This window comes from Mucilaginibacter endophyticus, assembly GCF_003351025.1.
Taxonomy (GTDB): Bacteria; Bacteroidota; Bacteroidia; order Sphingobacteriales; family Sphingobacteriaceae; genus Mucilaginibacter; species Mucilaginibacter endophyticus.
Genome location: NZ_QPCG01000005.1, coordinates 519,043 through 576,713 on the forward strand (window position 1 = coordinate 519,043; position 57,671 = coordinate 576,713).

At 44.1% G+C, this 57,671-nt stretch carries 38 protein-coding genes and 1 tRNA gene (2 of these 39 only partly in view); 28 read left to right on the plus strand and 11 right to left on the minus strand.

Features of this window, described 5'->3' with window-relative positions; genetic code table 11:
* Positions 1 to 306 carry the final stretch of a glucosidase family protein gene (locus DUL71_RS22380; protein WP_114940115.1) on the plus strand. Its footprint begins 996 nt before the window's first position, so only the last 306 of its 1,302 coding nucleotides appear in the window; the start codon falls outside the window, past its left edge; it ends in the stop codon at positions 304 to 306.
* 160 nt (positions 307 to 466) lie between these two features.
* Entirely contained in the window at positions 467 to 1,849 is a 1,383-nt protein-coding gene (locus DUL71_RS22385; protein WP_114940116.1) for a right-handed parallel beta-helix repeat-containing protein, read from the plus strand.
* A 109-nt stretch (positions 1,850 to 1,958) separates the two neighbouring features.
* Here the strand turns inward: DUL71_RS22385 and DUL71_RS22390 are convergent, their stop codons facing one another.
* Both DUL71_RS22390 and DUL71_RS22395 read right to left on the minus strand, forming a co-directional pair.
* A complete protein-coding gene (locus DUL71_RS22390) occupies positions 1,959 to 2,522 on the minus strand; it encodes a dihydrofolate reductase family protein (protein ID WP_114940117.1) in 564 nt (187 codons plus the stop codon).
* 161 nt (positions 2,523 to 2,683) lie between these two features.
* The gene (locus DUL71_RS22395) at positions 2,684 to 3,412 is read right to left on the minus strand and encodes a FadR/GntR family transcriptional regulator (RefSeq protein ID WP_244228818.1); all 729 of its coding nucleotides are present in this window, start codon (positions 3,410 to 3,412) and stop codon (positions 2,684 to 2,686) included.
* Positions 3,413 to 3,567: 155 nt separating this feature from the next.
* Between DUL71_RS22395 and DUL71_RS22400 the strand changes: the two genes are divergently transcribed.
* The 12 genes from DUL71_RS22400 (at position 3,568) to DUL71_RS22455 (ending at position 22,073) form a co-directional block, all read left to right on the plus strand.
* Positions 3,568 to 6,867, plus strand: a complete 3,300-nt coding sequence (locus DUL71_RS22400) for a SusC/RagA family TonB-linked outer membrane protein (RefSeq protein WP_114940118.1) — start codon at positions 3,568 to 3,570, stop codon at positions 6,865 to 6,867.
* Positions 6,868 to 6,884: 17 nt separating this feature from the next.
* On the plus strand, positions 6,885 to 8,429 hold the full coding sequence (gene nanU, locus DUL71_RS22405; RefSeq protein WP_114940119.1) for a SusD family outer membrane lipoprotein NanU: 1,545 nt from the start codon (positions 6,885 to 6,887) through the stop codon (positions 8,427 to 8,429).
* Positions 8,430 to 8,491: 62 nt separating this feature from the next.
* Positions 8,492 to 9,430 (plus strand): dihydrodipicolinate synthase family protein, encoded by a 939-nt coding sequence (locus DUL71_RS22410; RefSeq protein WP_114940120.1) that lies wholly within the window; start codon positions 8,492 to 8,494, stop codon positions 9,428 to 9,430.
* A 2-nt stretch (positions 9,431 to 9,432) separates the two neighbouring features.
* On the plus strand, positions 9,433 to 10,623 hold the full coding sequence (locus DUL71_RS22415; RefSeq protein ID WP_114940121.1) for a kelch repeat-containing protein: 1,191 nt from the start codon (positions 9,433 to 9,435) through the stop codon (positions 10,621 to 10,623).
* Positions 10,620 to 11,858 carry an MFS transporter gene (locus tag DUL71_RS22420; protein WP_114940122.1) on the plus strand — a complete coding sequence of 413 codons (1,239 nt, stop codon included), beginning with the start codon at positions 10,620 to 10,622 and terminating at the stop codon, positions 11,856 to 11,858. Before DUL71_RS22415 ends, DUL71_RS22420 begins: the two co-directional genes overlap by 4 nt.
* 27 nt (positions 11,859 to 11,885) lie before the next feature.
* On the plus strand, positions 11,886 to 13,994 hold the full coding sequence (locus tag DUL71_RS22425; protein ID WP_114940123.1) for a GDSL-type esterase/lipase family protein: 2,109 nt from the start codon (positions 11,886 to 11,888) through the stop codon (positions 13,992 to 13,994).
* Positions 13,995 to 14,005: 11 nt separating this feature from the next.
* Positions 14,006 to 15,184 (plus strand): AGE family epimerase/isomerase, encoded by a 1,179-nt coding sequence (locus DUL71_RS22430; protein ID WP_114940124.1) that lies wholly within the window; start codon positions 14,006 to 14,008, stop codon positions 15,182 to 15,184.
* 1 nt (position 15,185) lies between these two features.
* Positions 15,186 to 16,349, plus strand: coding sequence for a sialidase family protein (locus DUL71_RS22435; RefSeq protein ID WP_114940125.1), 1,164 nt, complete (start codon positions 15,186 to 15,188; stop codon positions 16,347 to 16,349).
* Positions 16,339 to 18,900: a family 20 glycosylhydrolase gene (locus tag DUL71_RS22440; RefSeq protein ID WP_114940126.1), complete on the plus strand. Its 2,562-nt coding sequence runs from the start codon at positions 16,339 to 16,341 to the stop codon at positions 18,898 to 18,900. The genes DUL71_RS22435 and DUL71_RS22440 overlap by 11 nt, the downstream gene beginning before the upstream one ends.
* 117 nt (positions 18,901 to 19,017) lie before the next feature.
* Positions 19,018 to 20,325 (plus strand): DUF5690 family protein, encoded by a 1,308-nt coding sequence (locus DUL71_RS22445; protein ID WP_114940127.1) that lies wholly within the window; start codon positions 19,018 to 19,020, stop codon positions 20,323 to 20,325.
* Positions 20,276 to 21,367 carry a zinc-binding dehydrogenase gene (locus DUL71_RS22450; protein WP_114940128.1) on the plus strand — a complete coding sequence of 364 codons (1,092 nt, stop codon included), beginning with the start codon at positions 20,276 to 20,278 and terminating at the stop codon, positions 21,365 to 21,367. Before DUL71_RS22445 ends, DUL71_RS22450 begins: the two co-directional genes overlap by 50 nt.
* A gap of 25 nt (positions 21,368 to 21,392) precedes the next feature.
* Positions 21,393 to 22,073 (plus strand): HAD hydrolase-like protein, encoded by a 681-nt coding sequence (locus DUL71_RS22455; RefSeq protein ID WP_208645629.1) that lies wholly within the window; start codon positions 21,393 to 21,395, stop codon positions 22,071 to 22,073.
* 76 nt (positions 22,074 to 22,149) lie between these two features.
* Here DUL71_RS22455 and DUL71_RS22460 read toward each other — a convergent pair whose 3' ends face one another.
* Positions 22,150 to 23,418, minus strand: a complete 1,269-nt coding sequence (locus tag DUL71_RS22460) for an Hsp70 family protein (RefSeq protein ID WP_114940129.1) — start codon at positions 23,416 to 23,418, stop codon at positions 22,150 to 22,152.
* A 437-nt stretch (positions 23,419 to 23,855) separates the two neighbouring features.
* On the opposite strand from DUL71_RS22460, the gene DUL71_RS22465 reads away from it, so the two are divergent.
* A complete protein-coding gene (locus tag DUL71_RS22465; RefSeq protein WP_114940130.1) occupies positions 23,856 to 24,140 on the plus strand; it encodes a hypothetical protein in 285 nt (94 codons plus the stop codon).
* A gap of 3 nt (positions 24,141 to 24,143) precedes the next feature.
* On the opposite strand, the gene DUL71_RS22470 is transcribed toward DUL71_RS22465, so the two are convergent.
* On the minus strand, positions 24,144 to 24,971 hold the full coding sequence (locus DUL71_RS22470) for a S1/P1 nuclease (protein ID WP_114940131.1): 828 nt from the start codon (positions 24,969 to 24,971) through the stop codon (positions 24,144 to 24,146).
* 58 nt (positions 24,972 to 25,029) lie between these two features.
* Complete coding sequence (locus DUL71_RS22475; RefSeq protein ID WP_114940132.1) at positions 25,030 to 25,599, minus strand: hypothetical protein; 570 nt, start codon at positions 25,597 to 25,599, stop codon at positions 25,030 to 25,032.
* A gap of 183 nt (positions 25,600 to 25,782) precedes the next feature.
* On the opposite strand from DUL71_RS22475, the gene DUL71_RS22480 reads away from it, so the two are divergent.
* Positions 25,783 to 26,892, plus strand: coding sequence for a sensor histidine kinase (locus tag DUL71_RS22480; protein WP_114940133.1), 1,110 nt, complete (start codon positions 25,783 to 25,785; stop codon positions 26,890 to 26,892).
* Between the two features lie 150 nt (positions 26,893 to 27,042).
* Here the strand turns inward: DUL71_RS22480 and DUL71_RS22485 are convergent, their stop codons facing one another.
* On the minus strand, positions 27,043 to 29,328 hold the full coding sequence (locus DUL71_RS22485) for a glycosyl hydrolase family 95 catalytic domain-containing protein (protein ID WP_114940134.1): 2,286 nt from the start codon (positions 29,326 to 29,328) through the stop codon (positions 27,043 to 27,045).
* Between the two features lie 548 nt (positions 29,329 to 29,876).
* Between DUL71_RS22485 and DUL71_RS22490 the strand changes: the two genes are divergently transcribed.
* The 12 genes from DUL71_RS22490 (at position 29,877) to DUL71_RS22545 (ending at position 50,632) form a co-directional block, all read left to right on the plus strand.
* The gene (locus DUL71_RS22490) at positions 29,877 to 33,008 is read left to right on the plus strand and encodes a SusC/RagA family TonB-linked outer membrane protein (protein WP_114940135.1); all 3,132 of its coding nucleotides are present in this window, start codon (positions 29,877 to 29,879) and stop codon (positions 33,006 to 33,008) included.
* 14 nt (positions 33,009 to 33,022) lie between these two features.
* The gene (locus DUL71_RS22495; protein WP_114940136.1) at positions 33,023 to 34,378 is read left to right on the plus strand and encodes a RagB/SusD family nutrient uptake outer membrane protein; all 1,356 of its coding nucleotides are present in this window, start codon (positions 33,023 to 33,025) and stop codon (positions 34,376 to 34,378) included.
* 11 nt (positions 34,379 to 34,389) lie between these two features.
* Positions 34,390 to 34,460: transfer RNA gene (locus tag DUL71_RS22500), tRNA-Cys, on the plus strand.
* Positions 34,461 to 34,489: 29 nt separating this feature from the next.
* The gene (locus tag DUL71_RS22505) at positions 34,490 to 35,851 is read left to right on the plus strand and encodes a DoxX family protein (RefSeq protein WP_114940137.1); all 1,362 of its coding nucleotides are present in this window, start codon (positions 34,490 to 34,492) and stop codon (positions 35,849 to 35,851) included.
* Positions 35,852 to 35,878: 27 nt separating this feature from the next.
* Positions 35,879 to 37,495, plus strand: a complete 1,617-nt coding sequence (locus DUL71_RS22510) for a hypothetical protein (RefSeq protein ID WP_114940138.1) — start codon at positions 35,879 to 35,881, stop codon at positions 37,493 to 37,495.
* 11 nt (positions 37,496 to 37,506) lie between these two features.
* A complete protein-coding gene (locus DUL71_RS22515) occupies positions 37,507 to 38,952 on the plus strand; it encodes a phytoene desaturase family protein (protein ID WP_114940139.1) in 1,446 nt (481 codons plus the stop codon).
* Between the two features lie 28 nt (positions 38,953 to 38,980).
* Positions 38,981 to 40,237 carry a YeiH family protein gene (locus tag DUL71_RS22520; RefSeq protein WP_114940140.1) on the plus strand — a complete coding sequence of 419 codons (1,257 nt, stop codon included), beginning with the start codon at positions 38,981 to 38,983 and terminating at the stop codon, positions 40,235 to 40,237.
* 12 nt (positions 40,238 to 40,249) lie between these two features.
* Positions 40,250 to 40,834 carry a c-type cytochrome gene (locus DUL71_RS22525; protein WP_114940141.1) on the plus strand — a complete coding sequence of 195 codons (585 nt, stop codon included), beginning with the start codon at positions 40,250 to 40,252 and terminating at the stop codon, positions 40,832 to 40,834.
* Positions 40,835 to 40,836: 2 nt separating this feature from the next.
* Positions 40,837 to 42,075 (plus strand): sulfite dehydrogenase, encoded by a 1,239-nt coding sequence (gene soxC / locus DUL71_RS22530; RefSeq protein ID WP_167443311.1) that lies wholly within the window; start codon positions 40,837 to 40,839, stop codon positions 42,073 to 42,075.
* 392 nt (positions 42,076 to 42,467) lie between these two features.
* Positions 42,468 to 44,783, plus strand: coding sequence for a PAS domain S-box protein (locus tag DUL71_RS22535; protein WP_161964487.1), 2,316 nt, complete (start codon positions 42,468 to 42,470; stop codon positions 44,781 to 44,783).
* A 243-nt stretch (positions 44,784 to 45,026) separates the two neighbouring features.
* Positions 45,027 to 49,403 (plus strand): MBG domain-containing protein, encoded by a 4,377-nt coding sequence (locus DUL71_RS22540; protein WP_161964488.1) that lies wholly within the window; start codon positions 45,027 to 45,029, stop codon positions 49,401 to 49,403.
* A gap of 77 nt (positions 49,404 to 49,480) precedes the next feature.
* Positions 49,481 to 50,632 carry a toll/interleukin-1 receptor domain-containing protein gene (locus tag DUL71_RS22545; RefSeq protein ID WP_114940145.1) on the plus strand — a complete coding sequence of 384 codons (1,152 nt, stop codon included), beginning with the start codon at positions 49,481 to 49,483 and terminating at the stop codon, positions 50,630 to 50,632.
* Between the two features lie 22 nt (positions 50,633 to 50,654).
* Here DUL71_RS22545 and DUL71_RS22550 read toward each other — a convergent pair whose 3' ends face one another.
* From DUL71_RS22550 to DUL71_RS22570, 5 genes are all read right to left on the minus strand, one after another.
* A complete protein-coding gene (locus DUL71_RS22550) occupies positions 50,655 to 51,833 on the minus strand; it encodes an acyltransferase family protein (protein ID WP_114940146.1) in 1,179 nt (392 codons plus the stop codon).
* Complete coding sequence (locus DUL71_RS22555; RefSeq protein WP_208645630.1) at positions 51,833 to 53,986, minus strand: alpha-N-acetylglucosaminidase; 2,154 nt, start codon at positions 53,984 to 53,986, stop codon at positions 51,833 to 51,835. Before DUL71_RS22555 ends, DUL71_RS22550 begins: the two co-directional genes overlap by 1 nt.
* A 60-nt stretch (positions 53,987 to 54,046) precedes the next feature.
* Positions 54,047 to 55,600, minus strand: coding sequence for a glycoside hydrolase family 28 protein (locus tag DUL71_RS22560; protein WP_114940148.1), 1,554 nt, complete (start codon positions 55,598 to 55,600; stop codon positions 54,047 to 54,049).
* A 137-nt stretch (positions 55,601 to 55,737) separates the two neighbouring features.
* The gene (locus tag DUL71_RS22565; protein ID WP_114940149.1) at positions 55,738 to 57,330 is read right to left on the minus strand and encodes a RagB/SusD family nutrient uptake outer membrane protein; all 1,593 of its coding nucleotides are present in this window, start codon (positions 57,328 to 57,330) and stop codon (positions 55,738 to 55,740) included.
* A gap of 23 nt (positions 57,331 to 57,353) precedes the next feature.
* A protein-coding gene (locus DUL71_RS22570) for a TonB-dependent receptor (protein ID WP_114940150.1) crosses the window boundary here: on the minus strand, positions 57,354 to 57,671 show its 3' portion. It continues 3,018 nt past the right edge of the window; only the last 318 of its 3,336 coding nucleotides appear in the window; the start codon falls outside the window, past its right edge — the gene reads right to left on this strand; the stop codon is at positions 57,354 to 57,356.

Consider the following 57,671-nt stretch of genomic DNA (forward strand, 5'->3'; position numbering starts at 1 on the left):
ACCGTTTATCCGCCATATCCTCTTGAACAATTTCCGAACATACCACCTTATACATACCAAAACGGCGGGGACTGGACATGGTTTGGCGGACGCATGATAGCTCCATTAATTGAAAACGATATGGTTAATGAAGCGTACACCGAATTAAGCCCGATGATTGACCGGGTACTGAAGAATAAAGGTTTTTTTGAATGGTACGACGTGAGAACGGGGGAAGCGAAAGGCTCCGGCGATTTCAGAGGAGAAGCCGGTGTGCTTTATGAAGCCATAAACAGGCTGTGCGCCTGGGCGAAAATTCATTCGTAACTGTTTGATTTTTAGTGTTTTTTGATATGTAAAACTTGTGGTGGTAATTGACCTGGCAACAAAACCTGAAAGTATAGCGTATAACAATCGGTTCTGCGTTGCAGAGGCAAGTTGACTATCAATACCTTTTTTAATTAAAACATATTTAGAAGCTCTTTTAATGAGAAATAACAATTACTTCATTCGCATGGCAGCCGCTTTGCTCATTGTAGCATGTTTTGCCGGATGTTCCAAAAGCGTAAATAAAATTGAAAAGCCGGTAGCGGCTATTCCGGAGCAGGTTAACGCGCAACAAAGTTTGGCAACTGCAGCGGTTAGTACCTACACCTACACCGTTAAAACTACCGACTGGATGGTTGATGGCACCAAGATCCCGGCAGGGGCAACCATATATGTTCCGGCAGGCAAACGAGGCTCTTTGCTGCTTAAAAATCTTAAAGGAACAGCCGCCGCACCCATCATAATCACTAACAAAGGTGGCAGGGTATCTTTTACTACCGAAACCACAGCCTCATACGCGTTTAAGACACAAAATTGTCAATACTTTAAAGTGATGGGCAATGGCGTATCAACAATTAAGTATGGTTTTGATGTAAACGGAGGCAACATCGGCATGACCATGGACGATCTGAGCACAGATTTTGAAATTGCGGCCGTTGAGGTACGCAACAGTGGTTTTGCAGGTATCATGGCTAAAACAGATCCTACATGCGATGTTGCAACTCAGCGTGGCCGGTTTGTGATGAAAAACGTTTTTATTCATGATAACTATGTTCATAAAACCGGAGGCGAAGGTCTTTACATCGGAAACTCATTTTACGAAGACGGTGTTTCAACATCATGTGGTACTGTATTGCCTCACGATGTAGTGAATGCCAAGATCTATAGAAACCTGGTTGATTCAACCGGTTCAGAAGGTATCCAGGTTGGTAGCGCTACCTCTGGCTGCGAGATTTACAGTAACACAGTTAAAAACCCGGGACGGAGCCCTTTTTCTGCATACCAGGATAACGGGATCCAGATAGGTGAAGGTACAGGTGGTAAATGTTATAATAATCTGGTAAAAAATGCGCCAGGTAACGGTATTATCGTTTTGGGCTGGGGTGATAACGTAGTGTTTAACAACTATATTATAAACACAAAATCGTATGGTATTTTTGCAGATTCGAGGTATACTCCGGGAAAAAACTTCCAGTTTATCAATAATACCATCATTGGTTCGGTATTAGGCGGGATTAAGCTAAACTCTGAAACTATTCCGATGAATACTGTTATTAATAACGTACTTATACAATCGGCATCGGTGCAGGCCATCATCAGAAAAAGCACAGGTGTAAAGCTCACCGCCTCAAATAATTATGTAAGCACAGATGTAAATACCTGTAAGTTTGTAAACTACGGAGCAGATAACTTTCACCTGCAATCATCGTCGCCGCTTATTAATAAAGGCGCCAACGTTTTATCGTATGGTGTAAAATTTGATTATTATAACGCTGTGCGTCCTTCAGGTTCTGCGTTTGACATTGGTGCTACTGAATATTAATATTAACCATAATTGGTATAAAAAGCGCTTTAGTTTTTACTAAAGCGCTTTTTATGTTATGGACCTTCAAATTACTTTTTTCTAACCCAACCCTTTCCCGGAAAAACTGTTATTTTTTTATCTCATAACACAGTTCCACCATTCCGTTTTTGTAGGCTGTTACGTTGCTTAAGTGCAGGGCCTTTTCTTGCCCTATCTGATCAAAAAATGGTGTTCCATCTCCCAAAATAATCGGTAAAATGGATTGCCTTATTTCGTCGGCCAGATTTAAACGGATGAAATCTTTGGCAAGCTCTGCACCGCCAACAAGCCAGACATTTTTATAATTTGGTTTTAGTTTTTCGTTAACGAGTTTTTCCAGGTCGCCCGAGTATATTTCAACGTTTTGCCGTTCAACAGGCATGTCTCTGTGGGTTAACACAATTGTAGGAATATCGCCGTAAACCCATCCGTATGATTTTGAAAGCTCCAGCGCGAGCTCATAGGTGCGGGACCCCATGATGTAGCAATCTATCTTTTTAAGAAACTCTGCTGCTTCCTCCTGGGTAACGGTAACTCCTTTTTCATAGTTGTCGGATGTTTCAAACCATGAAATACTATTGTCTTTTCTGGCAATATAGCCATCAAGACTTGATACCATGTGGATAGTTATTTTAAATGGATCTGTAGCCATTTTATGTTATTTTACAGGATTGCTGTCGGTTTATTTGGGACGAAAGGCTTCCTCCATTTTTAAAACAATCAGTTCAAAATGGAAGCCATACAAATGTAGAAAAAGAGATTACTGTTACAAACAGCCGGTGTTATTTCAGCAGGAAGTTAGGCAACTTTTTCCTATTCAAAAAGCCTGGCAAAGTGGTTTTCCAAATGATTACGCATGCCATTACGGAGCATTTCGGCAGATCCTTTTTCAATCAGGTCGATGAGTCCGGCGTGCGATACGAACTTTTTATGTTTTACAGGTTTTTTCAATAAGCCGCTCTGGTGCACATAATCAAATACCGGCAGCAGCATTTTCTGAAACTTGCGAAGCGTTTCGTTGCCGGTGATATCGTATAGCTTTCCATGGAAACGGATCTCCTGTTCAACATCAAAAATAACAGCCTGGGAAGAAGACGTCTCTACCGAAACAATTGCGCGCAGCTCGGCAATGTCTTCCGGCTTTACGCGTTCAATAATAAAATCGGCCATCCCGATTTCCAACGCCAGCCGCATTTCAAAAATCTCTTTTAGGGTAGATTTGTCAAGTATCTCCGGGTTCATGCTTTTTTCAAGGATAGAAACCAAATCCGGGCTGGTAAGTACCGCGCCGCGTTTTTTCTTTGAATCTATCAGCCCCATCAGCCTTAACCTCAGCAAGGCTTCCCTGATCACAGTACGGCTTACACCAAGCGCATCGGCCAATTCCAGCTCTTTCGGAATAGGATCTCCAACCTTAAACTTTTTTTCAATAAACAGTTCAACCAGATTCTTTTCTACCCGGTCTACCAGCGAACTGGTATCTATGTTTTTTATGCTTTGAATAAGGCCGTTGCTCTTCATTTTTTCTTTCTCTGCAAACATACAAATCAACCGTAAATAATACCCTAATTCATTTAGTGTATTTGAAACACTCAGTAAATCAGCCAAAAAATATTTTATCGGATTGATTTGCAAAATTGAAATTAAAACTTCATAATTGTATTATGTCATACATAATACAAAATAGCTAATAAAATATGAACCAAAGTTTTACCCTAAAAAAAGGCCTGATGACCTTACTGAGCTTATTGCTTTTTATGGTTGTTCAGGCGCAAACAAAAAAGATCAGCGGCAAGGTAACTGCCGATGACGATCATAGCTCGCTGCCGGGTGTGAGCGTAACTATTAGAGGCACAACCCAAGGAGGCCCAACATCGGCCGATGGTACTTACTCCATCCAGGCATCGCCAAATGATGTATTGGTTTTCCGTTTTATGGGATACGGAACACAGGAAATTACAGTCGGTCAGCAAACTACCATCAACGTGGCGCTTAAACCGGATAATAAAGCTCTTAACGAGGTGGTGGTAGTAGGTTACGGTACGCAATCACGTAAAAGCGTTACCAGCGCCATCGCCACTTTAGATAATAAAGTATTGGCAACAGCGCCGCGAGCAAACATTGGCAGCGCGCTGCAGGGAACCGTTTCCGGTTTACAGGTAGTTAATAGTAGTGGTGCTCCCGGTGCAACTCCGCTGATTGTACTGAGGGGTGGTGCATCTATTAATAGTCCGGGTGCCCCATTAGTGGTGGTAGATGGGGTTATCCGGGCTTATAATGATATCCCGGCAGACGATATCGCGTCAATCGACCTGTTGAAGGATGCAGCCTCCACAGCTATTTACGGTGCGCGTGCTAATAACGGGGTGATACTAATCACCACCAAACAAGGTAAAAACGGAACCGCGCAGGTGACCTATAAATTCACCGAAGGTTTTAACCGTCAGCGCCAGGGCTATAACTACATGAATGCCGGCGATTACATTTACTATAATCGTTTGGGCAACATAAACTCTGGCCGTACGTTGGCGCAGATCAACGCTACCCGCGGATATGGTTTGCTGACGGATGCCGCAAATCTGGCATCTTTTGATATCCGTGCCGAAACAGCCGCAAACCAAAACCTGTTATCGCAAGGCTGGCAAGATTTGGATGATCCTGCCAACCCGGGCAATAAGATCATCTATAAAGATCATAGTAAAGAAGTTGAAAACGTATTATTCAGGAACACCCGTACACAGGATCACTACCTGAGCGCTATTGGCGGTAACGATAAAGGAAAATACTTTGCCAGTTTGGATTATTACAACGAGGATGGTGTTATAGTGGGCTCTAATTATAACCGCTATTCCGGTGATTTTAACGGTTCTTATAAGGTTAAGCCCAACGTTGAAGTTTCAACCGGGGTGACGCTTTCAACCTCATCGCAATTAGGTGCACCTGCCGGTGATGTGAACTCGCTGTACCGCACATTGGCATTATGGCCAACTTTTAACCCATGGTTGGACGCAGCTAAAACGCAGCCTAATCCGGGTAACAGCATTAGCGATGGTAATCCGTTATACTGGTTGGGCAAGCTTAAACGCAGCAACGAGGTTGACAGGATCGTAGCCAACGCTGCTGTTAAATGGGATATTATGCCGGGCCTGTTTTTCAAGGTGTCGGGCAGTGGTTACCTCAACCAGCAAATTAACCAGTCGTTTCAGCAGGCTACGCAAACTTATGCTACTTTGTTTGCCAACCCGCCATCATACAGCAGCACCAGCAGGGAGTCTATCGCAGGTTACTCCCGCAACTTTCAACAAACCTATAACGCTATCCTGAATTACACCAAATCATTCGGCAAGCATGATCTGAGTGCCATGATAGGTGCCGAGTACTACGATCAGAAAGCGTTGGGTATCCAGGTAGATGGTACCAATGCGCCTACGGATAACATATCTACAGCCAACGCTTCTACTTTATTTGCCGTTGGTGGTAATTATAGTAACCAGGCCGAAAACCGGATCATTTCAACCTTTACCCGCATCAACTATGCTTATGACAGCAAGTACCTGTTAACCTTTGTATTGAGAGAAGATGGTGTATCGCAGCTGGCACCGGGCAACAGGATAGGTTATTTCCCCGGTGTATCTGCCGGCTGGAATGTTGGTCGCGAAGCGTTTTTTGAAAAATGGGGACTTAATAAAGTATTCTCAACCTTTAAACCACGCGCAAGCTATGGCTCTAACGGTAATATCGCGGGCTTAGGCAATTACGATGTGCAGGGTGTTTATGCCGCCCAAACATTATACAATGGACAGGGCAGCTTCCTGAACACCGGTTTAACTAATGCAAACCTAAGGTGGGAAAAAAGCCGCACTACAGATGTTGGTGCCGATATCGGTTTCTTTAAGGACAGGGTAAGTTTCCTGTTTGATTACTACAACCGCATCACCAGCGACCTGCTAACCAGTTTGCCATTGCCAAGCTATACCGGCTTTTCGAGCATTCAAACCAACCTGGGCACGTTACAAAATAAAGGTTACGAGTTTACGGTAAAAGCCAACGTGATCAACAACCCAAATGGGTTGCGGATTGATTTAGGCGCGACCGCTTCATATGTAAAAAACAAAGTTTTAAAGCTGCCATATAACGGTAACGAAAACAACCGGCAAGGTGGTTTACAGGTGTATGACCCTAAATCGGGTAAGGTTATTTGGGTAGGTGGTATCCAGGAAGGGCAGCCATTGGGCCAGATTTATGGATACAAACAGGTATCTATATTTAAAGATGCGGCGGATGTTGCTGCCAAGGCGGGCAACCGCGTAGATAACGTTGCAGGCATCACCGGCCCTAACCTGGCAGCAGGCAAAGGTGGACATATTACGCCGGGCGACGTGAATTGGCAGGATGTGGACAAGAACGATACTATCGATTCGCGCGACCAGGTTTATCTGGGTAATATCTACCCTAAATGGACTGGTGGCTTCAACGTGAATGTATCATACAAAGCGTTCTCTTTATACTCAAGGTTTGAATATACTTTAGGCAATACCATTTATAATGATCTTGTAGCACGTACCTTAGGTAATTACCAGGGCACTTTTAACTATATCGATCTGCAAAAACAGGCCTGGTCACCAACCAACACCAATACCAACATACCAAAGGTTTACTATGCCGATCAGGTGGTTGGCTCCAAGCAAAACTATACGAGGGGCAATAATGCAAGTGCTGTACTAAACGGCAATAATTCCAATTTTTATGAGAGCGGAAATTATCTGGCCTGTCGTGAAATAACCTTGTCGTACGATTTTGCAAAATCCCTATTGGATAAAACAAAGATCTTCTCCAAAGTGCGTTTGTTCGCCAGTGGCAGCAACTTGTTCTATATCAAAAAATTCAGCGGACCGACACCAGAGGCTCCAATATCAAACGGAGCGCTGACAGGAGTTTACCAGGGTACTTATCCAACCCCTAAATCATTTGTAGTAGGTGTTCAGGCATCATTCTAACCTTTAAATATTTCGAAATGAAAAAATATACTATAGTCATCTTTGCAGGATTGTTGATCCTGGGATTGTCGAGCTCGTGCCGGAAGCAATTGGATCTGGCACCGGTAAGCAGCGTTACCGATGGTAACTTCTGGAAAACTGCCGATCAGTTTGATTCATTTGTAGCTGGTGTACACACGCAATTCAGGGCCAATAACAGCGCTTTTCAAACGCTGGGCGAAATGCGTGCCGATATCTTCGCTACGGATCCCGGTACAAACGGCACTTTTACGGGCGAAGCCACCCAAGGTTTTGAACGCCTCTGGACTCAAAACCTAAATCTCGATAATCCCGGCATAAGCAGTTACGGTGGTTTTTATACCAATATCAACCAGCTTAATTTATTGATAAGCAAACTGAATAGTACCGATATTGTATCGGCTACAAATAAGAATTACTATTTGGGGATTGCTTACGGCATGCGCGCCTTTTACTATTTTCAATTATACCGCAGCTGGGGTAATGTGATCATCCAAACGGAGCCAACTTCGGGTTCAACGCTCAATATCTCCAACCTGGCTAAGGCGGCTTCACCAGCGGCTGATGTATTGACATTGATTAAAGCTGATATTGATAAATCGGTTACAAGTTTCGGATCGGATTATTCTTTCAGGAACCTGAAATCCTACTGGTCAAAATCGGCTACGTTGATGCTTAAGGCCGATGTTTATTTGTGGACGGCGCATCGCGGTAATGCCGCTGCAGACGCTGCTACAGCCAAAGCAGCATTGACCGATATTCAAACTAATGTGCCCGCCCTGCAATTGCTGCCTAAATACAGCGATGTTTTTGCAACAACTACCAAAGGCAATAACGAGATGATATTTGTAAGCCATTACCAGTTTAACGAGGCTACCATGTCATTTGTGCAAAGCAGTTTTGTACCACAAAGCGGCCTGATCTCCAATTTTTATGATTCATTGGCCAACCGTCAGTTTTCGCCTACCATTGACAACTGGGGTGGTTTGCTGAGGGCGCCTGTAAGGATAGCCGCTTTCAGGGCTTTTAACGATAAGGACAGCCGCAAGTTGGCCAGCATTCAACCGGCCTATCAAAAATTAGCCGATGGTACTTTTAAAATTGCCGGATGTTTTACAGATAAATACCAGGGCGAGCAAAACGCGGGCGCAAGATTGATCACCAATGATTTTCCAATCTATCGTTATGCCGATTTACTGCTGATGCTGGCCGAGGCTAAGGTAGCATTAGGCGAGTCGCCGGTAACAGAACTCAATTTGGTAAGGGCGAGAGCCTTTGCTGCTAATTATGATGCAACCACACAAGGATACCCTAACCAAACTATAGATACCAATCCTACAGAAGCCATTTTGCAGGAGCGTTTCTTTGAGTTTGTATTTGAAGGTAAACGCTGGTACGATTTGCGCCGGGCGGGCGACAGTTTTGTTTACGAACACACTACATTACCGGCATCGCAGGCTTACGCGCTGTTTTGGCCGGTTGACCGTACTACGTTAACCAATAACAGGTTATTGGTACAAACCGCGGGCTATGCCTCTTTTTAACAGTATCTATTTTTTAACCGGGAGATCATACTCCCGGTTATTGCTCATTACATATATATAACATGAAAATTGAACATCTACAGGGATTGATCAGTGCGCCTTTTTCCCCATTGAACGCAAATGGCGAACTGGACCTGAGCATTATTCCAACCTATTACGCTTTTCTGAAGCATAACGGCATTACTGGCGCATTCATTAACGGTTCAACAGGCGAGGGGGTATCTTTAACGTTAAATGAAAAGAAACTGGTGGCCGAAGCCTGGGCTAAAGCATCCAACCACGACCCTGATTTTAAAGTGATGCCCCTTTTAGGCGGAACCTGCCTTGCCGATTGTATTGATTTGGCTAAACACGCGCAAAAAATAGGTTTATACGCTGTTTCGCTAACCTCGCCATTTTACTTTAAACCGGCCAACGTAAATATGCTGGCAAAGAGCTGTATGGCGGTGGCATCGGCGGTACCTAACATGCCTTTTTATTATTACCATATCCCGGTGTTAACGGGCGGCAATTTCGCGATGCTTGATTTGCTGAAAGCCCTGGATGGCAAAATGGATAACCTTGCCGGTATTAAATACACCCATGAAGATTTTATGGATTTTCAAAGCTGTATCAACTTTAAAAACGGTAAATATGATATGCTTTGGGGTAGGGACGAGAACATGCTTTCGGCACTTGCTGTAGGTAGCAAAGGCGCTGTGGGCAGTACGTTTAACTACGCCGCGCCATTATATCACTGGCTTATTGATGCGTTCAACAATAATGATTTGAATGAAGCACAGCAGCTTCAGCAAAAGTCAATAGATATGATCCGCCTGCTTGGTAAATACGGTGGAATAGCGACCGGCAAAGCTTACATGAAACTGGTGGGTGTGGATTGTGGGGAATTTAGGCTTCCGGTGGCCAATATGACGGCAGAACAGTTTGAAAACTTTAAATTAGATGTTTCTGAACTGGGCTTTGATCATTTCAAATCAATTGCGCCTGCCGCAAACCTGTAATAATGAAATTTATAATCTACATATTTTTAATGACAGGCAGCATCGCGTTAGCAGGGCAGGCTATGGCCCAGGATAAAGGTTCAGAAAAAATAAGCTGGTCGGTACCGGTACGTATCCCCCCTGCGCCGGGTACCGATAAGCAATTAGGTTTGGCAGGCGTTTTTACGGGGACAAGCAATGGTGTTTTGATCATTGCCGGAGGATCAAATTTTGCGGATGGTGCTATGCCCTGGCAGGGGGGTAAAAAGCTGCACTATAATGATGTGTATGTTTTGGAAAAGGGTTCGACAGGTAAATTCAACTGGCTTAAACCTAAAACAGAACATCTACCGCAAAAAATAGCTTATGGCGCAAGCACAACCCTTCCAGAGGGAATTGTTTGTGCCGGTGGCGAAACCGAAACAAGCCCAGGCAGTGCTGATGTTTTTTTAATGAATTGGGATCCGGTAGAAAAGGATATGGCTTTTACTGATCTGCCATCATTGCCTTTGCCATTGGCCAACGCCTGTATGACAAGTATTGGAAAAGTGATCTATCTAATTGGCGGCGAAAGTGAAGGCAAACCATCCGCTAAATGTTTTACACTAAATCTGGCAGATCAAGAGCCGCGATGGAAAGCTATTGCAGATTTGCCCATAGCTATGTCACATTCTGTCGCGGTTACGCAATCCAACGGGAAATATCCCTGTGTTTATGTGATCGGTGGCCGGAGCAGTACTGCGTCGGGCATCAGCGATTTGCATAGCTATACCTTCTGCTATGACCCGCTAATTAACAAATGGATAGGACTGAGCAAAGTAACAGATGCTAAGCAGCCGATTAACATTTCGGCAGCCACAGCGGTAGCCGTCGGTGCGCGCCATATACTGCTAATTGGCGGAGACAAGGGAACCATTTTCCATCAGATTGAAACTTATAACGCGCTTATCGCCAAAGCTAAAACTGATAAAGAAAAGCAAAGCTTGCAGCAACAAAAATTAACGTTGCTGAATAATCATCCGGGTTTTAGTAAAGATGTATTTCAGTTTAATACCGTTAGCAACTCCTGGCAAAAAATTGGGCACTTGCCATTTTACGGGCAGGTAACTACTACTGCTGTGTTATGGGGTAGTGAGATATTTATCCCCGGAGGCGAGATCAAGCCGGGCATCCGTACAGCGGCAGTAAGCCAGGGAAAATTTAACAGCAAATGAAACAAGGAAAAAATTATCCCTGGCTTGTGGTTGCCTTATTATGGGTAGTAGCGCTGCTCAATTACATGGATAGGCAAATGCTCTCGGTGATGAAGCCGGCCATGGAGGTGAATATCGCCGAACTGAAATCGGCCACAAACTTTGGCTACCTGATGGCGGTATTCCTGTGGATATATGGTTTCATGAGCCCGGTTTCAGGAATCATAGCCGACAGGCTAAACCGCAAATGGCTAATTGTTTGCAGTTTGTTTGTTTGGTCGGGTGTTACGTTTGCCATGGGGTATGCTGCCACATTCAACCAGTTGTATATTCTTCGCGCTGTTATGGGTATTAGCGAAGCTTTGTATATCCCGGCTGGGTTGTCGTTGATAGCTGATTTTCATACCGCTAAATCAAGGTCGCTCGCTGTAGGCGTACATATGACGGGTTTATATGTTGGGCAGGCGCTGGGCGGTTTTGGAGCCACGGCTGCCGCCGCTTTTTCATGGCAGGCTACTTTTCAAACATTTGGGGTGGTGGGCATGGTGTACTCAGTTATACTGATCATGTTTTTGAAAGAAAAAGATAAAACAGGAGATACACAGTTAGTAGCGGAACAATCAAAGCAAAACAAAAATTTATTTAAAGGACTTGCCGCCTTGATCAGCAACAAGGCCTTCTGGGTGATCTTGTTTTATTTTGCCGTTTCGAGTTTGCCGGGCTGGGCTACCAAAAACTGGCTGCCTACGCTGTTTGCCCAAAAATTACATATTGATATGGCGACCGCCGGGCCGCTCTCTACCATAACCATAGCTGTTTCGTCATTTATAGGAGTGATCATGGGCGGAATTTTATCCGACAGGTGGGTGCATGGGAATAAAAAAGGCCGCGTATTTACAAGTGCTATTGGGTTGTCCCTCACTATCCCGGCACTATTGCTGATGGGTTTTGGTCATTCACTGTTTTTTGTTGTGGGTGCCGGGATCTGCTTTGGGTTGGGCTATGGCATGTTCGATGCTAATAATATGCCCATCCTGTGCCAGTTTGTTCCGGTGAAAAACCGGGCGACTGCCTACGGTATCATGAATATGACAGGCGTGTTTTTTGGCGCCTTTATCACCGATAGGTTGGGCAAATCATCAGATGCGGGAAACCTCGGCGCCGACTTTGCCATGCTGGCGGCGGTAGTGCTCATAGCCCTCGCGGTGCAGCTGTATTTTCTGCGACCGGTACACGATGAGTATGCTGATGCCTGATTTATTCCACTCTTTAAAAGTTAGCAGATGAAATTTAAGAACAAGTATTACCCATTGCTGCTGTTTGCTTTATTGATTTGGGTAAAACAGTTATGTGCGCAAACCGGAGGTATCAAGGTAGCCTGCATTGGTAATTCGGTTACCTATGGCTACGGGTTGGCTAATCCTGCACAGGAAAGCTACCCTGCTCAGTTACAAAAACTGCTGGGCAGTAAATACCAGGTTTTAAACTTTGGACATAGCGGCGCTACTTTGCTCAAAAATGGTCACAATCCCTGGTATAAAATGCCGGAGTTTAAGGGGCTCATAGCATCCAAGCCAGATATAGCTATTATTCACCTCGGATTAAACGATACCGATCCGAGGGATTGGCCAGATTACAGGCAAAATTTTGAAGCGGATTACGCTTGGTTAATTGATACCATCAGGAAGGTGAACCCTCAGATGAAGATCTTTATTTGCCGGTTAACGCCAATCTTCAGCGGGCACACAAGGTTTAAATCAGGTACAAGAGAGTGGTACTGGCAGATTCAAAACCTCATCCCTTTGATTGCAAAAGCAAATCAAGTCGACCTGATCGATTTTAATAAGCCGCTTCATAACCGCCCTGATCTCTTTGCCGATAATTTGCATCCGGATAAGGAAGGTGCCTCAATATTGGCTCGGACAGCTTACGGCAGAATTACCGGTAATTATGGTGGTTTAAAATTACCGGCCGTATTCGCCAGCCAGATGGTATTACAGCGCGACAGGCCAATCCCGGTATATGGAACAGCGAATGCCGGAGTTGAAATAACTGTTAAATTCAAAAAAGTTGTAGCAAAAGCGAAGACAGATGAAAATGGTGAATGGAAAGTAATGTTGCCAGCGTCAAAGGCGAGCGGGCCTTTTCAAATGAAGATTGTCGCTAAAGATACGAGTATCACTCTCAGCAATATTTTAATGGGCGATGTCTGGCTTTGTGCCGGGCAATCCAACATGTATTTCCCGCTAAACCACTCGGCAGAGGGTATTGCTGCTATAAAAACCGCATCGGCAAATTCAAAATTACATTTATATAAACTCAACCCACAGACAGAAACTGATCCGGTAGTTTGGGACTCAGTGAGTTTAGCTAAAGCCAACAAACTGGATTTCTTTTCAGGTTCGTGGAAAGCATGCGACAGCAGTTCGGCGGCAGGTTTTTCGGCGGTCGGCTATTATTTCGGTCAAAAAATAGCCAAAGATACCGGCGTCCCCATCGGTTTGATTGAAGTGGCAGTGGGCGGCTCGCCAACCGAGTCATGGATAGAACGCTATACGATGGAACATGATGATCAACTGGTTGATATGCTGAATAACTGGCGTGGTTCTGATTATGAAATGGCTTTTTGCCGGGAGAGGGCAGCTATCAATTTAAAGAATGCAATTAATATTAAGCAACGGCATAGCTATGAGCCCTGTTATAATTATGAAGCGGCCATCGATCCGCTTACGCGCTTCCCCATAAAAGGCGTGGTATGGTACCAGGGCGAAAGCAATACACATAACGTTGAACTTTACAGCCATTTATTTACAACACTCGTAAGCAGCTGGCGGCAGAAGTGGGGGGCTGAGCTGCCTTTTTACACTGTTCAACTATCGGGTATCAACCGGCCTTCATGGCCAGTTTTCAGGGATACTCAGCGGAAACTGCAAAAGAAGATCCCCAATATGCAAATGGCCGTAAGCTTTGATCTCGGCGATTCACTAAATGTGCACCCAACAAAGAAGCGGGAAGTAGGAGAACGGCTGGCCCTGCTGGCAGCGTGTTATACTTATCACCAACCTGTAAAAGCCAATAGTCCCGAACCGTTGACAGCTACCAGACAAGGTAGTCAAATTGTGATGTCCTTTGGCTTCGCCGCCCAGCTAAAAACGGCAAATAATAAAAGGCTGATTGGTTTTGAGCTGATCAATAACAAAGGCCAAAGTGTTTTGCCAATCGCAGCTATCAGGGGAAGTAAAGTATACCTTACTATTCCGGCAGGTGAAAATATCAAGGCGATCAACTACGCCATGCAGCCATTTACCCGGGCTAATTTAATTAACGAGGTTGGGTTGCCTGCTCCAACATTTACCATGCAACTGCATGAAAAGGAAAATGTATTCTATTAAAATCTACTGAAATGAGTTATTCTGAAACCGATTTACATATTTTAAAAACATTTTACGAACGTCAATTACTGCAGGATACGGTGCCGTTCTGGTTCCCGCGCTCTGTTGATGAAGAACACGGTGGCTACCTGTTCATGCGTGATCAGGACGGAAGCCTGATTGATGATGACAAAGCCGTCTGGATCCAGGGCAGGGCGGCCTGGTTGCTGGCCACTTTGTATAATACCGTAGCGCCCAAACAGGATTGGCTTTACGCTTCCCGCTCGGGCATTAACTTTTTGCTTGATCATTGCTTCGATACCGATGGGCAAATGTTTTTTCACGTAACCCGTGACGGCAAACCCATCCGGAAACGCCGTTACTTTTTTTCCGAAACATTCGCGGTTATAGCCATGGCGGCTTATGCCAAGGCCTCGGGCGATGAGGGCATCGCTCAAAAAGCAAGGGAGCTTTTTGGTAAATGTATTGAGTATGCTACTGTACCAGGGTTGCTTCCGGCAAAGTTTACCTCAACACGTCCTTCAAAAGGTATTGGTGTACCCATGATCATGATCAATACGGCCCAGCAGTTACGCGAAACCATTGGCGATGAACGCTGCGATGTGTACATCGAAAAATGGATCAAAGAAATTGAGACCGATTTTGTAAAGCACGATATTAAATGCGTTATGGAACAGGTTGCACCCGATGGCAGCATTATTGACCATATTGACGGGCGTACGCTAAATCCCGGTCATGCTATAGAAGGCGCCTGGTTTATCTTACACGAAGCCAAATACCGTAATAATGATGCTCACCTGATTGAGCTTGGCTGCACCATGCTTGATTATATGTGGGAACGTGGCTGGGATAAAGAACATGGCGGCATTTTATATTACCGCGATGTTTATGATAAACCCGTGCAGGAATACTGGCAGGATATGAAATTCTGGTGGCCTCACAACGAGGTGATCATAGCCACCCTGTTGGCTTATACCCTCACTGGTAACGAAAAATATGCCCGCTGGCACAAAATGGTGCATGATTATGCTTATGATAGATTTCATGACCCGGTAAACGGCGAATGGTTTGGCTACCTGCACAGGGATGGCAGTTTGGCGCAAACGGCCAAAGGTAATTTGTTTAAAGGGCCTTTTCATTTACCCCGCCAGGAATGGTATTGTATGCAATTATTAAAACAACTGAAATAAGATGAAAAAATCAATTATATCCATATTCATGAGCCTGCTTGTTAGTGCCGTCTACGCGCAACAGAAGGACGTAACAGTTTTCAGATCAGGAGCCGACGGCTATAAGTCGTTTAGGATTCCGGCTGTTGTTAAAGTGCCAAACGGGGAGCTGCTTGCCTTTGCAGAAGGCAGGGTGAACGGTGGCGGCGATTTTGGTAATATCCAGATCGTATTGAAACGAAGCGCCGATGGTGGCAAAACATGGGGAGCCTTACAGGTAGTAGCCTCAAATGATACGCTGCAAACAGGTAATGCGGCTCCGGTGGTTGACCGTACCGATCCGGCTTATCCTAAAGGTCGGCTGTTCCTGTTTTATAATACAGGCAATGCGCCCGAAAATATGGTTCGTAAAGGTAAGGGACTGCGTGAGGTGTGGTATAAAACATCAACCGATAATGGCTTAAGCTGGTCGACTCCGGTGAATATTACATTACAGGTGCATAAACCCAAGCAGCCACATGTTAACAGTGCTTATAACTTTAACGAAGACTGGCGCAGTTATGCCAATACCCCTGGCCATGCCATACAGCTAACGGCAGGAAAATATAAGGGCAGGATCTACATAGCGTCTAATCATTCGGCAGGTGAGCCGCAAAAGCATTACGCAGATGGCCGGGCTTTTGGTTACTATACAGATGATCATGGCAAAACATTTAAGCTGAGCGATGAAGTGAATTTACCAGGAGCCAATGAAAATATGGCGGTTGAACTTAGCGGTAACAAACTGATGATGAATATCCGTAACCAGTTGGGCAATGTAAAACAACGCATTGTTGCTGTAAGCAGCAACGGTGGCCAAACCTGGGATACCGCTTATTTTGACGCTCAACTGCCCGATCCGGTTTGTCAGGGGAGCATTTTAAATTTAGGTAAAAATAAAGGCAAAGCTATTATAGCAGTTTGTAATGATGCCGATACCTTGCACAGGGATAACCTTACCCTTCGCGTTAGCTTTGATGAGGGCAAAAGCTGGAAGCAGAACTGTGTTATAGCAAAATCGCCGGAAGGTTACAAGGGAGATTACAGCGCCTACTCCGATCTGGTGGCTATTGATCAAAAGCATATAGGTATCCTGTACGAAAAAGATGATTATAAACAGATAGTTTTTACCCGACATGACTGGTAAGCGGCCCTTTGTTACTTTGTGCTGTTTGCTTGTTTTCAGGCTGATGACGGTTGCACAGGTGCAATTGCCTGTATATCCTGATTCGCTATTTTCTACCTATTACCAGCAGCGGGTGACACATTTTAAAACGCTGCCTAAGGCCAATGGCGATATCATTTTTTTAGGAAATAGTATTACCGACGGAGCGGAGTGGAGCGAATTATTTGGTGATAGCCGCATTAAAAACCGCGGGATCAGTGGGGACATCAGTGCCGGTGTAATCGCCAGACTACCTGAAGTGGCTGACCGCAAACCGGCGAAAGTTTTTCTGCTTATCGGCGTTAATGATCTATCGCGGAATACCTCGCCGGATAGCGTAGTTGAAAATATCATGCTGATCGCCAATTATCTGCATGAAAAAACTTCTGCTACAAAGCTTTATGTACAGAGCATTTTACCTGTTAATAAAATTTATAACAAGTTTGGAACACATACGGGTAAGTCTGCACAAATTATCAAAGTAAATCAACAACTTGAAACAGGTGCGAACAGCAATCATTACACCTTTATCAATATTCATGACGCTTTTTGCGGGGCAGACGGACTGCTCAACCCCGAGCTTACTAATGACGGACTTCATTTAAAAGGTGAAGGATACCTACTTTGGAAGCACCTGCTTTATCCTTATGTTTTTGATCTGGAATCAAAGTCGTCATTAGTGCCATTGCCACAATCCCTAAAATGGCAGCCCGGTTTTTTCTCATTTTACAAATGCAGTTCTGTTATTGCCGGTAAAGGTTTGGTAAATGAGGCGCATATTGTAGAGGAATTGTTAAAGGTAAATGGCGCATATTCAATCGACCATGATTCCTCTGCTCATAAACCTTACATCGAACTAAAGCTTACTAAAGTTAAAGTGCCTCAACACGCGGAAGAGGCCTATCGCTTACAGGTTTCGGAAAACCATGTAACGATAACGGCCAACACAGCTCACGGTATTTTTAACGGCATCCAAACCTTACGGCAATTACTGAGAGATAATGTAATGCTGGATGCCTGTGATATAACCGATTGGCCAGCATTTGCATGGCGGGGGTATATGGTGGATGTTGGTCGTAATTATCAATCGGTTGAGCAGTTGGAGCAACAGATTGATATAATGGTTTTGTACAAACTGAATGTGTTTCACTTTCACGTAACGGAAGACATTGCCTGGCGCCTGGCCATAAAACAATATCCGGAGTTGACTAAGCCCGAAAATATGCTCAGGGATAAGGGGCAATTTTATAGTGTTGATGACGTAAAAGAATTACAACGCTTTTGCAAAGACCGCCATATAGAATTTGTGCCTGAAATTGACATGCCAGGGCACAGCGGCGCGTTTAAAAGAGCCTTTCATGTCGACATGCAAAGCGATACCGGCATGCGGATATTGAAGGATATCATCCGGGAGGTATGTGAAACCTATAGGCCGGTTTACCTGCACATTGGAGGAGATGAGGTGAAGATCAGTAATACCGGTTTTTTACCGGAGATCTGCCGCACGGTTAAACAATATGGTGTTAAAGCCATAGGATGGAGCCCGGGCGGTAACGTACCGGCAAATACCATCAGGCAACTGTGGATGAAGGAAGGAATTGTAAACAAAAAGACACAATATATCGATTCCAGGCATATGTACCTCAATCACATGGATCCGCTGGAAAGTGTGACAACGCTTTTTTACCGCATGATTGGTGACGTGCAGACGGGCGATGACAATGTTTTAGGTGGCGAGATCTGCTTGTGGAATGATCGGGCCGTAAACCGGCAGGAAGACCTGCTAACCATGAACCCGGCATATCCGGCTATACTAACCTTTGCCGAAAGGTCATGGCGGGGCGGAGGGCGACCGGGCTGGACAGCAGTTATTCCATCAGCAGATACATCAGCATTTGATAATTTTAAAGCATTTGAAAACCGGCTGCTTGATCAAAAGCAACAACGCTTTAAAACACTGCCTTTTCCGTATCGTAAACAGCAAAATTTAGTGTGGAAATTTTATGGCCCTTATAGCAATGGCGGTAATCTGGAAGCAAGGTTTAAACCAGAATTGGATTTCCTGAGTAAGGAAAGCCCGGCATTTACCGCAGCGGGTGGCACATTAATATTACGGCATTGGTGGTATCCCTTGGTAAGTAGTTTAATTGCCAATCCTAAAGAAAATACAACATGGTATGCCTCAACAAAGATCTGGAGCGATGTTGAGGAGTATAAAAATTGCTGGATAGGTTTTAATAATCTTTCACGCTCATACACAACAGATACTGCCGATCCTGGTACATGGGATGGCAGGGGAAGTGCCGTATGGATAAATGGAACGCTGGTAAAAGCAGCCGATTTGAAATTTGCAGGCAGGAAAGGAAATCTCGAATCACCATTGATAGATGAAGGTTATGAATATCGCGATCCGGTAAAAATTAACCTAAAAAAAGGATGGAATACCGTGCTGATAAAACTGCCGGTTGCAGGTTTTGCTGCGAAGAATAGTAATAACCCGGTGAAATGGATGTTTACATTTTTGCCATTTTAGTATCGCCGGATAAAGTTATTTGAGAATGAATTAATAACATAAATTTAATATTTACAATTCATTGGCTTGTTAAACTTTGTTTAGTTTTGCTAAACATTGACACCTTAAGCCAATTAAATGTTTTTCCAGAATAGCTCCGAAAGGTTAAAAAGGGTATTTGCCAATCCTGTATGGTCATTGATCGCGGCATTTGGCACTTACTTTTGTATGTATGGCTACCGGAAACCCTATACAGCGGCGGCGTTTACTGATGCCGGTTTATGGGGCCTGAGTTACAAGTTTGGGATGATCATTGCCCAAACCATAGGCTATGTACTGGCAAAATGGGTGGGTATTAAATTTGTTTCGGAGATAAGGCCCGCACGGCGTATCCGGGCTATCATCATGCTGATAGGTTTTGCCGAGTTGATGCTGTTGCTTTTCGCATTAGTTCCCCGCCCCTGGAATTTAGCGTTCATGTTATTGAACGGTTTACCCTTGGGCGTGATATTTGGTTTGGTGCTCAGTTTTTTAGAGGGACGCAAGCAAACCGAGTTTTTAATTGCCGGGCTTTGCGCAAGTTTTATCCTGTCGGATGGGGTATCTAAATCAGTAGGTGCTTTTCTTTTAACCATTGGTGTTAACGAAAATTGGATGCCCTTCATCGCTGGTTTGGTGTTTCTGTTACCGGCGTTATTGTTTATTACTATGCTGGCTTGTGTGCCGAAGCCTACAGTTACCGACGTAAGCTCGCGTTCGGCAAGGGAGCCGATGACGGGGGCCGACAGGTGGCGCTTTTTCAATAAATATGCGCCGGGCTTGCTGGCTATTATAGCTGTTTACCTGTTTGTTACTTTGTTGCGCAGTGTACGGGCCGATTTCGCTGTCGAATTATGGGCCGGCCTTGGTTATAAGCAAACACCTCAACTGTTCACTACTTCCGAATTGATAGTTTCATTTTGTGTTATCGTAGTTACGGGCCTCGCCGTACTCATCAAAAATCACTACCAGGCATTCAGCCTTTCCATGCTTACCAGTTTTACAGGTTTTCTGATTTTGATGCTTGCCCTGGCCGGTTTATATGGCGGTATGGGGAAATTTACGTTTATGGTATTGGTTGGCCTGGGTGTTTATCTGCCTTATGTAGCTGTACACGCTGTTATTTTTGAGCGGCTCATCGCAATTACCCGTGAGTGTGCAACGGTTAGTTTCCTGATGTACGTGGTTGACTCGGTTGGGTACACGGGCTATATCGGGCTCATGCTTTTACGATACTTTACACATACCACCGATTCCGTATTATCACTCTTTTTGCAAATGTGCACCTTCCTTGGTATAGCCGGGATGCTGCTGATGGTATTCGGTCATTTATATTTTAAATCAAAATTAAAACCCCATGTTCAAAGAAACACCAAACTTCCCGCCGGGCAAAGCTATAGTGTTTGAAGGGCCTGGAAAGCCTTTTCGCACGATTGAGGGAAATATCTTCCTTGACAAGGAATCGATACTGGTCAGGAACCGCTATACCACGCTTTGTGGCAGTGATATTCACACTTTTTGCGGGCATCGTAAAGAACCTGACGAGGTAGTTTTAGGCCATGAGATTGCGGGCGATATACTGTGGTTACCACAAGAAGAAACAGTAAAGGATATGAGGGGCGAAACTGTTGCCATAGGCGACAGGGTTACCTGGTCTATTTTCGCGGTGCCGCCGGGTATTGAAGCGCCAAGGCTTGACCTGCCTCAAAAAAGCGAACAGTTATTTAAGTACGGACATGCACAGGCCTCAACCCACGACCTGTTTAATGGCGGCCTGGCCGATTATTGTGTATTGCGACCAAATACAGCCTTTTTAAAAATCTCTCCGGAAATTCCGTTAAAGGTTGCAGCTACCATCAGTTGTGCGCATGCTACGGTAGCCGGCGCGTTAAGGGTTGCCGGTGATATAGCCGGTAAAAGCGTGCTTGTTTTTGGCGCGGGGCTACTGGGGATATCCTGCGTATCCATGTGCCGGGAAGCAGGAGCTAAATGGGTAGGTCTTATTGATAATGATGAGGTACGCCTTGGCTGGGGGCCGAAATTTGGTGCCGACGAAATATTTACCTTTGCAAAAAACAATGATGACGGGCGTTTTGCATGGCCTGATGCCGACCTGGTATTCGATATGACCGGCCATCCGGAAGCGATGAAAGCAGGTGTCGAATCGCTTGCGCTTGGTGGCAGTGCCATTTGGATAGGGGCCGTATTTCCGGCTGCTCCCGTACCTGTCGATGCGCAGCTGATTGTACGTCGCGTGCTCGGAATAAAAGGGCTGCATAATTATAACTATGACGATTTTTTAAATGCAGCCATCTTTATTGAAAACAACTATCGCAAATACCCTTTTGAACAACTGGTAGAAAAAGAATTTACGCTCAACGAAGTAGACAATGCTTTCCGTTATGCTACCGAAAGCAAACCGGTGCGTGTGGGCGTCGCTATTAATTAAACATGAATTTTAAAAAAATATTAAAATGAAGCATAACCTAAAAATGGTCGTTTTTGATATGGCCGGTACAACAGTTAATGAAGATAACCTGGTATACAAAACTCTTCAGAAAGCCATTAACGAGGCAGGATTTGATTTTAACCTTGACCAGGTACTAACCGAAGGTGCCGGTAAAGAAAAAAAGCAGGCTATCAGATCGGTTTTGGCTGTTTACGCTAACAATACCGATGAAGAACTGATTGGACAGATTTTTGAGAATTTTATGGAGCAGCTTACAACAGCCTACGCTACTGCCGATATCCTGCCGCAAAATAATGCTTTAGCCCTTTTTTCGGCATTGAAACAGCGTGATATTTATGCCGTGTTGGACACAGGTTATGACAGGGCAACCGCGCAGTCAATCATCAATAAATTAGGATGGAAAGAAGGCGTTGACTTTGATGCCCTTGTTACAGCATCGGATGTGAGCAAAAACAGGCCTAACCCGGATATGATCCTTTTTGCCATGGATAAATTCGGTATTACCAATGGAAGCGAAGTAGCTAAAGTAGGCGACTCGATCATCGATATTGAAGAAGGCCAAAATGCAGGTTGCAGCCTAAATATCGGTATAACTACGGGAGCCCATACTGCAGAACAATTGCTTTCGGCTAATCCTGACGCTGTTATCAATGATTTGATAGACTTGCTGCCACTTATTGACTAAACGGGAAAGGACTATTAAAAGCAATCGCCGGAGTATTGCTCCGGCGATTGCTTTATTTTGATGCATTTATTGCAGATTATTCAGCGAAAAGGTACCCGCTATAAGCCAAACCTTTGGCAACACTCTTGAAATTATCTCCCGAATTTAGCCGGATATGAGGGAAACGGTTTTTGAATAGCTTTTGGATGCTGCCTACCATAGAGGTACCGCCGGTTAAAAACAGGCTGTCGATATTAGCCGGATCGATGTTGTTTTTTGACAGGAACTCATCGAGATAGTTGGCAATGCGGTTTACATCTTTGGCGATGATCTGCTCGTAGTCGGCTAATGAGATCTCTTCATCAATACGGATATCCATTTTACGGTAGCTAAACTTAGCCGCGTTGGCGGTTGTAAGCCTGATCTTTGTTTCTTCTATAGATTGAAATACCGAATAGCCCAGGTTATTCTCAATGAGGGTGATGAGGTTTTTAAATTGCGGATCATTGCCCGAAAAATAATAGTAATCTTCTATGTCTTTCTGGATGCGCAGGCTATTAAAAAAGTTCATTTGTTCCCACGAACAGATATTGGCAAACAGCGATTTGGGTACAGTTAATACCTTACCCGGGGTGGCTTCATACTGCGTGTTTTTACCAAAGTACGGAGTGCCTTTGTCCCACATAAATGCCGAGTCAAAGCTATCCCCGCCAATATAAATACCACCATTGGCCAGGATATCGTTCTGCCGGTCTTTACTGCCGGTTTTTTCGGGATCAAGAACTAAATAGGTAAAATCCGTAGTACCACCGCCAAGGTCGGCTACCAATACATGTTCCTTTTTTAAGAGGCTTTTTTCATAAGCAAAAGCAGCCCCGATTGGTTCAAACTGAAAGCGGATCTCTTCAAAACCAGCCAGCCCTACGGCTTTAGTAAGCCGGGTTTGTGCCAGGCTGTCTTTTTTAGTATCGTCGTCATCAAAAAAAACGGGGCGGCCGATGATGGCTTTTTTGCAATCCTGTCCCGTTAGTTCATCTGCGCGGCTTTTCAGTTCTTTTAAAATGATCGCTACGAGTTCAGATGCGTTATATTTCTTGCCCTGGATGCGGGTTTCTATAAAACTGCTTCTGGACAGGATCTGTTTTACAGATTTGATAAAGCGCCCCTTCATGTTATCATTAAGGTAGGCTGTTATCGCTTCTTCGCCCACAACATAATTAGGGGTATTGCCCGGGCCCGACTGCGGGTAGAAATAAATGAGCGACGGGATAATGATGGTATTGCTTATTTCTTTCGTTTCTTCGTCGTAAATAGCAAGGGCCGAGTTGGTTGTCCCAAAATCGATGCCGTATAAAAACTTCTTCATAACAGGAGGGATAAAACGATAAAAATTTGCGGACGGCGAAGGTATAAAAAAAGTGTAGCGGTAACAAACTAATATCAGCCGATATACCGTCGTTTTTTTGCGGAGATGGTACTCGGAATACGGATAAAAAAAAACTCTTAAACAAAGGTCCAATTTGAGAAGCCGTCAAATCTGATCTATTTTATTTGTTAGATTTCTTCATTGCCGTTGACTTTAGTCAACGGAATAATGAATGAAAGCAAGGGGCTTTAGCCCAAATACCATGCGCATAATTGGGCTAAAGCCCGGAATAGTACTTTTCTCTTACCGTTGACTAAAGTCAACGGCAATGAATAGCCGCATTTGATATATTATTTCTTTGACGTGATCAAACCATAATTTAAGCGGCCTGTTGGAAGCAATAACAAGAGGCCGTTCATTAATTGATCAAAACACTTATGAAACCATTTGAAATCAGGGTTGGCCAAAGTCAGCAATTATTAAGGTTTGAACCGCAGGCACAACCCAATACCTTTAAGATCTATGCTGTTGACAAAGCAGAAGATTGGCTGGATCGTGAACAAGCGAGATCTGTTGATCTGCCACCGGATGGCTCCCTCGGAACCATCACTGTACACACTGCCCACCACTTTGATTTTGATGGAGCGGGTGCTTTTACCGGTCAGGATTTATCAGCTATGGCTGCCCAGATCGTACTGCATCCGCAGTTTAAAACTGAATAAACCTTAATGTAGTTCCATTACAGCAGGCGGCGGGATGATCTTATAAGGGCCACCGCTAAAGGCTTCATTCAGGATGCCAGCTAAGCGGATGCCTGCTTTTTCGAGCCTACTTTCAACAAGCGGCATGTGCGAGCGATAATAAGCTTCATTAAAGTCTGGTGTTTTTTGGGCATCGCGGTAAAGCTGGCTGCTGGCCTGGTAACTTTCATACATCCAGGTGAGGATATCATCCTGTTGCCAGGCGCTGATCTGGCTGTCAGTAGCATGATCTACTTTTTTGGCCAGTTCAACATCGTTTAGGCCGGTGTGTTCAATAAGTCCGCTATCCCACAGGCCATGCAAATTGCCTGGTTTGCCAAGAAACGATACCATGATGGTATTGCCGCCCTGGTCTTCGGCCCGACTCACGTGCATGGGCTGGTGCAGATCGCCTACCAAATGAACGATCATTTTAAGGGCCATTACTTTTTCCTCATGACTTTTACCCGGTTCTATGAGGTCAAGACTGAATTTGCTCAGTGCCGAATACACATTGCTTTGGGTTTGCTCTACGACGGTAGTGTTAAACTTATCACGGTTAAGGCCGAGGGGCAGATTGATATAATGAAACGGCGTGGTATATTTATAAGCATCCTGCATTCTTAATTCGTCAGCATAAACGCTGATCTCTGCCAGAGATGTATCGCCAATCAGCTCGCGGATACCGGCTTTAGCTTTTTCAGAAAGATGTTTCTCGGCAATGCGGCCTACAGCAAAATGCCCTGTCTTGCCCCATGAAGCAAAAAATAGGATAACAATAATAGCGAGTGGTAAAGAGATGAGCTTTTTCATGGTTCGAAATTAATAGGCCGGTGTTAAGTATTTGTTAAAAGTGTTTTTACCATCCTGGTCATGATTCAACTTCCAATATGAGGTATATGTTATCATTATCGCCTTTGTAAACCTCAACAGAACCGAGGTCGAGATCGGTAAGATCATGACAGCAGATACCGTATTTACCATCGGTTTTGTTCCGGTTGATCAGGCCGTTTCGCTGGTCGGGAGGGATCACTTTTGTTTGCGCAGTTTTTGTTTCCTCTTCGTAGATCTCGTGATATTTTTTACTGATAACCAGGATCAGGTCTTTCCTTGTAAAGTTTTCGGTTTGGGAGCTGATCTCCAAAACGGCCTGCCTGGTTAAGGGGTAATCTATAATCAGGGTAACTTTTTTATAGGGGAGTACCACCTCTTCTGCACCAATCAGGCTGTCTATCTGTTTTTCGGGATGGTCCAGGCTAATCCATGGCATCAGCCCGTCTTCAAAAATCGCGGCGTCTTCTTTCGATACCTTTAATTGATATTTAACGGTCTGAATCTGCGTGCCTAAAGTATCACTAATACCTGCGGCATTTGCAGCTCTGCCCATTTTACAGCTAATTACAGTAAACAATAGCAGTGCAGCAAGATATCTCAATTTCATTATCATGATTTTAATGCTGAATTTAAACAAAAAATAAAGATCAGGAAAATGGCATTTTATAGCGGAATTGGGAAGTTATGCCAGTTAAATGATTATATTTTAAAACTATTTGTTGTAATTATCAGTATTTTATCCAATAATCATATTAATGGTTATTTTGCAATACTTATAAACTGATTGGATATGGATCACTATGATGATGCCGGAATGCAGCCTTTACGGGCTTTTCCACAGGATAAACCGGACTACCTGCCCCGTGAAGGGAGTTGGGAACATGATGCGGTAAACCATAGTGACAGCTGGTCCGACACCATATTCGACATACTTGACATTTCAAATGAGTCCCGGCCGGATAAATCTTATCTTTTAAGTTTTTTCCGGGAACCATTTCTTGGGGCTTTGGAAGCTGCAATAGCTGAGGCATCTCAGTCAGGCACACCCTGGGACCTTGAACTTGAACTGGTAACCGCTAAAGGGAAGGTAATATGGGTTCGTTCATCAGGAAGCGCGCTTATCGAGAACGATACCGTTGTTAAGATAAAAGGAAGCCTGGTAGAAATTGATAAATATCGGGCCGAAGAGGCTTCGCATCATTTATTAAAACAGCGGCATCAGCAGTTGAGCGGTTTTGCACATATCCTAACCCATAATTTGCGAACGCACGCGTATAATATTATGATGCTTACGGGGTTGGCAGATCGTAGTAAACTGGATGCTTACCATGCAGACCTGTTAGACAAAGTTACTACAGTATCGGATAACCTGATAGCAACCATCGAACAGATATCAGGCATCATTAAGGTCAACGAAAATGTGATTGAATCGGAACTACTCCGCTTTGAAGAAATTACAGAGAATGTGCTGTCTGTAATGAGAGCCGAGCTGAACCTGCATGAAGCTGATATTGAAACCGATTTTATTGTACCGGCCGTGTTTTTTCCGCGCCTGTATCTCGACAGCATATTAATGAACCTGATCAGTAATTCGATTAAATACAGAAAGGATCACGAGAAGCCTGAAGTGTTGATCAGTACTTACCTGGATGAAGAAAAAAACTGTGTGATCCTGGAATATCAGGACAACGGTATTGGCATAGATCTTAAGCGCTATGGCAGCAAAATATTTGGTTTATATAAAACATTTACGCACCGGCCCGGAGCGCATGGTGTTGGTTTATTTCTTGTTAAAACGCAAATCGAATCGCAGGGTGGGTATATCGTGGTAGAAAGTAAGCTGGATGTGGGTACCATTTTCCGGGTGTTTTTTAAACCTGGTACCCAACGGATTGATTAAATGCTGTGAGTAAAGTAGGAGTCTAAATCGGCCTTTATAGCTCACCCGTTTTACTTTTAAATGTTGCGCAAACGTTTGATATTGAAATAATAAAGCTACCAATAATTAACAGGAGGATAATAAAACCGGGAAACATAAGGTTATTTCCTTTTACTCGAAACCATTTTTTATAGTAATAACAGCACCAGGTTTAAAACTGAGATTTAAAAAGCCTGGTTCCGACTGGTCTGCTTCCACATTTTCCCGGGAGTTAGTAAACCACGTTTTAAACGGCAGTTTTAATTTGGTTTTGCCTCCTTTTTCCGAGGCGATAGTTATTTCTGAAATCTGCCCTTCAGTTTTCTTTACACTTACCAGGAAAGCTCCTTCAGTACGCAGGTTTTCAAATGCCACGTCTTTCCATGCTGTAGGTACAGCAGGCAATACCTCAATAAATCCGGCATAACTTTGAATAAGCATTTCCTGTAACCCGGATGCAAATGCAAAATTACCTTCAAGTGTAAAAGGGCGGTATTGATATCGGGAATATCCTGATTTGGTTTGGTCGCCGTTAAGGTGGAAACTGTTGACAGAACAAAACGCCTTAGCAAAAATATTAAGGTCCTTTACCGCGCCTTCACCATCTTTGGCCCGTGCTTTCATATTTGCAAGCCAGGAGTAAGAGTAACCGCACCAGTAGGCAGGCCCTATACTATCAAGCAGATGGAGGGAGTTATTGATTATTGATTGCGCTTTCGGCCCATCTTCCCACTTGATGAGGCCTAAGGGATGAATACTCATCATGTTAGAAAAGTGACGATGGGATTGATTGTAGGGCATCCCTGGGGCAAACATCAGTTCATTTGCATTAGTTAGGGCAAAGTCTCCATACTCCGAACCAATTTTTTCCCAGTGCGAAGCTTCAGCTTTAAGACCTAATTCAACAGCCATTTCAGTTGCTGCCTTGAAAATGAATTTCATAAGCGACAGATCATAATTGGTGTTTTGATGAAACCAGGCTGTAATGTCATTGTCATTAATTTCGGGGCTGGAACTGATGGGTAACTTACGATGGCCGGTGCTATCCAACACCGTTATGTTTTCAATAAACTTAGCCACATCCTTAACCCAGGGATAGGCCCTGTGCTGTAAAAAATCTCTGTCCATACTGTACCGCCATTGCAGGTAATAATGCTGTGCCAGCCATGAGGATACTGTGGGAGAGAGCGAATACTGGATCCAGCCTCCCATTTCGGTACCATCAAGTGTGGTAACGCCGGGTACGGCAAGGCCGCCCTTGCCGAAGTACATTTTTGTATACCGTTTGTAGTTGGCCTTGTTTTGATCAAGATGATCAAGGTATGCCATGCTCTCATCCAGATGGTTGGCGCTGTAGCCCGGCCAGTAGCTCAACTGAGTGTTGAGGTCATGATGAAAATCACCTTTCCATGGTGGTAAGCGCCCGTTATCGGCAGTCCACACCGCCTGGAGCGAGATAGGGGGCGCACCGGCTCTAGAAGCAGCGCCAAATTTATATTGTTCAAGATACCATTGTTTTTCGAGCAGGGTATCCGGAATATGAATTGCCGATTTATCCCAGAATTTTTTCCACCAGGTGCTGTGCGAAACATAATCATTATCATACCCCCTTGTTAAAGCTTTCCCGTTGGTAACAGTAGCGGTAACATTTTTTCTTTGATTTGGATATTGCGAGGAAATGCTCCATATCCCTTCAATAGTATGAAGGCCTTTTTTGTGCCAGCTTACATTAATTTGGTAAGTGAAGCCATTCCATCCTTTTTGGATGTAGGTAATGTTATTCCCGTGTTTTGTGATGCTTCCCTGCGGATAGCCAAGCCTTGAAAGGTCATCGCCTCCAACCGGATCGCCGGAAACTTTTACTTCTCCCTGGTACCTGGGGGCAATTATTTGAGGCACAATATCGGTATCGATATTTTCAAACCGGAACCAACCCACTGGCGAAGTTGCATGAACATATGTTTTAAGAACAGTATGGTTAGCCCACTCCACACGGCAAAGCGCATCTGCCAGATGTAAATTAACAGATATCACCTTGCCCCAGCTACCTGTGTTAAACTCCAAAGCACCCGCCGGGATTTTTGAGGGAGCTGGTTCATTATCATAGGGTTCATCAAAATACTTTTGCACCGGGGCATAGTCTTTTTTATTCACCTGGTCAACAACCCATTGATAGTTAAACTCCGGCCGGTGTAAATCCTTCATCGGGCGCATGTCCCATATGTCGGCCCTGTCGAGCGAAAAACGTAAATGATCCGACTTTTGCCATATCAGCGCGCCAAGCATGCCGTTACCAAGCGGAATAGCCTCATCCCAACGGTTGGCAAGCGTATCAAAGTGCATATCATACTTTGTTGGTTGGGCAAATATGCCTGTGGCGAGCAAAATATAATAAACAAGGAATGCGTACTTCTTCATATCGAGTTCAATATATCAGAAAAGGTCTCCTCTAAAATAATGCATTAGTAAGCCAAACGTGCACAGGCAGCAACGCAAACGTTTGTTATTGGCTATAAATGTAACAATTGTAACAAATTAAATATATAGTCTATAGATTTGGTAGTTTATTTTTTAATTTCTATGTTTGTCGCCGTACTAATCAAAAAACAAGAGTGATGAACACTTTTTTTACCACCACCAAAGTACTTCCTGAACACGCACAATTAATGCACGCTTCTCCAAAAGCATGTATGTGCAGTTGTTGTAAATAACGCTATCTGTTCGTGAAATTAATTATAGCAGGTTAACAAACCGGCCCTGCATCGCTATGAAAAAAAATGATTTGAATTTGTAAGGTACTTTAATACAGCATATGAACTAAAACTATACACCCTATTAAAAAATAACCGGCAAGGAAGCCTTGCCGGTGTAGCAATGACAAACCGGCTACGTAACGCCAATCACTCCGCCGGTTTGCATCTGAGCTAAACTAAACGCATTGAACATTTATTTTAACCTCGTTAAATATGGAAATATTTATCCGTAAAAACACAACTGTACTTTTCAAATATATTTTCCTGCTCCTGTTCTTTTCTCCATTTGCGGCAGTGGCCCAGCAGGAGCCGCCTGCAACCGTTAATTCCATTTTAAAAGGACGTGTGTTTGATGCTGCCACCCGGGATGTTCTTCCGGGGGCGGTAGTGTCAATTAAAGGCACAACACATGCCGTTTCAACCAGTGCCGAAGGCCGTTTTGATTTTGTAACCGGTCAGAAATTTCCTTATACATTAATCGTTCGTTTTATTGGTTACGATCAGCAGGAAATTGTTGTAAACGGCAGCCCTGTTGAAATTTACCTGAAGCCGATTCCGCAGCAGCTTAATGATGTGGTGGTAGTTGGTTACGGTACCAAAACCCGTAAGGATCTTATCAGCTCGGTATCAACCATAAAGGCCGATGAAGTAAAGAAAACTCCCGTTGCCAGCTTTGACGCGCAGTTGCAAGGTAAAGCATCCGGCGTACAGATCAATTCAAATACAGGTGTACCTGGCGATGGAATATTTATCCGTGTGCGTGGTACTACGTCAATCAACGCCAGTAACGATCCGCTGTATATAGTTGACGGTGTGTTTTTAAATAACACCAGCTTGCAAACGGTAAACACAGGTGGCAGGGCAACATCGCCAATTGCTGACATCAACCCGGATGACATCGAGAATATAGAGGTTTTAAAAGATGCCAGTGCTACAGCTATTTATGGCTCCCGCGGTGCTAATGGTGTTGTTATTGTTACTACCAAACGAGGTAATTATAATAGCAGGCCTAAAATTAACTTCAACGTTTCGCAGGGTTTAGCCTGGCAGCCTAAAGACAGGCTTTGGAAATTGACTACCGGTCCGCAGCATGCCGAAATTGTAAATGAGTTTTACCGTAATTCTGAGGCTGACGCTATTGCGGCGGGTAACGCGGCGGGTATTAAAACTTATCAATATCAACCCTTCCGTGCTACTGATGATAACCCGACAGCTTCACCGGCACCGAGGGGCTTACCATCGCAGCAAAATACCTACGACCGTTTGAGCGAGTTATTCCGCACAGGTAACCTGGCTAACTATGATCTATCGTTAGAAGGTGGCTCAAAGGATACCAAATATTATATAGGCGCAGGTTATACCAAACAACAGGCAGATATTAAGCCAATTGATTTTAGTCGGCTTGGTTTTAAAGTAAACCTCGATCAGCGTATCAGCGATAGGGTGCAGGTAGGTACAAGTAACAGCGTTTCACGCTCGTACCGTAACCAGGCCCGCTCAGGCGATGGTCCGGCGGGAGGTTTGTTCCAATCTGCTTTGCATACACCAACCTATCTGCCCGAAACCAATCCTGACGGTACACCTGCCCGCTACGCCGGCTTTGATAACCTGCAGGTGCTGATTGATAACTACAACGTACATACCACGAGCTTGCGCTACATCGGCAATGTTTATGCTGATATTGAGATTTTGAAAGGACTGAAATTCCGCTCAAGCTGGAGTGTTGATTATAACAACTACAATGAATCTGAATACTGGAACGATAAAACGCAGTTAGGTGCATCGCCAACCAATGGTCTGGCTACATCGGCCATAACCCAAAGCACTGCCTGGATCAACGAACAAACCTTAAACTATCACCACCTGTTTGGCGAAAAACATACTTTGGATGTAGTTGCCGGTAATACGCTGCAAAGCAATATTATTCAGCTAACATCGGCACAGGGTACAGGTTTCCCTAACAACGCTTACACTGATATTTCATCAGCTTCAACCCGTACGGCCAACCAAACCTGGACAAAGGCTAACTTATCTTCATACTTCTCACGCATTTCATACAACTATGCCAGCAAGTATTATCTGGAGGTAAGTGCCCGTGCCGATGGTTCATCAAAATTCGGTGTCAATAATAAATGGGGATATTTCCCATCGGTAGGTGCCTCATGGCGTGCTAAGGAAGAAAGCTTTTTGAAAGATGTAAACTCAATCAGTGATCTTAAATTGCGTGCAAGCTATGGTGTTACCGGTAACCAGGCTGGTATCAACAACTTCGCAGCGCAGGGTTTATGGAGCGGCGGTGCAGGGTATCCAGATAATACCACCGGTGGCGATAAAGCCGGTACCGCGCCGCAACAATTAGCTAACCCAAACCTGAAATGGGAGCGCACCGCGCAGGCCAACGTAGGCTTCGACCTCGGTTTGCTGAACAACCACCTAAACCTGTCTGTCGATCTATATTCTAAACAAACCAGCGATGTATTGCTGCAATTACCCGTTCCGGAGATTACCGGCTACAGCACTTATTACAGCAATGTAGGTAAAATAAGTAACAAGGGTTACGAGGTAAGCATCAGCTCAAACAATATCAAAACAAAAGATTTTAGCTGGAGCAGCAGTTTCAATATCTCAGGTAACGTCAATAAAATTAAATCGCTACCGGTACCAATTAACCAGTACAGCCGCGACTGGATCAGGATGCAGCAGGGCTACTCTATGTTCTCGTTCTGGATGTATAAACAGTTAGGTGTCGATCCGCAAACCGGTAACGCCATATTTGAAGATGTTAATAAAGACGGTGTAATCAACACTGCCGACCGGCAGATAGTTGGCAATGCCCTGCCTAAATACTTTGGCGGCTTAAGCAACACCATTACTTACAAAGGTTTTGACGCCAGCTTCCTGTTCAGCTTTGAAGAAGGTAACAAAGTGCTTAACCTGAACCGCTTTTTTGGCGAAGGTGGCGGTACCCGCGATGCTAACCGTGTAATATTCGCCAGCCAATTGAACAGGTGGCAAAAGCCGGGCGATATTACTGATGTACCGCGCTTAACTGCCTATGGCAACAACTATACGCTTGAACAAAACAGCCGCTTCCTGGAAGACGGTTCCTTCATTCGCCTTAAATCATTGAGCCTGGGTTATACACTGCCAAAAGCACTTACTCAAAAAATTGACATCCAATCGCTGCGCATTTACGTGGTGGGTAGTAACCTGTTGCTGTTCACGAAATACACCGGCCCCGATCCGGAGGCTAACGTAGGCGGCGGACAGGATGTACAGGGTATTGACCTGGGTACACCACCACAGCCACGCTCAGTTCAGTTAGGTGTAAATATTACTTTATAAGGAGGGCAACGATCATGAAATTACTTAAAACTTTAAAATATACAATCCCGGTTCTGTCGCTTGTGACGCTGGCTTCCTGCAAAAAATTCCTGGAGGTGCAGCCGAAAGATTCGGTATCTGATTCACAAACCATTGTCGATCGTGCATCTGCCGAAACCGCGGTGCGTGGTATTTACAGGGCATTATCTGCCGATAATTACTATGGTGTAAACTTTGTTTCGGTAGGTTATTTATCAGGCGATAACATCCAGTGGACAGGTTCACAATCCATCGTACAACAGTTTATTGATCATAATGTAAAGGCTGATAACGCCACGGTATCGGGTATTTGGCTGGCCATTTACACAACCATAAACCGCGCAAACTATGTAATTGCCAAATTGCCCGGCGTTACTGATGCTACCCTGACGACAGCCGAAAGAAACCAACTGTTAGGTGAAGCCTACTTTATCAGGGCCTTATGCTACTTTGACCTTGCCCGCACCTGGGGTGGCGTACAGATTGTAACCACACCAACAATATCGGCTACAGATAAAAATGGCATCAAACGCAGCACGATTGAGCAAACCTACGCACAGGTACTTAGCGACCTTAATGCAGCCGAGCCGCTATTACCGCTACCAACCGCGCAAAACCCGGTAAGGGCCAATAAAGAAACAGTTTATGCTTTAAAGGCAAGGTATTACCTCTACCAAAAAGACTGGACTAATGCTGAAAACTACGCAACCCTGGTATTGGGTGATACGCAGAATTATTCGCTGTTAAAACCTTACAGCGCATGGTTTGCCAACAATGTGGTAGGTACTAAGGAGTCGGTTTTTGAATTGGCTTACAGTGCCACTTATACCAATGGTCACCGTGGGCAATGGCAGCCACCGGCTAACAGTGGTACCCGCCAATGGGCACCTAACGCCGCGTTTTTAGCATTGGTAAACGACGCTACCATAGGAGGTAACCGGAGTGCTTTGGTGGCTAAAACATCTGCCGGCTTATGGTATGGCAACCTTTATTACCGCAGCCCGGCAACAGATCCGGCTTATATCATCAGGATCGCCGAAGAATACCTGATTCGCTCAGAGGCCCGTGCACAGCTTAACAAACTTGCCGATGCCAAGGTTGATCTGAACGCTGTACGTGACCGCGCAGGCTTAACAGCGACAACCGCGGTTTCGCAAGCCGATATTTTACTGGCCATTGAAAACGAGCGCCGTATAGAGTTTGCATTGGAAGGCCATCGCTGGTTTGATTTGGTGCGCACCGGCAGGGCGGCAGCCGTATTGGGCGTAACAGACGCCACGAAAAATATTTTGCCTATCCCGGTAGATCAGCTGAATGTTGACCCTGCGTTAACGCAGAACCCGGGGTATTAACAAGGACATAAAGCCGGGTGACTGAGTGGCTAAGTAGAGGTCTGCAAAACCTTGTACGGCAGTTCGAACCTGCCCCCGGCGTCTTCTAAATCAATTTAAAAACATAAAACAATGAGCACATTAACCACCAACCAAACTAAATGGAAGGAATACGAAAAGGGGGCTTTTCGGTTCTTCTTCATTTACTTTGTGCTGCAGGCCCTTCCGCTTGATTGGAAGTACTTCGGCAACCTGTTCCGCATTCAATGGGGCAGTCTCGGCTTTGGCGATATTTTTTACATCAGCCGCTACACGCCGCAATTTATATCAGGCAGCAGCACACCCGGCACGTGGGGCATAGGTACCCTTGCCGACTGGGCGTTCATTGCCGGCATTGCATTGATAGGCGCTATCGTATGGAGCATCCGCGATAAAAAGAGCGAAAACTATAACAAGCTGTATTACTGGTTAAGGGTGATTTTGCGTTACCGTCTGGCTATCGGCATCATCGCTTATGGTTTTATTAAATTTTTCCCGTTGCAATCACCGTTGCCATCTATCAGCAACCTGAACACATCTTATGGTGATTTTGATCGCTGGAAACTTTTCTCATTAAGCCTGGGTATAGTACCGGGTTACGAATCGTTTTTAGGTTTGGTGGAGATAATAGTTGGTGTATTACTGTTGTTTCGCAAAACCGCGACACTTGGTGCTATCATTATCCTGGTATTTACAGGTAATGTGTTTATCTCCAATATAGCTTATGATGGCGGCGAAGCAATTTACGCGCTTTACCTCATCAACATTGCTTTGTTCCTTACCGTTTATGATATACAACGTATTTATAACCTGGTAGCCCTGCGTAAACCAACGGCGCCAAATACAGTGAAAATTTCATTAAACGGGCAATGGCGTACATCACGTTTAGTGTTAAAAAGCCTGTTTATTTTCTTTTTCGTGTTTCTGTACGGATACAAAACTTACGCGGCTTATCATCATGATATCTATCAATACCCAAAAGCTAAAGGGTTGGCTGGTGCTGCCGGTTTGTATAATGTGAGCGATTTCAGGATTAACAGCAAACAATTACCTTATTCACAAACTGATACCAGTCGTTGGAACGATGTTGTTTTTGAAAAATGGAACACCATCAGTATCGGTTCATTAAAAAGATACAAAGCTGATGCCGCTACTACCGAAGAGATCAGCAAAAACAACGATGATCGTAAGTATGAGCTTGACGGCACAACAGGTCGAGCCTATTACAGCTATGTAGCTGATACTGTAAAACAGGTTTTACTACTCAAAAACAGGAACAGCAATTACAAGACGGATCAGTTTACGTTGCATTATACCAAACCCGAAAACGGGACTATTATCCTGACAGGTATTGATCATAACAAGGACTCTGTTTATGTGCAGCTGGACAGGATCAATAAAAAATACCTGTTGCAGGAAGCAGCCCGGGGCAGGAGCAAGGCACTTAAACTTTAAGCTATAAACTTTTAAAAGATATTTATCATGGCAACAACAGTAATAAACCCCGACACCGAACAGGTGGGCAATGTTGTACCCGAAAGCAAACCCCGGCAAACTGCCCCGGTGGCAGATACCAACGCACCGAAGGAATGGACTGCTACCCAGCGTGTAGCTTTTCGTATCGCTTTCATCTTTTTCATTATTATGTGTATCCCAACCACTGCCGAGTGGTGGAATAACCTGGTAACCATCAATTGGTTCCATTTGCATTACCGCGATCTGTATGACATAGCGCGGTTTTCGCCAAGCATTTACAAATTTCAAACCCCGGCATATAACCTGTTAGGCTATATTGATTGGGTTGAAGCGCTTGCTATTGGTATTGTGGGTGGTCTTATTTGGACTGCGCTTGATAACAAAAACAAGCAATATCATAACCTGTATTACTGGCTGCGCGTGGTGGTGCGGTACAGGGCAGGTATAGGCATAATCGGGTTCGGCTTTACAAAGCTGTTCCCGGTTCAAATGCCTTATCCTTCATTGGGTGTACTTAATGCGCATTTCGGCGATCTGACCGCGCAAAAGATCTATTGGCTTTCGGTAGGCATTGTGCCATGGTACCAGGTATTTGCCGGCGTTGTTGAGCTGGCAGCGGGTACCATGCTGTTCTTTCGCAAAACCACCACTTTTGGCGCGGTACTACTGTTAGGTGCTTTAGGCGATATTACTTACGTAAACTTTGCCTATGATGGCGGGGTGCATGTGTACGCTTCATATTTTGTGTTGTTCTCGGCATTTTTACTATGGTACGATATTGTGCCGGTTTATAACCTGCTTATCAAAGAGCGTTTTACTATTCCCCCGGTTTTGATCCCGGAAATTAACCAGAAATGGCTTATCGTTACACGCATCGTTTTAAAGACCGGTACTGTTGGCATATTTCTGGTTTGGCTGTATTATTTGCAGTATGTAAACTTTAGATATGATCCCTATAAGCAACCATCTACAAGCGGCGTAAAACAATTACGGGGTAATTATAATGTAAGTGAATTTAAGCTCAACGGGCAGGATATCCCTTATTCACCTTTAGATTCGGTGCGCTGGCAAGGGGTAACGTTCGAGAAATGGTCGTCGTTAACCTTTAATGTTAATAAGCCATTAAATCTCGACTTATCTAACGGCGGCGGCGCTGCTATGCGCGATATCAACCGTAACTTCGAACTTACCGGAGTGGCCGGTGGTAAGCGGGTATTTTATTACGATGCAGATACAGTGAACAAGGTACTTTACCTGCAGGATAAGCTGCCCGAATTTACCAAACGCAAGGGCAAACGTGGTAATCGCGGCGGAGAGAAGGCCGGCGATAACAAATTGGCAAAATCATTTATCCCTGCCGAAGCAAAGGCCAACATCCGCAACGAGGTAACTGCTATTGATCCGGCGGCACAATCAACCCGCAGGGAGCGTGGTGTGCCCGAAGAGTTAAAAGATAAACGCAAGCGCGCACGTATGGTGTTAAGTTACAATGCAGATGCAACAGGATCGCACATTGTGTTGACCGGCAAGGACGACAAGAAAAATGATGTGTATATTGTGCTTGACCGCGTAAACCGCCAATACGCGCTTACCGACAGCAAATTGGTGGCGGGCAAATACTAAACAGATACCAGATGAAACCGGAAAAACGTGATTATGATGCAGTGATAGTAGGCTCGGGGCCAAACGGCCTTGCAGCGGCCATATTATTGCAGCAAAACGGGCTTTCGGTTTTATTGCTGGAAGGCAAGGACAAAATAGGCGGCGGTTTACGCACCGAAGAGCTTACCTTGCCCGGGTTTAAACATGACGTTTGCTCGGCAATTCATCCGCTGGCTGCCGGATCGCCATTTTTTGAAACGCTGCCCCTGCATGAGCACGGCCTGGAATATATTTATCCGGAGGTTGCCGCGGCACACCCATTTGATAACGGAACTGCCGCGGTGCTTAAAAAGTCGATCATTGAAACTGCCGATTTGCTTGGCGGGGATAGAGATGCCTACATTAAACTGATGGCGCACCTGGTAAAATCATGGCCGGGTTTGGCTGCTGACGTATTAGGACCGCTTACGTTTCCGAAACACCCGGTTGATCTGGCAATTTTTGGACTGGACGCACTGACATCATCAACTCACCTCGCCAAAAAGTTTAAAACCGAAGAGGCCAAAGGGCTTTTGGCAGGTATGGCCGCGCATAGTATTCAGCCATTAACCAACCTTACTACATCGGCAATTGCTTTGGTGTTGATGGCTAACGGGCATTTAAAAGGCTGGCCGGTACCTAAAGGGGGATCGGTGAAAATAGCGGATGCGCTGGCATCGTATTTTATATCCATTGGAGGTAAGATAGAAACTAATACCTATATCACCGCTTTTGATCAGCTGCCATCGGCTAACGCGGTTTTGTTTGACGTTACGCCGAAACAACTGCTGCAAATTGCCGGGCATAAGTTTTCATCACTGTATAAATGGCAATTGGAACGGTACCGTTATGGCATGGGCGTTTTTAAGGTAGACTGGGCGCTTGACGGCGTTGTGCCATTTAAAGCAGAAGGGGCAAAGCAAGCCGGAACGGTACATATTGGCGGCACGTTAAACGAAATCGCAGTTGGGGAACAACAGATCTGGGAGGGTTTGCATCCTGAAAGACCATTTGTGTTATTAGCCCAACAAAGTCTTTTTGATGATACCCGGGCGCCGGAAGGAAAGCATACGGCCTGGGCTTATTGCCATGTTCCTAACGGATCAAGCAAGGATATGACCGATATCATAGAGAAGCAGGTAGAACGTTTCGCGCCCGGTTTTCGCGAACGCATCATTGGCAGGCACACCTTTAACACGAGGCAGTTAGAAAACTATAATCCCAACTACATTGGCGGGGATATTAACGGCGGCGTTATAGACATTGGCCAGTTATTTACCAGGCCGGTTTTGCGGCGCTCGCCTTATCGTACTTCGGCAAAGGGAATTTATATCTGTTCGTCATCCACGCCTCCGGGTGGAGGAGTACACGGCATGTGTGGCTATCATTCGGCCAAACGCGCATTAAATGATGTTTTTAACATCAACATAAAATCATAACATATTATCACACTATAAAAACTCAATTATGTCAACCACCACTACTAAACTAACCCTGCACGAAGACTGGGCAGTAGTTATTTTAGGTTCTTTGATCATTATCTTGTCGCTGGCAGGCTTGCTTTTACCTGTACCATCTTTCGGCTGGAAAACCGGTGCCGATTTAACCGGAACTGTACTGGGTTCGGCAAACCTGGTTAAAATACTTTTACAATTTGTTTTTGTAGCCATTATTGGCGGTATAGGCGCGTTTATAACCGGTAAATCTGTTAAAAATTATGCTTTAGGCTTTCCACTGGTTTATGTGGTTACTATACTTGCGCTTGTGCTTGCTGGAAGTAGCCAGGCTAAGTCACTTAACCTTGAGGCTGTAATATTCAGTTTGGTTTTGGGGTTGCTCATCAGCAACTTTATTAAACTGCCCGAGTGGTTAAAGGCATCACTTTCAACGGAGTTATTTGTAAAAGTTGGATTGGTATTGTTAGGCACCAGTGTGATTTTTGGCGATATTTTAAAAGCCGGTTCTTTAGGTTTAATACAAGCGTTATTGGTTGTAACCTCTGTTTGGTACTTTGCTTACTGGACTTGCAAAAAGCTTAAGGTTGATGACGAAATGGCCATGATGATATCAAGCGCGGTATCCATTTGTGGTGTATCAGCGGCTATAGCTACAGCGGGTGCCATCAAAGGCGATTCAAAAAAGCTTTCGTATGTAATATCCATGGTGTTGATCACGGCTATCCCGATGATGATCTTCATGCCCATCATCGCCCATTACTTCAAATTTTCGGAGCCGGTTACCGGTGCATGGCTGGGCGGCAGTATTGACACTACCGGCGCGGTTGTGGCTTCAGGATCGTTGGTTGGCGAAGTAGCCTTGAAGATTAGCACCATTGTTAAGTTCTCGCAAAATGTGTTGCTTGGCCTGGCGGCTTTTGCTATCTCTATTTACTGGACTTATACCAAACATCCATCGGCAAACGATAAAGAAACCAAACCAACACTTAAAGTGATCTGGGAGCGTTTTCCAAAATTTGTGTTGGGCTTTATAGGGGCATCGTTGCTGTTCTCGTTCTTCCTGCCGCCATCGGCTGCTGTTACGGTTAAGGATAGTTTGAAGAACTTGCAGGGACTATGGTTTGCGCTGGCCTTTACCAGTATTGGCCTTGAAACCAACTTTGCCGATCTGTTTAACAGGAACAGCAAAAAGCCGTTATACGCGTTCCTGATAGCGCAAACCTTTAATATTTTCATTACGCTGGTTATAGCGCTGATATTATTCTAAACAGTTTTTATCATGCTTAAAAAGTTAAAGCTAAGGCGAAGCCATGCCCTGATTTTCGGGGGGATCACCATAATTGGGATGGTGATCTGGCTTTGGCTTTCTTATCAAAATAAGCAAAAATGGCCCCAAACATTTGGTTACGGTAAGACTGCCACCCAACAGGATATAACCAAATGGGATATTGATGTACGTCCGGATGGTAAAGGTTTGCCAGAGGGGAGCGGTAATGTGGCTGATGGAGCGATAATTTACACAAATAAATGCGCAGCCTGTCACGGGGCAGATGGTAAGGAAATTAAAGGCGCAAAGTTGCCCGGTCCGCCTTTGGTAGTGGGCGGTGGTAAAACCAAAACCATAGGTAATTACTGGCCTTATGCCACTACTTTGTTTGATTATGTACGCCGTGCCATGCCTTATAACGCGCCCGGTTCGCTTACCAATGATGAGGTATACAGCCTTTGCGCCTGGCTGCTGAACGAAAACAAGATCATTAAAGCCAACCAAATAATGAATGCCCGTACGCTGCCTAAAGTAGAGATGCCGGCACAAAAACTTTTTATTGTTGACGACCGCAAGGGCGGCCCGGAAGTAAAATGAGTATGGAACAGCAGGATAAGCCGGTAAAAACAACCGGAAAGAAAATAAGTCGCCGTACTTTGCTGGGCGGTGCTTTGGCTACAGCTATTTTGCCGGTAACCTCGGTATTTGCAAAATATATCCAGGTGGGAGTACCTGCGATTCCCGATCCTACAAAGCAGCCTGGTCCGCTGCCGGGAAAAGTTGGCACACGTTCACCATTTGAAAACCCGGTTAAAAAGCCGTCGGATATTTCATCACGTACACCGCTGCAAGATCTGTACAGTACCATTACCCCGTCCGACCTGCATTTTGAACGGCACCACGCCGGTGTGCCTTCCATCGACCCTAATCAATATGAATTACTGATACATGGCATGGTAGAACGGCCAATGAAATTTAGCCTGCATGACCTGAAGCGTTTTCCATCCGTAACCCGTACGTGTTTTATTGAGTGTGCCGGTAACTTTCGTACCGGTAAGGAGGACATTACCGTGCAGGAAATCCTCGGCCTTACCAGTCAAAGCGAATGGACGGGCGTGATGCTTTCAACCTTGTTTCGTGAGCTGGGTGTTGACCCTAAAGCTACCTGGTTTTTAGCCGAAGGCGGAGACGCCGCTGTACTTACCCGAAGCATTCCTATTCGTAAAGCATGGGATGATGCCATGATCGTATACGCCCAAAACGGCGAGGCTATCCGTCCGGAGCAAGGTTACCCTGCGCGCTTGCTTTTACCTGGCTGGGAGGGCAATACCAATGTAAAATGGCTGCGACGGATAGAAATTTCTGACGCACCATATTTTACCCGCGAGGAAACCTCAAAATATACCTACCCCGTAAAAGATAAAATCAGGATGTTCAGCTTTGAAATGGATGCGCGGTCTATCATCACCTACCCATCCTTCCCGCAAACGATTGAACGCGGCTGGATCGAAATTCGTGGCATAGCCTGGAGCGGCCGGGGAAAGGTGGTAAAGGTTGAAGTGAGTACCGATGCCGGGAAAAATTGGAATGAAGCCAGGCTACAGGGCCCGGTATTGGAAAAAGCGCATACCTATTTTCGCCATCTCTGGCATTGGGATGGCTCAGAAACAGAAATACTCAGTCGTGTTACCGACGAAACAGGCTATACCCAGCCTACTTTAAAGCAACTCATCGACGCCCGCGGCAAAGATATAGGCGGTTATCACATGAACCCCGTGACAGCATGGCGGATTAAACGGGATGGAAATGTGGTTTTTAAACCGGAGAGCCATAAGTAGCTAAATTAAGATTCTGCCTTTCAGAACGTTCCTGGCGTCTCGCTTTGATAAATATTTTTTATTCTCGCTGGAAAAGCTTATTATTGAGGAACTGTCGTTTAAACAGTTATAGCCTGACACGTTTTTCATTTTCTATCCTGCTTAAAAGTAAATTGCCGTGCCTCAAAGTGATGACAAAAAGGTTTCTTATTACAATCCACGTTTAGTGGTTACCGGTTTATTGGTTGCATTTGGAGGGTTAATTGTTTGTGGGGCAATAATCTGGATCATATTGGCTATTATTCGCAGCATATAGCTGTACTTTTTTTAATGCCTCAACCCTTATCCTATGAAAGTCTACAACCTATTTGGTTATAAAACGTTTAACTACTGTTGGATCAATGGTTTTTAGAATGAGATTTGGAGCCCTGCGGATAAGTTTGGTTTATATTGTCATCAGTATCTTATGGATCACTTTTAGCGATCAGCTGCTTTTTCTTTTTGGGCACCGGTTAAGCAATGTTGAATTTCTGTGGCTAAGCTCCGCGAAGGGATATTTTTTCGTACTTATTACCGGCGTGTTGTTGTTGTTCCTGATCCGTTCCGACAACCGGAAACTTCACATGACCGGAGCTCAATACCGCGATATGTATGATTCCAATCCTAATCCCATGTGGATTTATGATCCGGAGACGCTTCGTTTCGTTTCGGTAAATGATGCTGCCACTGATGCTTATGGTTATACCCGCGAGGAATTTCTGAGCAGATCAATTTTGGATATCAGGCCGGTTGAGGATAGATCGGACGTAATTGCCGCCGCCGCCCGGCTGGAAGGTAATATTAACCAAAGCGGCACCTGGCGGCATATAAAAAAAGATGGCCGCGAAATTATAGTCAACATTACATCGCATCAGATCCTGTTTAACGGGCAAACCCATATCCTTGTTATGGCACGCGATGTAACCGAGTATGTGATTTTTGAACAAAAACTGGAGCGTATGAACCAGGATCTGCTGGAAGAAAGACGGAAGCTTCGGGATACTCAATTATTTACCAAAGTAGCCGGGTGGGAATTTTATCCTGCTCAAAGGCTGTTAGTTTGGTCCGATGAGGTTTACCAGCTTACCGGTTTGGATAAAACAGATGGGCGCGATGCATTTGATATCTACCTTCAGCATATTTATCCGGAAGACCGCCCGGCGATGACCTCGGCCCTTGAAGCGCTGATTACAGAGGGCAAACAACTGGATGTCACACACCGGATAATTGCATTGGATGGCAGTACCCGTTACATCAGGCAACTGGCCCGCCTTGATGATAGCCAGGATCAAAGCCGTAAAATTATAGGTTCGCTGCAGGATATCACAGAGTTTAAGCAACTTGAGCATGAGCGGAACAAGTACCTTTATAATTTTGAAAATACGCTGAACAGTATCAGTGATGCCTTTTTTGCACTTGATACGGACATGAACATCATCCGTGTTAACGATATGTTTTTGCAGTTGATCGGAAAAAAGGAGGCAGAGGTAGTAGGCGGAAGTATTTTTAAGCTTTTTCCGAAAGAGCAAAACAAATTGTATCCTGCTTATCAACGGGCTTTAGAGGAACGGGTCATTGTCAGACGTGAAGATTATTCTATTGTTTTGGGGAAATGGATCCGGTTGGCGGCATATCCAACAGACGAAGGTGTTGGAGTTTATTTTTCTGATGTTACCGAAGATAAATTAAAGGATCTGAGATTAAAAGAAGCGGTAGAACGATATGAGCTGGTATCGCAGGCTACCAAAGATGTTGTGTATGATCTGGATATGATAGAGGATAAACTCATCTATAATACCAGTCTTACTCAATTGGTTTCAATACCGGTAAACCGGATTGGCCATGACCTAAGCTGGTGGCGGGCGCTTATTCACCCGGATGATATTGATGAAGTTGTACAAAGCCAGGCGAAGATTAGTGGGCAGGGCCTGACTAACTGGGAGTGCGAATACAGGATCAATGTGGGCGATGGCGTTTATAAATACGTTATGGATCAGGGCTATTTTGTTTATGATGCTCAAAAAAAACCGGTTAGGCTGATTGGTGCTATTAAAGATATTGATGCGCTTAAAAGAAGTACGCAGGAGAATAAGAAGCTGGCCGATATGATCCGTCGCGTAAATAATATGATAATTGTTACCGATACGGAACGAAGCGTACAATGGGTAAATGAAGCCTTTGAAGAACAAACGGGCTTTAAATTACAGGAAATTTGCGGAAAACAGGGTACTGATCTTCTTGTAGGACCCGATACCGATAATGCCGTACTGGATGAATTTGTCCGCCGGCAATTACTCCACGAAACTTTTGCCTCAGATATATTGATTTACACCAGGGATAAAACTCCTGTCTGGATCTCGGCGCAGTTATCCCCGGCTTATAGCGATGATAATGTTTTTCAGGGTTATGTGATCATTTGTCAGAATATTACGTTTCGTAGAGAAAAAGAAGAAGAGATCAGGCAGCAAAACGAATTGTTGCGTGAAGTAGCGTGGATGAGTTCGCATCAGATTCGTAAACCGGTGGCTACCATGCTCGGCCTGATCAATTTGTTAAAATTAGCGCAGACAAAAGAAGAACGTGATGAGGTTTTACCTTTATTGGAACGTTGTGCACATGAAATGGATGATGTTATACATCGCATCCATGAAAAGATACCTTCGGTTCAGTCTTTCGGCTCACGCTTATAAATTTAACTTACGGGTTAACATAGACATTGAAGTATCAAAGAAACGGATCCGGATGCAAAAAAAGTATTATCTTCAATTTTTATAATTGAACCTTATCATACAAATGCAAATAGAACTCAGCACCTTGCACGTGTCAATAATAAAACCGGCAATACTACAAACCTTAAACAAATTACCGGATAGTGCCCCGTGCAAATGAGGAAATATTTACTTTTCTTAATACTCGCCGCTTTTCTTCAGTGCTTGTTAACCAGGGCAGGCGCACAAGGCAATCAACATATTAAAAGCGGAGAGCACACCACAGCTGTTAACTTTCCGGCAGGTGGCTGCGTTTATAGCTGGGAAAATGACAAGCCCGATATCGGATTGGCGGCCACCGGAAATGGTAATATCCCGTCATTTACAGCAATTAACAACGGCACAACTCCGATCACAGCTACCATTAAAGCAAGGCCCTTGTCTTCTGATTTTGCTTATGTGGCCAATTATGGCTCAAATAATGTTTCGGTTGTTAGTACACTTAGTAATACAGTTATAGCAACCATCCCCGTTGGGACAAAACCCTTTGGTGTTTCTGTTAATCCCAATTCCACGTTGGTTTATATAACTAACGAAGGTTCTAATAGTGTTTCGGTCATTAATACATTAACCAATGCAGTAACCGCTACTATTCCTGTAGGTCAAAATCCCCGGGGAGTTGCAGTAAGTCCTGATGGAAAAAGGGTATATGTAACCAATTTTGGCGAAAATAGCGTGTCTGTAATTAACGCGCTGACAAATACAGTGATATCTACAATTACTGTAGGACAAAGCCCGTATGGCGTTGCTGTAACGCCGGATGGAAGTAAGTTATATGTTGCCAACTATAACTCCAATACGGTTTCGGCTGTCAATACTTCCACGGGTAATGTGATAGCTACCATGCAGGCACAGTCAAACCCGCTTGGCGTCGCCATAAGCCCCGACGGAACAAGAGTTTATGTAACTAATTTTGGTTTTTATACAATAACAGCTATTAATGCAACCAATAACACAGTAATTGATAATTTTTCGGCAGCAACAAACCCCACGGCATTGACAGTAAGTGCTGACGGTTCAAGAGTCTATTTTACCAATAACAGTGGATATTTTTGTTTCCTGATCCCTGCAACGAGAGAAGTTTTCCAGGAGGCAACAGCCGGAAGGTCCTTATCCCTTTCTGTAACGCCAGATGGCTCTTTTATTTATATAGTGGATGCAGCAAATGATGCTGTAGACTATGCTCAGTTGACAAACACTTATAACGGCGGACAGGTTATAGTTGGATCCAGCCCTTATTCATTTGGCAATTTCATTGCAAAAGGCCCGGGATGCGGCGGGCAACCAATCACTTTTACTATCACAGTTGATCCGCCTCCGGTTATCACAGTAAGTGCGGTTAGTGGTATTATTTCAGCTTGTGAGGGTACGCCATCTGCGAGCCCGGAAATTGAGCAATTCACCGTTTCTGGAAGCGGTTTATCTGCTGATATTGTGGCCACTGCTCCTGCGGGCTTTGAGCTATCACTCGCGCCTGCCGGTTCTTATGGCAACACTATCACATTCAGTCAGGCTGGTGGACTGCTTAGCAGCAAAACAATTTATGTACGGTCGGCGGCATCCGCTGTTGGCCATATATCTGGTAATGTAACACTCAGTTCGTCTGGAATTACCTATCAAAATGTAAGCGTAGCAGGTAATATAAATAAACTCCCGACTGTAAATGCCGTAAGCAACCAGGTGGTTTTTGCCGGTGATGCAACAACCCCGGTAAATTTTACAGGTACAGGAAATACCTTTACCTGGGTAAATGATAAAACAAGTATTGGCCTGCCTGCAAACGGAACTGGCAATATATCCTCGTTCACTGCTGTAAACCATACTGGTAGCCCTGTTAAGGCTACCATAACTGTAACGCCGGTACCTGGGCCTGCCTATGCGTATACGGCTAATCAAAATGCCAATACTGTATCAGTTATTAACCTGGAGAATAACAGCGTGGTGGCAACTATTCCTGTAGGTGTACAGCCAACAGGCGTAGCCGTTAGTCCTGATGGGAAAAGGGTATATGTAACAAACCAAAACCTGATAGGTCCGTCTACCGGCAATACGGTATCTGTTATAGATGTGGCAAGCAACACAGTTATTACCAATATAACTGTAAACGAACGTCCATATGGGATAGCAATTAGCCCTGACGGAAGCAGGCTTTATGTAACCAGTCAAAGTCCATTTAATACTGTTTCAGTGATAAACACCGCGACCAATACTGTTTTGAAAATTCTGCCGTCGGGAGGAGTGAACCCTCAAAGTCTTGTGGTGAGCCCCGATGGTACCCGGTTGTACGTTACTAATAATTTAGAAAGAAATGTTGTCATATTTAACACTGCGACGTACGAAATAGTTGGTTCTGCACAAGCCCAGGGCTGGCCTTTAGGAATTGGTGTTACTCCTGACAATAAATTTATATATGTAGCTAATTACTTTAGTAATACGGTGTCTGTAATTGATGCTTCAACATATTCGACATTATATGAGATATCGGTCGGCGAACAGCCTACAGGCTTGGTTATTAGCGCGGCTGGTGATTTAACCTATGTGGCAAATGCATCAAGCAGTACAGTTTCGGTAATAAATAATAGAACACATACCGTTATAACATCTATCCCGGTCGGTACATTCCCAAGGGGTATTTCTTTAAGCGGCGATGGCACCAAACTTTATGTAAGTAATCAGGGTTCTAAGAGTGTTTCAGTTATTAATACGCTCAATAATTCGGTGTCAGCAACTATTAATATAGATGGAGACCCTTATTCCTTTGGTAGTTTTGTTACACCCACCTCCTTATGTACCGGAAACGCTACAAGTTTCAATATCACGGTTAAGCCGATCCCTGATATCACAGCGACACCACCTTTGCAGGCAGTTAATACAACTTATGGTACGCCTTCGGCACCAACCAGCTTTACGGTATCCGGTACTAATTTATCAACAGGCATTTTGGTTACGGCACCCGATGGTTTTGAACTGAGCATGGATAACGTAACTTTTACTAATACCGTTACTGTTGGATCGGCAGGGAGTTTGAACGGCTCAAAAATTTATATCCGTTTAAAATCAACAACTGATGCAGGAGCATATGCAGGCAATATTCTATTGAGCAGCACGGGGGCACCGGCTATAACTGTACCGATGCCCGTCAGCAAAGTTACCCCAACACCTATAACCGTAACAGCCAATGATATCAGTAAAGTCTATGGTTCTACATTGAATAACAATCCAAGTTCAACAGCGTTTATTGTTGCTGCCGGTGGTTTAAAGAACGGCAACACAATTACCTCAGTTAGCCTGACCTATGGCACCGGGGCGGAGCCCACGGCAGGAGTAGGGGTATATCAAAGCATTATACCTGCTGTGAACACCGGTACCAACGGGTTTTTGCCCGGAAATTATACAATTGCCTACATCTTAGGCAACATTAAAATTACGCCGGCACCGTTAACTATTACTGCTGTTGATGTCAACAAGCCGTTTGGTACCATACTAACCGAACAAACAGGTTCCACGGCTTTCATCTCATCAGGATTGCAAAACCAGGAGAACATTGGGAGCGTAACAATTACTTACGGCTCAGGGGCAGCCGCTAATGACCCAATCGGCGTTTATCCGGCTGCTATCACACCGTCGTTAGCAAGTGGCGGAACATTTAATCCAGCTAATTATTTAATAACTTATAATACAGGCAAAATTACGGTAACGCCGCCGGTAGCAATTATAGCGTCAGGTACAATTAGCGCTGTAAACACTATTTATGGTACGCCCTCAACATCAACCATTTTTACAATATCCGGAAATGGTCTTCCTGCAGGAATTTTGGTGACGCCACCAACCGGGTTTGAAGTAAGTATTGATAATTCGGGTTTCCACCCTTTTATTACTTTGGGGCAGGGCGGGAATATTGCTGCTACAACCGTTTATATAAGATTAGCGGCTAAAACACCGGCAGGCATTTACAATGGTGATATTTTATTAAGCAGCGGCTCAATAACCGCGACTCAATTTATGCCAAACAGTAAGGTGAACCCGACACCGCTCACTATAACGGCTGATAATAAAACCAAAGTTGCGGGTATGGCAAACCCTGAGCTGACGGTAACATATACGGGCTTTGTGAATAATGAAACCGCGGCGCAACTAATTGTAAAACCTATGGTTACCACACTGGCAACTGCTTTATCTGTAGCCGGGCAATATCCGATAAACGCAACCGGAGCTATGTCGCCCAATTATACAATTAGCTACGTTGATGGGATTTTAACAATCAACGCGTTGCCACCAAAAATTGTAGTCCCCAATATATTTACGCCAAATGGTGACGGTGCCAATGATTTATGGGTGATATCTTCATTGGAATATTATCCGGGTAGCACGGTAAGCGTTTACAACAGGCTTGGCCAACAACTTTATCACTCCGTGGGATATTCAAAACCGTGGGATGGCACTTATCATGGAGCAGGAGTGCCTTCCGCGGTTTATTATTATATCATTGAACCGGCGAAAAATAAACCGGTATTGTCCGGTTATGTGACTGTTGTAAGGTGAGTGAGTGTTTGGTCAGTAGAGATATAAAATATTGTATATTTAGGCTTGTGAAATAATATATAAATTAACGTTTATCAATGTCGAAAATTTTTATTAGTCATTCGTCTAAAGACAATGATTTCGTAAAAAGATTGGCTCATGACTTGTTAACTAATGATATCCCTGTTTGGCTGGATGCATATGAACTATCATTGGGAGATTCTTTGTACGATAAAATCTTTACAGGAATAAAAGAAAGCAACTATTTGATTGTTGTTATATCAGAACACTATAATTCCTCAATTTGGACTTCAAAAGAGTTTAGAGCTATTTTGGCCAAAGAAGACAAGGATAGGAAGAAATACCTGATTCCTATTAAAATCGACAAATCAGAAGTCCCCTTAGAAATTGCAGACAGGCTATATCAAAATTTTGAATTGGAGTATGAAAGTAGCGTCAAAAATTTGACAAGATTTTTTAAGAGGGAAGATTTCTCAATAAAATCGATCCCAATAGAAAAAAGACAGATCATTTTAAATTTTTCAGATTATACTGAGGTAGATATCGCTTTAATTAGAAGTATACTTTCTGATTCGCATTTGCATCGGAATACAAGTATTTTGAAAAAACAAATTTTCTTCAACGGTTATGCATCTATTGATAAGTTATTAGCTATAGGTAAAAACAACTTATTATCAATTGAAAATAACAAAGCAATTTTAGAACAGTACGATAAAGACAGTCGGGAGATTGAACATTTTGTTGACTACATTAGTAAAGGTGTACTTTTAATGCTAAATGAATTTAAACCGAATAACAACACACAATTAATATCCATAAGCATTTATTGGTACGTAAAAATGTTTATGAATATGATTTATAGTATTATCAACCGTTATTTGGATAAGAAACAATTAAAAGATTTAAATATAGAAGATAAAAAGTTTTACAGCTTACATTTTTTGAGTAGCGGGAGTTTTAGTGCGTTTTACGATGTTAATGGATATGCACGGCTCGATGTTTTTGACAAAAATGATAATAAAATTTATTGTTCGATAACAGTAGATGAAGATTGTTACGCTTACAAGGAACTTAAAAAACTTCCTATACCTATAACATTTTCTGAAGCATTGTCTCATGATTTGATGTATAAATATTTGATCCCACAGAATGTTTATAGTAAGATTGTTAATGAACATCAAACAGTACTGATGACAAATTTTAAAGATTATTTGGTCGGTTTGAGTTGAAACAAAGACCTAAACACAGCATTTATATTTTCAGAAAAATCTTATTCCTATATAAAATATAAAGTAGTGTTAGCTGCACTAAAACTATAGATACAGCCGCCCATACCGGCTGCCAGTTTTGGGCAAGATGGCTAATAATACCACCAAAGAAATAATTCGCGGTATGCTGAAAATCTATCATTCCTTCGGATGCGAGGTAGATCACTATGGAGTTTACGCCGATAAGCACAAAGGGGAAAGCCCATTTGCGGAAACCGGCAACGTCAATAATTAAATAAAACACCGAAAGGAAAACCAGGCTCCAACCACCAACAAACAGCACGAACGAGCTGGTCCACAAGCGCTTGTTGATCGGAAAGGCTATATCCCAAAGTAAACCCACACCGATGAGGAGCAGGCCAATCACGAATAAGCTTACCCCCTTTTTCCACATAGGCCATTTTACTGATTCAAGCTTTAAGAATTGGCCCGTAAATATCCCCAGCATGGCTGTACCAATTGCCGGAATGGTAGATAGTACGCCCTCTGGGTCATGTACCTTATCATGTAGCCTGCCGGGAAGCAGCAAGCGGTCGATATAAGATTCCAGGCTGCCATTCATGGTTAAAACCCCGGCTCCGTAGCCCGGTACCGGGATCCATTCCATAGCTGCCCAATAGCCCAGCAGCAAAATACCGAACCATAGAATTTGACCTTTGGTACCAACATTCAGATAAATTATGCCTGCAAAAAACCACGCAAGCCCGATACGGCCAAGCACACTTGCAAAGCGGGTATTTTCATATCCGTTAAACTTAAACAGGCCATTAACCACCATGCCTAAAAAAAGCAGTATCACGGTACGCCTGATCATGGAGCGATAAATTTCGCCCTTTGCCGCTGAGGGTAATAGATGAGGATGATTTACTTCATATTTTGCCGCTTTACTTCCCATGGAATAAGGCATAGAAACCCCTGCAATAAACAGGAACAGCGGAAAGATCATATCATAAAAAGTAATGCCATTCCACACAGTATGATGCAGCTGCCCCGACATCCATACAAAAACCGGCCAGCCGGTGGCTTTAGCAAGCGCATGTACAACACCTTCGCCGCTCATGATCCAGAACATATCAAAACCACGGAGCGCATCTAATGATAACAGTCGCGCAGTTTTTTTTACAGGATTATCCAATGATTTGCTTGTATTATTTGTTTCCATTATTCAAGGTCCTTAACCATTGCTGTCCTGTATTTTTCATAGAGTTGCTGTGCAACCGCTGTACTGCTGCCAACGGGTATAACTGGATATGCTTTGGATGAATTAACCCATTGCCATTCCCAACCGCTTATCGATTTGTCAAACAGCTTAAAATCGGGTTGTTTACCTGTTTCTATCGATCCCTTCAGCAGCGTAAAAAATTTTTGCCACCGTGTTTTATAAAAATCATTGAGCAAACCGCTCCATTGCCTGCACGAGTATTCATGCAGAGGACTATCAGCATCTCCCCAAAGTGTTATCAGGTTGCGGGCATTTTTTTCGTAGAGCGCTTTTTCACTCGGATTAGTTCCCCATTTGCGGGCGTCAGCTATCCAGGGGCCAAGCATAAAATCTTTTTGAGTGGCCAACAGCCTGTCCATGTCAGCTATCAGGTTGATATAATCATTACTGTACTGTTCAAAGGATTTAAGGTCTTTATCATGATAAGCCTTCGCCCATTTCAGCTGAAGCGGGCGGCCATAGTTGGCCAGTACCTGTCGGGTTACATCAACTAAATCATATTTAAAGCCGCTACTTTGCTTGCATTCGGGTATAGCTGCAATCATTTTATCCCATGCGGGCAACAGGTTTTTACGGTTATAGTTTAGATGCGTACGCGTCCATACAGCCGCAGAATCAAGGGTTGGCCTGCCTGTAATGATCGATTCGGCGCCATCGCGGATATCTTTGCCGTTAAAAACGGTAGTCCTGAGGGTTTGCCAGGCATCCACGGCATCCTGGTTTTTTACGCCATAACGGTTGAGGAGATAAGCCGACAGCCATTCATCTAAATTGATAGGTTTATTTTGCCAGGTATTTTGCGTCATTAGCTCATAAAGCACCGGCGTTTGTTCGATGGCTTCCATGGTTAAGCCAATGCCCACCAATCGGCCCGATTTTGGATCATTTAGCGCCTGTGCAGGTTGCGCGGCTACAGCTTCTATCCTCCCGAACAAACTGTTATTGCCGCCGTAATTGTGCAGCATATTCCAGATCCATGGTTTGCCGTAAAAAGCTTCGGTACGTTTCCAAACCGGTTCATAATCGGTATTAAGATCAAGCACGATCATGTGCTCGTTAGGCACAGCATTCAGCAAAGCTTTGATCTGTTCGTTTTGCCAGAATTTGCGGTCGCTGAAAAACAACCAGCCCTGCATCACCCAAACGGCTTTGGGATCAGCATTTTTCATCCCATCATAAATTCTCGCGCTTAGCTCCGACAGGAATTTGAGATCATTGGATGGTGGTTCATTCTCGTTAAATGTATCGGCCGAATACAGGTGATCGGTACCGTAAACTTTGGTTTGTTCCTGGATGAATTTCTTACCGATCTCGGCGAATAAAGGATCTTCCGAATCCAGGATATAAGTATCGGCAAAGCCATTTTTCCAATTGGTTTGCTTCAGTTTGGCATTAGGGAAATGCGTTTTGAACGATGCAGGCACATGCCCGGTAAATGCGGGAAGTACCGGCTTGATTCCAAGCTCACGCTCACGCTGTAATATTTTCACCTGAAGGTCTTTGTGGCTGTTTATCCAGCTGGCAGGCAGCGGGCCATCCCATTGATCGATATTGCCCATATAAAACCAGCCAAAATATGCCGGACCGGTAAAAAAATCCTGCATATCCTTATTGCTGAAGCCCATGGATTTGTACACCTTGTCCCATACATATTCCTGGCCGGTTATAGCCAATGGCATATTAATACCATGCAGGGCCATCCAGTCAATTTCTTTTTCCCATCGCTTCCAATCCCACCAGCTCATGCTATAGCTATAGGTGCAATAATTAAGGTAATAGCGATACTGATATGGCGTAGCTTTCCTGATCCTTTTAGCCGGCATAGGCAAACTTACGGGCAGGTTTAAGTTTGTGCCGTTCCAGGTAACCTGGCAGTGGGCATATTCGGTAAGGTAATAATACAAGGCAGAGGCCACAGCCACACCGTTATTGCCCCTTAATATGATTTTGCCTTTTGTACCTTCTACCTCAAAAACGTCTTTTGCGTCTGCCGCCGGAAGCGGTTGAACAATAAACTTTTGCGCGTTACCGGGTATAATCCTTTTTATTAAAGCATAAGATGATTGAACGTTTAGCTGTGCCCGGGCATTCATTGTTGTTAAACATATACCGCCGAGCAATGCACAAATAAAAACCTTTGTTTTACAGCTCATTTAATTTGAAGTTTTAGGGTTGTTGGTTTTTATGATCTGCTCGCGTTTATCGGTGGGTTGAATATCCTGCAATAATTTAACCTCAACGTTGTTCAAATATAAAAGGGGCAATTTTTTAAAGCCTGATATATTGATCTTATCAGCAGCCAGTTCGCTCACATCATCAAAAACAAACGGTGTACGGAAATCCTGACCGGTGTAATTGATATGGATGTTTTTCAGGTTGAGTCCCTCCGTATGCCGCGCATAAAAGGCTGATGCAGGTAATTCTCCAAACATGGAAAACTCTGGGTATGAAGAGATTTTTTCAGGCACCCTGGTTAAAGAATCGATGTTAAAAAATGCTTTCTGCTTTTTAGCTGTGCCTTTATAAGTGATGTCGATGTTCTCCAACGTGACATCCCTCACCGGCGAACCCGGGATCCCGGAAACCGAAGACGGGAAAATATTATGAGCGAATTGCTCCTGCGGACCTTCTTCGTGATAGCCTGCATCCGGTTTTCCGGCCGGTACTTCTACCTTAACATCGCCTATGTAAACACGGCTTATCTCACCTACAGGCCTTGTTTTGGCACGTTTGCCCAACCTGATGAATATGGCGTTACCTGTGTTTTTTGCTATAACACCCCTAACGTCTATATCCTGAATAGTAGCTCCATCTACCGATTCAATGGCCACAGCCGAGCGAAATGTATCGTACACATAAATATCGCGTACGGTTATTTTTTTGAAACCACCCCATGATGCCGTTCCCATTTTAAAGGCACTGGCGCTTGAACGGATCTTGCAATTGGCAATGTATATGTTTTCACACGCACCCTGCGGATCGGATGATTTCAGGCAGATCCCATCATCGGCTACGTTAAAAAAACTATTGGTGAGTTTTACGTTTTTGCAATCAACCAGGTCAATCCCGTCGTTATTTAAAAACGTATTACTGATTACGTTAATGCTGTCAATAACCATATTGGTACAGCTTCTGTAATCCTGGATCCAGCAAAGGCCATTTTTAATGGTAAAGTTTTTAAGATTGATCTTGTCGCATTTTTCAAATACAATGAGCTTAGGCCTGTTATCTTCTTCCGGGCGTAACTGGTGCCAGTCGTTATAGGTTTTCCATTCCTTATCTTTTAACGTGCCATTGTTCAGCATCCGGTAAATATCTTTGATCAATGCATCGCCCTGCCCGTCAATAGTACCTTTTCCGGTGATGGAAATGTTTTGTTGCTTTTCTGCAACAATAAGTGCAGAAGCCTTTTCAGGACCATAGGTAATACGTTTGGCAGAGCCTAATAATTCTGCTCCCGCGGCGAGGTGTAACTCAATATTCGATCGCAGGTGAATAACACTGGTTACGAATTTACCAGCCGGGATCCAGATAGTTCCTCCGCCTGCTTCAGCGGCTTTGTCAATAGCATCCTGAATGATGCGGACATTATCGGTTTTGCCATCGGCTACCGCACCCAGTTTTTTGATATTGTAAATCTTTTGCTGCGCGGATGCTATATTGATCACTACTGTGGAAAACAGGAATAACAGGATTGCTTTCATCATATTTTATAAACGCTTTTACATTACCATCCACTTTATAATTAAAGTTTGCGGCAGTTAAAGTAATCACTTTCGTCAAAAAATTACCCGTAATAAAATCCCCGGCTGTTTCCAGCCAGGGATTTATTAATTATGGATTATCAATAGCCCGGATTTTGTTTCAATTTAGGGTTTAACTGAATTTCCGGATTCGGTATCGGGAAGATGCGGTGATTAGGGTCCGCATCTGTTTTTATGCCCCATGCTTTTTCAAACTGTCCAAAACGGATCAGGTCATTACGGCGCCACCATTCAACCGCAAATTCGCGACCGCGTTCGTCAAGGATATCTGAAAGGGCTACAGAACCTAATGAAGCCGCCTTTGCACGGCTGCGCACCTGGTTAACCAGCGTTAAAGGCGAGTCGCCATTTGTGGTGGTAGCACCTCTTAAAATAGCCTCGGCCTTCATCAGCAATATATCGGCATACCTGAACATCGGTACATCATTACCCTGGTTACGTGAGGTAGAAGTGCTGTCCGGATAAAATTTATTGTTACGGTAGCCTTCTTCATTTGCCAATTCATCATTGCCGATATCAAACGTTGCTTTGTTTCTCCAGGTGATATCAGGCGTAAACTCTAACTGGTGCTTTACTACGCCACCTGGGTCAGGTCCACTATAATTATCATCCAAACCTTTGTTGGTGGTCGTGATTAGTATAGGCGTACCGTCGTTGTAATATTGCTTCCCGGTCAGGTATTGTTTTTTACGCACGTCATTAGCGTCGTTAAAAAGCGCGTAATAGGTTGGGAACGTATACATTGGTCCATCGGGTGCATAAGGCAGGCTATATTTGGCTTTCAGAGCCGGGTGAAGTGTCCACCGGGCGTAATATTGTCCCTGTGCCAGGTTCCCATCATAAGGGATCGCAAAAATGAAATCCTTAATCTGCGGACCGTTATTCGGTCTGAACATCCCCAGGTAATCGGCATCTAAAGCATATTTGTTGTCTTTGATTACATTATCACACATGGTTACCGCGTCCTGGTATCTTGGCGTGCCAATGTAATAAGCGGCATTCAGGTACATTTTTGCCAGTATGGTGTATGCAAGGTATTTGGTAGGCCTGCCATAAGTTGAAACGTCAACCGTACTGCTCAGGTTTGGAATCTGGGCCAATAATTCGCTTTCAACAAAGGCAAATACCTGCGCGCGGGTTTGGGTTCCCAAATTGGTAGTATCGCCAAAACTTTTGGAGATAGGCACGTTACCAAACAGGTCCATCATGTAAAAGTATGCCATGGCGCGCATGGTTTTTATCTCGGCTACGGTTTGGTCTTTAGCTGCACTTTCTGCCACCGATGAAAATAACGATAACACCTGGTTACAGGTACTGATGGTTGAGAAACCCCATGTCCAGTCGTCTTCAAATATGGTATTATCAGGGGTATAAGTATGCAGGTTAAGGGTTGAATAAGTACCGCCATCCAGCCAGTTACCACCACGGGCAACCAGTACGTTTTCATCGGTACTGAGGTTTAATGTAAGCCAGAGGTTACGTCCGGGAGTACCGCGGAAGGTAGTATAAATTGGCCCTGTAGCCGCCACAAACTGCGCGGGGGTTTTTGGGAAGTTTGCCGGGGTAAGTGTTGATACGGGTACCACATCAAGCTTGGTGCAGCTTTGTAAAGCCACCAAAGCCATACATGCCGCTAAAAAACTAAAAACTATATGTTGTTTAATACGATTCATCTTGTTTGATCTTTAATGGTTAATTATAAATCTACTTGAACACCAACCAGGTAACTGCGTGTTTTAGGATAGAAGTTATTGTAATCTACCCCAATGAATTGCCCGCTTGCCTGGTTATTTAAGCTCAGGTTCAACTCCGGATCAACACCTTTGTATTTGGTGATGATGAACAGGTTGGTACCGGTTAGATAAACCCTTACACCATGGATATAATTACCCGGAACTTTGAATTTATAAGCCAGTGTAGCGTTGCTTAAACGTACAAACGTGCCACTTTCCAGATACCTTGTAGAGAATAAGTTAGCGTTTACATCATTACCCGGCTCGCTTAAGGTTAACAC

What these genes read in the sequence shown, in the direction of transcription:
- DUL71_RS22385 (WP_114940116.1), top strand. Translation starts at nt 467, where the DNA reads ATGAGAAATAACAATTACTTCATTCGCATGGCAGCCGCTTTGCTCATT.
- DUL71_RS22390 (WP_114940117.1), bottom strand. Translation starts at nt 2,522, where the DNA reads ATGGCTACAGATCCATTTAAAATAACTATCCACATGGTATCAAGTCTT.
- DUL71_RS22395 (WP_244228818.1), bottom strand. Translation starts at nt 3,412, where the DNA reads ATGTTTGCAGAGAAAGAAAAAATGAAGAGCAACGGCCTTATTCAAAGC.
- DUL71_RS22400 (WP_114940118.1), top strand. Translation starts at nt 3,568, where the DNA reads ATGAACCAAAGTTTTACCCTAAAAAAAGGCCTGATGACCTTACTGAGC.
- nanU (WP_114940119.1), top strand. Translation starts at nt 6,885, where the DNA reads ATGAAAAAATATACTATAGTCATCTTTGCAGGATTGTTGATCCTGGGA.
- DUL71_RS22410 (WP_114940120.1), top strand. Translation starts at nt 8,492, where the DNA reads ATGAAAATTGAACATCTACAGGGATTGATCAGTGCGCCTTTTTCCCCA.
- DUL71_RS22415 (WP_114940121.1), top strand. Translation starts at nt 9,433, where the DNA reads ATGAAATTTATAATCTACATATTTTTAATGACAGGCAGCATCGCGTTA.
- DUL71_RS22420 (WP_114940122.1), top strand. Translation starts at nt 10,620, where the DNA reads ATGAAACAAGGAAAAAATTATCCCTGGCTTGTGGTTGCCTTATTATGG.
- DUL71_RS22425 (WP_114940123.1), top strand. Translation starts at nt 11,886, where the DNA reads ATGAAATTTAAGAACAAGTATTACCCATTGCTGCTGTTTGCTTTATTG.
- DUL71_RS22430 (WP_114940124.1), top strand. Translation starts at nt 14,006, where the DNA reads ATGAGTTATTCTGAAACCGATTTACATATTTTAAAAACATTTTACGAA.
- DUL71_RS22435 (WP_114940125.1), top strand. Translation starts at nt 15,186, where the DNA reads ATGAAAAAATCAATTATATCCATATTCATGAGCCTGCTTGTTAGTGCC.
- DUL71_RS22440 (WP_114940126.1), top strand. Translation starts at nt 16,339, where the DNA reads ATGACTGGTAAGCGGCCCTTTGTTACTTTGTGCTGTTTGCTTGTTTTC.
- DUL71_RS22445 (WP_114940127.1), top strand. Translation starts at nt 19,018, where the DNA reads ATGTTTTTCCAGAATAGCTCCGAAAGGTTAAAAAGGGTATTTGCCAAT.
- DUL71_RS22450 (WP_114940128.1), top strand. Translation starts at nt 20,276, where the DNA reads ATGTTCAAAGAAACACCAAACTTCCCGCCGGGCAAAGCTATAGTGTTT.
- DUL71_RS22455 (WP_208645629.1), top strand. Translation starts at nt 21,393, where the DNA reads ATGAAGCATAACCTAAAAATGGTCGTTTTTGATATGGCCGGTACAACA.
- DUL71_RS22460 (WP_114940129.1), bottom strand. Translation starts at nt 23,418, where the DNA reads ATGAAGAAGTTTTTATACGGCATCGATTTTGGGACAACCAACTCGGCC.
- DUL71_RS22465 (WP_114940130.1), top strand. Translation starts at nt 23,856, where the DNA reads ATGAAACCATTTGAAATCAGGGTTGGCCAAAGTCAGCAATTATTAAGG.
- DUL71_RS22470 (WP_114940131.1), bottom strand. Translation starts at nt 24,971, where the DNA reads ATGAAAAAGCTCATCTCTTTACCACTCGCTATTATTGTTATCCTATTT.
- DUL71_RS22475 (WP_114940132.1), bottom strand. Translation starts at nt 25,599, where the DNA reads ATGAAATTGAGATATCTTGCTGCACTGCTATTGTTTACTGTAATTAGC.
- DUL71_RS22480 (WP_114940133.1), top strand. Translation starts at nt 25,783, where the DNA reads ATGGATCACTATGATGATGCCGGAATGCAGCCTTTACGGGCTTTTCCA.
- DUL71_RS22485 (WP_114940134.1), bottom strand. Translation starts at nt 29,328, where the DNA reads ATGAAGAAGTACGCATTCCTTGTTTATTATATTTTGCTCGCCACAGGC.
- DUL71_RS22490 (WP_114940135.1), top strand. Translation starts at nt 29,877, where the DNA reads ATGGAAATATTTATCCGTAAAAACACAACTGTACTTTTCAAATATATT.
- DUL71_RS22495 (WP_114940136.1), top strand. Translation starts at nt 33,023, where the DNA reads ATGAAATTACTTAAAACTTTAAAATATACAATCCCGGTTCTGTCGCTT.
- DUL71_RS22505 (WP_114940137.1), top strand. Translation starts at nt 34,490, where the DNA reads ATGAGCACATTAACCACCAACCAAACTAAATGGAAGGAATACGAAAAG.
- DUL71_RS22510 (WP_114940138.1), top strand. Translation starts at nt 35,879, where the DNA reads ATGGCAACAACAGTAATAAACCCCGACACCGAACAGGTGGGCAATGTT.
- DUL71_RS22515 (WP_114940139.1), top strand. Translation starts at nt 37,507, where the DNA reads ATGAAACCGGAAAAACGTGATTATGATGCAGTGATAGTAGGCTCGGGG.
- DUL71_RS22520 (WP_114940140.1), top strand. Translation starts at nt 38,981, where the DNA reads ATGTCAACCACCACTACTAAACTAACCCTGCACGAAGACTGGGCAGTA.
- DUL71_RS22525 (WP_114940141.1), top strand. Translation starts at nt 40,250, where the DNA reads ATGCTTAAAAAGTTAAAGCTAAGGCGAAGCCATGCCCTGATTTTCGGG.
- soxC (WP_167443311.1), top strand. Translation starts at nt 40,837, where the DNA reads ATGGAACAGCAGGATAAGCCGGTAAAAACAACCGGAAAGAAAATAAGT.
- DUL71_RS22535 (WP_161964487.1), top strand. Translation starts at nt 42,468, where the DNA reads ATGAGATTTGGAGCCCTGCGGATAAGTTTGGTTTATATTGTCATCAGT.
- DUL71_RS22545 (WP_114940145.1), top strand. Translation starts at nt 49,481, where the DNA reads ATGTCGAAAATTTTTATTAGTCATTCGTCTAAAGACAATGATTTCGTA.
- DUL71_RS22550 (WP_114940146.1), bottom strand. Translation starts at nt 51,833, where the DNA reads ATGGAAACAAATAATACAAGCAAATCATTGGATAATCCTGTAAAAAAA.
- DUL71_RS22555 (WP_208645630.1), bottom strand. Translation starts at nt 53,986, where the DNA reads ATGAATGCCCGGGCACAGCTAAACGTTCAATCATCTTATGCTTTAATA.
- DUL71_RS22560 (WP_114940148.1), bottom strand. Translation starts at nt 55,600, where the DNA reads ATGATGAAAGCAATCCTGTTATTCCTGTTTTCCACAGTAGTGATCAAT.
- DUL71_RS22565 (WP_114940149.1), bottom strand. Translation starts at nt 57,330, where the DNA reads ATGAATCGTATTAAACAACATATAGTTTTTAGTTTTTTAGCGGCATGT.